General features: G+C 25.0%; 44 protein-coding genes. 39 read left to right on the top strand and 5 right to left on the bottom strand.

Annotation, left to right across the window (positions count from 1 at the left end):
- Window positions 1–326 precede the first annotated feature (326 nt).
- Window positions 327–2,021: an oleate hydratase gene (locus J2S18_RS15090; protein ID WP_307488061.1), complete on the top strand. Its 1,695-nt coding sequence runs from the start codon at window positions 327–329 to the stop codon at window positions 2,019–2,021.
- 105 nt (window positions 2,022–2,126) lie between these two features.
- Here J2S18_RS15090 and J2S18_RS15085 read toward each other — a convergent pair whose 3' ends face one another.
- Complete coding sequence (locus J2S18_RS15085; protein ID WP_307488060.1) at window positions 2,127–2,651, bottom strand: hypothetical protein; 525 nt, start codon at window positions 2,649–2,651, stop codon at window positions 2,127–2,129.
- Between the two features lie 240 nt (window positions 2,652–2,891).
- On the opposite strand from J2S18_RS15085, the gene J2S18_RS15080 reads away from it, so the two are divergent.
- From J2S18_RS15080 to J2S18_RS15020, 13 genes are all read left to right on the top strand, one after another.
- The gene (locus J2S18_RS15080; protein WP_307488058.1) at window positions 2,892–3,662 is read left to right on the top strand and encodes a DUF2087 domain-containing protein; all 771 of its coding nucleotides are present in this window, start codon (window positions 2,892–2,894) and stop codon (window positions 3,660–3,662) included.
- Between the two features lie 238 nt (window positions 3,663–3,900).
- Window positions 3,901–5,802 carry a BglG family transcription antiterminator gene (locus J2S18_RS15075; RefSeq protein ID WP_307488056.1) on the top strand — a complete coding sequence of 634 codons (1,902 nt, stop codon included), beginning with the start codon at window positions 3,901–3,903 and terminating at the stop codon, window positions 5,800–5,802.
- 12 nt (window positions 5,803–5,814) lie between these two features.
- The gene (locus J2S18_RS15070) at window positions 5,815–6,147 is read left to right on the top strand and encodes a PTS sugar transporter subunit IIA (RefSeq protein WP_307488055.1); all 333 of its coding nucleotides are present in this window, start codon (window positions 5,815–5,817) and stop codon (window positions 6,145–6,147) included.
- Window positions 6,144–6,461: a PTS sugar transporter subunit IIB gene (locus J2S18_RS15065; RefSeq protein WP_307488054.1), complete on the top strand. Its 318-nt coding sequence runs from the start codon at window positions 6,144–6,146 to the stop codon at window positions 6,459–6,461. Before J2S18_RS15070 ends, J2S18_RS15065 begins: the two co-directional genes overlap by 4 nt.
- A complete protein-coding gene (locus J2S18_RS15060; RefSeq protein WP_307488052.1) occupies window positions 6,454–7,512 on the top strand; it encodes a tyrosine-protein phosphatase in 1,059 nt (352 codons plus the stop codon). Before J2S18_RS15065 ends, J2S18_RS15060 begins: the two co-directional genes overlap by 8 nt.
- A gap of 21 nt (window positions 7,513–7,533) precedes the next feature.
- Entirely contained in the window at window positions 7,534–8,841 is a 1,308-nt protein-coding gene (locus tag J2S18_RS15055) for a PTS sugar transporter subunit IIC (RefSeq protein WP_307488051.1), read from the top strand.
- Between the two features lie 25 nt (window positions 8,842–8,866).
- Window positions 8,867–9,169, top strand: coding sequence for a PTS sugar transporter subunit IIB (locus J2S18_RS15050; protein WP_307488050.1), 303 nt, complete (start codon window positions 8,867–8,869; stop codon window positions 9,167–9,169).
- A gap of 44 nt (window positions 9,170–9,213) precedes the next feature.
- Window positions 9,214–9,531, top strand: a complete 318-nt coding sequence (locus J2S18_RS15045) for a PTS lactose/cellobiose transporter subunit IIA (RefSeq protein WP_307488048.1) — start codon at window positions 9,214–9,216, stop codon at window positions 9,529–9,531.
- Window positions 9,532–9,816: 285 nt separating this feature from the next.
- Window positions 9,817–11,874 (top strand): BglG family transcription antiterminator, encoded by a 2,058-nt coding sequence (locus tag J2S18_RS15040; protein WP_307488046.1) that lies wholly within the window; start codon window positions 9,817–9,819, stop codon window positions 11,872–11,874.
- A gap of 45 nt (window positions 11,875–11,919) precedes the next feature.
- A complete protein-coding gene (locus J2S18_RS15035) occupies window positions 11,920–12,222 on the top strand; it encodes a PTS lactose/cellobiose transporter subunit IIA (RefSeq protein WP_307488045.1) in 303 nt (100 codons plus the stop codon).
- A 30-nt stretch (window positions 12,223–12,252) separates the two neighbouring features.
- The gene (locus J2S18_RS15030; RefSeq protein ID WP_307488043.1) at window positions 12,253–12,594 is read left to right on the top strand and encodes a PTS sugar transporter subunit IIB; all 342 of its coding nucleotides are present in this window, start codon (window positions 12,253–12,255) and stop codon (window positions 12,592–12,594) included.
- Window positions 12,595–12,624: 30 nt separating this feature from the next.
- Window positions 12,625–13,944 carry a PTS sugar transporter subunit IIC gene (locus J2S18_RS15025; RefSeq protein WP_307488042.1) on the top strand — a complete coding sequence of 440 codons (1,320 nt, stop codon included), beginning with the start codon at window positions 12,625–12,627 and terminating at the stop codon, window positions 13,942–13,944.
- Window positions 13,945–14,070: 126 nt separating this feature from the next.
- Complete coding sequence (locus tag J2S18_RS15020; protein ID WP_307488040.1) at window positions 14,071–15,396, top strand: family 4 glycosyl hydrolase; 1,326 nt, start codon at window positions 14,071–14,073, stop codon at window positions 15,394–15,396.
- A gap of 100 nt (window positions 15,397–15,496) precedes the next feature.
- Here the strand turns inward: J2S18_RS15020 and J2S18_RS15015 are convergent, their stop codons facing one another.
- Window positions 15,497–16,108: a DedA family protein gene (locus J2S18_RS15015; RefSeq protein ID WP_307488038.1), complete on the bottom strand. Its 612-nt coding sequence runs from the start codon at window positions 16,106–16,108 to the stop codon at window positions 15,497–15,499.
- A gap of 220 nt (window positions 16,109–16,328) precedes the next feature.
- On the opposite strand from J2S18_RS15015, the gene J2S18_RS15010 reads away from it, so the two are divergent.
- Entirely contained in the window at window positions 16,329–16,718 is a 390-nt protein-coding gene (locus J2S18_RS15010) for a YxeA family protein (RefSeq protein ID WP_307488036.1), read from the top strand.
- A 98-nt stretch (window positions 16,719–16,816) separates the two neighbouring features.
- Here J2S18_RS15010 and J2S18_RS15005 read toward each other — a convergent pair whose 3' ends face one another.
- Entirely contained in the window at window positions 16,817–17,266 is a 450-nt protein-coding gene (locus J2S18_RS15005; RefSeq protein ID WP_307488035.1) for a hypothetical protein, read from the bottom strand.
- A gap of 448 nt (window positions 17,267–17,714) precedes the next feature.
- On the opposite strand from J2S18_RS15005, the gene J2S18_RS15000 reads away from it, so the two are divergent.
- Genes J2S18_RS15000 through J2S18_RS14980 form a run of 5 tightly spaced genes read left to right on the top strand, consistent with a single transcriptional unit; the run spans window position 17,715 to window position 22,069 of the window.
- Window positions 17,715–18,284 (top strand): HMA2 domain-containing protein, encoded by a 570-nt coding sequence (locus J2S18_RS15000; protein ID WP_307488033.1) that lies wholly within the window; start codon window positions 17,715–17,717, stop codon window positions 18,282–18,284.
- A gap of 10 nt (window positions 18,285–18,294) precedes the next feature.
- Complete coding sequence (locus tag J2S18_RS14995) at window positions 18,295–18,669, top strand: HMA2 domain-containing protein (RefSeq protein ID WP_307488032.1); 375 nt, start codon at window positions 18,295–18,297, stop codon at window positions 18,667–18,669.
- Between the two features lie 21 nt (window positions 18,670–18,690).
- Complete coding sequence (locus tag J2S18_RS14990; protein ID WP_307488029.1) at window positions 18,691–20,901, top strand: heavy metal translocating P-type ATPase; 2,211 nt, start codon at window positions 18,691–18,693, stop codon at window positions 20,899–20,901.
- 1 nt (window position 20,902) lies between these two features.
- The gene (locus tag J2S18_RS14985) at window positions 20,903–21,754 is read left to right on the top strand and encodes an HMA2 domain-containing protein (RefSeq protein ID WP_307488027.1); all 852 of its coding nucleotides are present in this window, start codon (window positions 20,903–20,905) and stop codon (window positions 21,752–21,754) included.
- A 33-nt stretch (window positions 21,755–21,787) separates the two neighbouring features.
- Window positions 21,788–22,069 (top strand): hypothetical protein, encoded by a 282-nt coding sequence (locus J2S18_RS14980; RefSeq protein WP_307488025.1) that lies wholly within the window; start codon window positions 21,788–21,790, stop codon window positions 22,067–22,069.
- Between the two features lie 51 nt (window positions 22,070–22,120).
- Here J2S18_RS14980 and J2S18_RS14975 read toward each other — a convergent pair whose 3' ends face one another.
- Window positions 22,121–23,608: a hypothetical protein gene (locus J2S18_RS14975; protein WP_307488023.1), complete on the bottom strand. Its 1,488-nt coding sequence runs from the start codon at window positions 23,606–23,608 to the stop codon at window positions 22,121–22,123.
- A gap of 241 nt (window positions 23,609–23,849) precedes the next feature.
- On the opposite strand from J2S18_RS14975, the gene J2S18_RS14970 reads away from it, so the two are divergent.
- Entirely contained in the window at window positions 23,850–25,199 is a 1,350-nt protein-coding gene (locus J2S18_RS14970; protein WP_307488020.1) for a B12-binding domain-containing radical SAM protein, read from the top strand.
- A gap of 160 nt (window positions 25,200–25,359) precedes the next feature.
- Here J2S18_RS14970 and saoL read toward each other — a convergent pair whose 3' ends face one another.
- Window positions 25,360–25,971 (bottom strand): MerB-like organometallic lyase SaoL, encoded by a 612-nt coding sequence (gene saoL, locus J2S18_RS14965; protein ID WP_307488019.1) that lies wholly within the window; start codon window positions 25,969–25,971, stop codon window positions 25,360–25,362.
- A gap of 399 nt (window positions 25,972–26,370) precedes the next feature.
- On the opposite strand from saoL, the gene J2S18_RS14960 reads away from it, so the two are divergent.
- From J2S18_RS14960 to J2S18_RS14875, 18 genes are all read left to right on the top strand, one after another.
- Entirely contained in the window at window positions 26,371–28,158 is a 1,788-nt protein-coding gene (locus J2S18_RS14960) for an aminopeptidase P family N-terminal domain-containing protein (RefSeq protein ID WP_307488017.1), read from the top strand.
- A gap of 51 nt (window positions 28,159–28,209) precedes the next feature.
- Window positions 28,210–29,616, top strand: coding sequence for a peptide MFS transporter (locus J2S18_RS14955; RefSeq protein ID WP_307488016.1), 1,407 nt, complete (start codon window positions 28,210–28,212; stop codon window positions 29,614–29,616).
- Window positions 29,617–29,758: 142 nt separating this feature from the next.
- The gene (locus tag J2S18_RS14950) at window positions 29,759–30,232 is read left to right on the top strand and encodes a YbaK/EbsC family protein (RefSeq protein WP_307488014.1); all 474 of its coding nucleotides are present in this window, start codon (window positions 29,759–29,761) and stop codon (window positions 30,230–30,232) included.
- Between the two features lie 108 nt (window positions 30,233–30,340).
- The gene (locus J2S18_RS14945; protein WP_307488012.1) at window positions 30,341–31,426 is read left to right on the top strand and encodes an ABC transporter permease; all 1,086 of its coding nucleotides are present in this window, start codon (window positions 30,341–30,343) and stop codon (window positions 31,424–31,426) included.
- A gap of 12 nt (window positions 31,427–31,438) precedes the next feature.
- Entirely contained in the window at window positions 31,439–32,443 is a 1,005-nt protein-coding gene (locus J2S18_RS14940) for an FtsX-like permease family protein (RefSeq protein WP_307488010.1), read from the top strand.
- Window positions 32,443–33,105: an ABC transporter ATP-binding protein gene (locus tag J2S18_RS14935; RefSeq protein ID WP_307488009.1), complete on the top strand. Its 663-nt coding sequence runs from the start codon at window positions 32,443–32,445 to the stop codon at window positions 33,103–33,105. Before J2S18_RS14940 ends, J2S18_RS14935 begins: the two co-directional genes overlap by 1 nt.
- Window positions 33,106–33,894: 789 nt before the next feature.
- Window positions 33,895–34,644 (top strand): MBL fold metallo-hydrolase, encoded by a 750-nt coding sequence (locus J2S18_RS14930; RefSeq protein ID WP_307488007.1) that lies wholly within the window; start codon window positions 33,895–33,897, stop codon window positions 34,642–34,644.
- Between the two features lie 26 nt (window positions 34,645–34,670).
- On the top strand, window positions 34,671–35,075 hold the full coding sequence (locus J2S18_RS14925; RefSeq protein ID WP_307488005.1) for a pyridoxamine 5'-phosphate oxidase family protein: 405 nt from the start codon (window positions 34,671–34,673) through the stop codon (window positions 35,073–35,075).
- A 47-nt stretch (window positions 35,076–35,122) separates the two neighbouring features.
- Window positions 35,123–35,569, top strand: coding sequence for a MarR family winged helix-turn-helix transcriptional regulator (locus J2S18_RS14920; RefSeq protein ID WP_307488003.1), 447 nt, complete (start codon window positions 35,123–35,125; stop codon window positions 35,567–35,569).
- 690 nt (window positions 35,570–36,259) lie between these two features.
- On the top strand, window positions 36,260–36,424 hold the full coding sequence (locus J2S18_RS14915; protein WP_307488002.1) for a hypothetical protein: 165 nt from the start codon (window positions 36,260–36,262) through the stop codon (window positions 36,422–36,424).
- A 2-nt stretch (window positions 36,425–36,426) separates the two neighbouring features.
- The gene (locus J2S18_RS14910; protein WP_307488001.1) at window positions 36,427–36,990 is read left to right on the top strand and encodes an ATPase; all 564 of its coding nucleotides are present in this window, start codon (window positions 36,427–36,429) and stop codon (window positions 36,988–36,990) included.
- Window positions 36,991–37,019: 29 nt separating this feature from the next.
- Window positions 37,020–37,718 (top strand): Fic family protein, encoded by a 699-nt coding sequence (locus tag J2S18_RS14905; RefSeq protein WP_307487999.1) that lies wholly within the window; start codon window positions 37,020–37,022, stop codon window positions 37,716–37,718.
- Between the two features lie 340 nt (window positions 37,719–38,058).
- The gene (locus J2S18_RS14900; RefSeq protein ID WP_307487998.1) at window positions 38,059–38,265 is read left to right on the top strand and encodes a hypothetical protein; all 207 of its coding nucleotides are present in this window, start codon (window positions 38,059–38,061) and stop codon (window positions 38,263–38,265) included.
- 5 nt (window positions 38,266–38,270) lie between these two features.
- On the top strand, window positions 38,271–38,996 hold the full coding sequence (locus tag J2S18_RS14895) for a lysozyme inhibitor LprI family protein (protein WP_307487996.1): 726 nt from the start codon (window positions 38,271–38,273) through the stop codon (window positions 38,994–38,996).
- A gap of 110 nt (window positions 38,997–39,106) precedes the next feature.
- Window positions 39,107–40,174 carry a mannose-1-phosphate guanylyltransferase gene (locus tag J2S18_RS14890; protein ID WP_307487995.1) on the top strand — a complete coding sequence of 356 codons (1,068 nt, stop codon included), beginning with the start codon at window positions 39,107–39,109 and terminating at the stop codon, window positions 40,172–40,174.
- Between the two features lie 274 nt (window positions 40,175–40,448).
- A complete protein-coding gene (locus J2S18_RS14885) occupies window positions 40,449–41,516 on the top strand; it encodes a hypothetical protein (protein ID WP_307487993.1) in 1,068 nt (355 codons plus the stop codon).
- Window positions 41,517–41,526: 10 nt separating this feature from the next.
- Window positions 41,527–42,783, top strand: a complete 1,257-nt coding sequence (locus J2S18_RS14880) for an FtsX-like permease family protein (RefSeq protein ID WP_307487991.1) — start codon at window positions 41,527–41,529, stop codon at window positions 42,781–42,783.
- Window positions 42,783–43,451 carry an ABC transporter ATP-binding protein gene (locus J2S18_RS14875; protein ID WP_307487989.1) on the top strand — a complete coding sequence of 223 codons (669 nt, stop codon included), beginning with the start codon at window positions 42,783–42,785 and terminating at the stop codon, window positions 43,449–43,451. The genes J2S18_RS14880 and J2S18_RS14875 overlap by 1 nt, the downstream gene beginning before the upstream one ends.
- Window positions 43,452–43,736: the final 285 nt, after the last annotated feature.

Raw genomic sequence — 43,736 nt, 5'->3', positions numbered from 1 at the left:
AAAATCTTTATAGTATATTATTCCAAATTAACCAACTCATCATACAAAAAAAGAGTAGTTAAATTTGTTTATTACACAAATATAACTACTCTCCCGATTAGAACGAATGATGACAGGAGTAATTTATACTATACTTAAGAGAAATGAAGAAAAGTGAAGGAAAAGACATATAAACACTTTACACCATATTAATTGCCTATAAAAGTTTCACAATTATATATTTTTATGTAATTTCTATACATTTTAAAATATTTGTTTATTGTATTATTTCTTTTAAAAAGCTATTCTATAATCAAATAATTTAAAAGAAATTTGAGGTGTTTTATATGGGAAATTACGAAAAATTTAATCCAGTTGCACCAAAAAACATTGATGCAAGAAAAGCTTATTTAATTGGAGGTGGAATTGCTTCTTTATCAGCAGCAGCATTTTTAATTAGAGATGCTCATATGCCAGGTAAAAACATACATATTTTAGAAGAATCTAAAATATATGGAGGTTCTATGGATGGTGCTGGAAGCCCAGAAAAAGGTTATTCAGCAAGAGGTGGAAGAGAAATTGAAGAACATTTTGAATGTTTTATGGAACTATTTAGTTTTATTCCATCATTAACTGATAAAAATAGAAGCGTATTAGATGAATTCCATGAATTAAATATAAAAGAGCCAATTGAATCACATTGCCGTTTAGTCCATAATCAAGGAGAAAAAGCTGATTTTTCATCTTTAGGACTATCAAATGAAAATGCAATGGAACTTGCAAAACTTCATATGCTTACAGAAGAAGCCCTTGGAAATAAAAAAGTTGAAGAATATTTTTCAAAATCATTTTTTGAAACAAACTTTTGGTATTTCTGGTCATCTATGTTTGCCTTTGAACCATGGCATAGTGTTGTAGAATTAAAACACTATATGGAAAGATTTATGCATTTAATTGGAGGAATGAATAGATTAAAAGGAATTCTTCATACTGAATATAATCAATATGATTCTTTAATTCTTCCACTAATTACATGGCTTAAAGAAAAGGATGTATGTTTTGAAACAGGATGGAAAGTTACAGATATAGATTTTGATTTTTCAAATAATGAAAAAGTTGCAACAGTTATTCATTATGTAGAAAATGGTGAAGAAAAGAAGATTAATGTAAAAGAAGATGATTTAGTATTATTTACAAATGGATCAATGACAGAAAATACTGAAAAGGGTGATTTAAATAATAAAGCAAATCTTAATCGTTCAGAGGATAAAGGATGCTTTAGTGTATGGAAAAAGTTAGCTAAAAAGTTACCTGATTTTGGACATCCAGATGTTTTCTGTGAAGATATTGATAAAACAAAATGGTTATCTTTCACAGTTACATTAAAGGATGATGATATTGTATTCCCTTATCTAGTTAATCTTACAGGTGATGAGTCAGGAATGGGTGGACTTGTAACAATAAAAGATTCAAGTTGGTTTATGAGCTGGGTTATTCCAAAGGATCCTCATTTTATTAATCAACCTGAAAATGTTAAAGTATTATGGGCATATGCTTTAAGACTTGATGTAAAAGGAGATTATATTCATAAAACATTATCAGATTGTACAGGAAAAGAAATGTTTGAAGAACTTTTATATCATATGGGATTAAAAGATAAGATACCAGAAATTCTAAAACATACAGTTAATGTAATTCCAAGTATGATGCCATATATTACTTCTCAATTTATGCCTCGTGTAAAAGGAGATAGACCAGAAGTAATTCCAAAAGGAAGTAAAAACTTTGGATTTATAGGACAATATACAGAAATAACAAATGATTGTGTATTTACTGTAGAATATTCAATTAGAACTGCAATGATGGCAGTTTATGGCTTAATGAAACTTGGTAAAAAGGTAGATCCTGTATATCCAGGTCAATATGATATTCGTGTTTTATCTAATGCTGCGAAGACTTGTCTTGGATTGAATAATTTACTATTAAAGGAGATACCAATAGGTGAGCTTTTGAAAAATACAGAGCTTTTAAAACTTTTATAATAAGTTATGCTTTAAGTGAGTGTTTTTTAGCTAGACTTTTAGAGCTAAGTAAAATAATAAATTTAATAGAAGAGACTGCTTTATATTTTTAAGGCAGTCTCTTTTTTAAGAATCAAATTCATAAACATATATTAAATTATTATCTTTATCTAAAACAGAAACAATATAATTAAAAGGAATATCATAATTGTCCTTATCATCTGGATACATTTCTTTATATTTATTTTTATAATAATATAATCCATGTTTAATATTTTTAGGAATTTTTTTACCACTACCTAAAGTTCCATAGTGTATATTATTATAATCCCCACCATATAAAAGTGGAATGGCTATTTTATTTTCTATAGGAAGTGATTTCCACTCTTTAGATTCTGAAGCCTTTTTATATAATGTATCAAAATCATCTTTAGGAACTTTTATTTTTGTAAAATAATCTCCATCTCCATGGAATCCACCATGAGTATCTATTTTTTCTTCATATATTGCTGATTTTGGTATAGTTAAACCACCTAAAAGACTTTTTTCATAATTTATTTCCATAACTTTTGAGGATATTTCTATTCCTAAAAGAATTATTACAATAATTATAATTGTTATTTTAAGTTTTTTATGTTTAATTTTAATCACCAACTTTTTATTTAAAAATTTCATTTATGATTATAGCATATTTTTATGCAAGAATTTATTTATAAAATTAATTAAATAATTAAATAAGTTAATAATAAATATTTTACAAAAATGTATAAAATATTGAATGTGAGTTGAAGTTTATAAACAAAAATAAATAAAGTTTATTAATATATAGACAAATTAAGCTATATAGCATAAAATTAAAATAGAGATAAATATAAAAGGAGTGTTTAGGGTATGAGTAAAAATAATAAAGAATTATTTTGGGATGCAACAATTGATGAAGTTAAAAAAGGATTTATAGAAGAAGAAGAGTGTTATAAATGTATTATTTGTGAGAAAGAATTTACAAAGGGGAGAATATATGAGATAGACTCTATACTTTATGATGCAGAAAAAGCAACTAAACTTCATATAGAAAAGATTCATAAATCACCACTACATTATTTACTTGAAATGAATAATACTTTTACTGGTATATCAGAAATTCAAAGAGAAGTATTAATGTTAATGGCTTCAGGATTAACTGATAAAGAAATTGCTATTAAGTTAGGAGTTGCACAATCAACTATAAGAAATCATAGGTTTAAATTAAGAGAAAAGGAAAAACAAGCAAGATTATTTTTAGCAATGATGGAGCTTTTATCTAGTAAAGCAAAGAGAAATATAAATATATTAGAGAAGGATACTTTATGTGATGCCCATAAAACAGCTACTACATTAGATGATAGGTATAACATTACAGATAAGGAAAGAGAAAGTACAATCAAAAATTATATGGATGAAAATGGAGCCATAAAGACTTATCCATCTAAAGAGAAAAAGAAAATAATAATCTTATCTGAAGTTATTAAGAACTTTTCAGCTGGAAAGAAATATTCGGAAAAAGAAATAAACAGGATTTTAAAAAGGATATATGAGGACTATGCAACTATTAGAAGAGCTTTAGTTGAGTATGGATTTATTGAACGTGCTGATGATTGTAGTGCTTATTGGGTAAAAGAATAAATTCAAAAATATAGAATATAAATTTAAAAAATTACTTATTAAGAGGAGCCTACAGACCTATATAAAATTAATATTAGTTTAAAATATATCCTAATATAAAAAGTACTACTTTAAAAAATAAATTGTTTTTTAGTAGTGCTTTTTTTATGGAGAGTCTATAAAATTTCCTCTAGATATAAGAAATTTTATAAATTGAAAATGTTTAACTTGGCTGATAGAATGAATTCGAGGTGGATAAATGAAAGAAAAAAAGATACTGTGTAAACTAATGGAATGTAAAAATCCTATATCTAGTAAAGAATTATCTTATTTAATAAAAATGAGCTCAAAATCTACAATGAAAGTACTTAAATGGCTATCTAAAGAGATTGAAGACTATGGAGCTATTATAGAGGCAAAAAGAGGAGCTGGATACAAGTTAAAAATTAAAAATAAGATCTTGTTTGAAAAGTTTATTACAGAATTTTTATCAGAAGATAATAATTCTACAAATTTTGAAGCACAAGATTCAAGAGTAAATTATTTAATAAATAAATTCCTAGAAAGTAATAAATATATAAAAGTAAGTGATTTAATTTCTGAAATGTTTATTTCAAGATCTCAAGTTTTCAAAGATTTAAAGTATGTAAAAAGTTTTATAAAGAGCTATGGATTAGCTTTAGAAAATAAACCTCATTATGGATTGAGAATTAAAGGGGATGAATTTCATTATAGGAGATGTTTAGCCAGTATTTATATGAAAAAAAATAATCAAGTTATAAATGAAATTGAAGAAAAAAATAATAAATTTCACCAAGATATGAAGAAAATAAAAATTATAATTTCAAACATATTGCAAAATGATACATATAGAATATCAGATGTTTTTGAAGAACGGCTGGTAGCACATTTATATACTACTGTAATAAGAATAAAAAGAGGCTATATTATACCTGAAAATAAAGAAATTTTAGATATTCAAAAAAGAGAAAAAGAATATGAATTAGCATGTAAGATAGGGAAAATGCTAGAAAAAGAATTTAATTTGGAATTCACCGAACAAGAATGTGGTTTTATAGCAGTACATTTATCAAGTAAATCTATGAATGATGAAAAAAATATATTAAATATACCTCCGGAAGCTAATGACTTAGTAGATGAAATGCTTATAAAAATTAAAAAAGAAAAGGACATTGATTTAAGGAATAATTTAGATTTGAGAATACTTTTAGCATTACATATTGTACCTTTAAAAACAAGAATAAGGTATAAAATGCCACTTAAAAATCTATTATTAAGTGAAATAAAAACAAAATTTTTAGCAGCTTATGAAATAGCTATTTGTGCAACAACTTTAATAAATAATAAATATGATATTAATTTATCAGAGGATGAAATTGGATATTTTGCATTACATTTTCAAGTAGCATTATCAAAATCATTAAATGAAATAAAAAAGAAAAACATAGTTATTGTATGTTCGTCAGGAAGAGGAAGCTCACAATTATTAAAATATAAATTTATGTTAAATTTTGAGAAATATATAGAATCTATATTAATTTGTAATGCAAATGAGATAAATTATATTAATTTAAATAACGTTGATTATGTATTTAGTACAATACCTGTACAATGTCATTTGCCTGTATTTCAAATAAACCATTTTTTAGAGAATAGTGATATGAAAAAAATAGAAAGAATTTTACTAAACAAAAACAGTGAAAAAGATGTATTAAAGTATTTTCCTAATAATTTGTTTTTAGGAGAGATAGATTTTAATTCTAAAGAAGAAGTATTAGAATACATGGTTAATACACTTAGAAAAGTTAAGAATATACCAGAGAATTTTTTAGAAGAAATATTGAATAGAGAGGAATTTGCAACAACTGATTTAAGTAGCAATGTAGCATTTCCACATCCTCAAAAAGCTTTAACTGATGAAACTTTTGTAGTAGTAGCTATATTAAAAAAACCTATATTTTGGGGAAAAAATAAAATTCAAGTAGTATTTTTAGCATCTATTGAAAAAGGTGAAATAAAGGATTTAGAAAGATTTTATAAATCTATTTCAATAATCATGTGTAGTAACAAATATATAAATGAATTAATAAAAAAACCTGAAATAAAAACATTAAATAAAATATTAAATGAAGTGAATTAGAAAGGATTAGCTATGGAAAAGTACTCACAAAGTTTTAAATTAATTTTACATGCAGGAATTTCTAAAAGCAAATCCGCGGAAGCTATAACTTTAAGTAAATCAAGTGAATTTTTAAAAGCAGAATTAATATTAGAAGAGGCAAAAAAAGAGTTAATATTAGCGCATAAGGCACAGCAAGATTTAATGAATTTAGAAATAGAAGGTAAAGATTTAAATCTAAACATGTTATTAATACATGCACAAGATCATATATGTGGAGCTGAAATGTATATAAATTTTGCAATGGAAACTTTAGAACTTAGGAAAGAAATTCTTAATTTAAGGAAGGAGTTTAAAAAGCTATGAGAATAATGTTAGTTTGTGCAGGTGGAATGTCCACAAGTATATTAGTTTTAAAGATGCAAGAAGCTTGCAAAAAACAAAATATAAAAAATGAAATTTGGGCAATCGATTATTGTTCAATAAAAAGATATGTTGGTAAAGTTGATATAGTTTTGATTGCACCACAAATTGCAAATTATATATCAGATATACAACATATAATGAAGAAAGAGACAAAAGTATACAAAATAGAAGAACAAGCCTATGGGTTAATGAATGGGGAAAAAATTTTAGAAAGTGCTATGAAAAAGTACGAAATGGAGAAAGATTGTGAATAGTATAGAATTTATTGAAATAAAGGAGATAGAAGAAGGGCATATTTCTATTGAATACAAAGGGGAATATTTAGGAACAGTAAAAATATATTATGGAAAAACACCTTCTGTGGATTTAGATGATAAAAAACTTATAGCAACAATGAATTCAAATGAAATTGTAATAAAAAATCCAAATAAAAAAATAAGAGGCTATTATGTTTTAGTGTTAGAAGATGATAAAAAATATTTAGCTGCAAAAAGATTGGTAAATTTAAATGGAACAACTAATTTTAGAGATATAGGTGGTTATTTAACTGAAAGTGGAAAAAGAGTTAAATGGGGAAAAATTTATAGATCAGATCAATTATCAGATTTGGATTGTGAGGATATAAAATTTGTAGAAAAGCTTGGAATAAAGACTATAGTTGATTTTAGAAGCAAAGCAGAAGCAAATGCAGCTATAAATAAAGAAATAAAGGGAACAAAAACTTATTCTTTAGATCCAAATGCAAAAGTAGCACAATTAGCAGCAGGTTCTGTAGATGATAATAACAATAAAAATAAAACTACAATGGAATTATTAAAAACAAATGAATTTAACGCTAAGGCTTATGGAAATCCAAAAGAAAATATGCTTAAAGAGTATAGAAAATTTATAAATTCAAAAGAGGCAAAAAAAGCTTATAGAAGCCTTATGGATATTATATGTGATGAAAATAATTTACCACTTGTGCAGCATTGTAGAGGAGGTAAAGACAGAACAGGGTTTGGAGTTGCTATTATACTATTAGCTTTAGGAGTAAGTGAAGAGGAAATAATAAAAGATTATGAACTTACAACTATATATAGAGGGCTTCGCAATGAGAGGCAAATGGATAAATATAGGCAATATACAGATGATGCCGAAATACTAGAATTATTATCTACAATGCAGCAATCTAAGGGTGAATATATGAGAGAAGCTATAAATGAAATTAAAAAAGCATATGGAACAGTTGATAATTATTTAGAAAGAGTGCTTGGATTAGATAAAATAAAGAAAGAAAAATTAAGGGAAAAATTACTTTACTAAAGAATAAGGGGGAATTAATAAATGAGGTTTCAAGAAAAATTAGACAAACTGAATAAGGTTATGACAAAGGTGCAAACAAATAAATATTTACAAGCTTTATCAAATGGTATGATGTCATTATTACCAATAATGGTAATAGGTTCTGTTGCGGCATTATTAGGAAAATTAAATATAGGACCATATCAAAATTTTATTAAAAGTATGGGGATAGCAAATGCTTTAAATGTATGCTTTACAATGACAATGAGTTTGATGGGACTTTATGTTGCATTTTTAATAGGTAGTAAATTAGCAGAACTTTATGAAGAAGATGCTACTCTTGCAGGAATGATAAGCGTAATGGCATTCTTAATTGTAACTCCAATTTCAGTCTTTGGTAAAACAAAAGCTATAGATATTACGTATTTAGGATCAAGAGGATTGTTTGTTGGAATGATTACAGCATTAATTGCAACACGAATATATGTTTTTGCAATTAAGAAGAACTTAACTATAAAAATGCCAGCGACTGTTCCACCAGTTGTTAGTAAAACATTTGCAGCATTAATACCAGCAGTCATAGTAGCTATAGTATTTATGTTTATAAACAGTTTGTTTGGAATGACTTCTTATGGTAATGCACATACAGCTTTATTTGCAGTACTTCAAAAGCCACTTCAATCACTTGGATCTAATTTAGGAACAGTAGTATTACTTGTAGCATTAATGGAAATTCTATGGTTCTTTGGGATTCATGGAAGTAATGTTGTAAATCCAATTTTATTAACAGTATTTTATTCAATGGATATAGCAAATATGGAAGCATATCAAGCAGGTGCAACAATGTTACCATATATAATAACTGTATCATTTATTCAAAATCAAAAAGGTCCACGTAATTTAGCATTAGCAATATTATTATCATTTAAAGCTAAAAGCGAACATTTAAAAACCGTAGGTAAACTTGGAATAGTTCCAGCTTTCTTTGGAATAAGCGAACCATTAAAATTTGGATTGCCAATGATACTTAATCCAGTAATTGGTATACCTATGATACTAACACCAGTTGCAAGTATAACTTTATCATATTTTGCAACAGTAATAGGATTTTTGCCTAGAGCAAATGGGGTTAGTGTCCCAGCAGGTACTCCAGAACTTTTAAGACCTTTATTTACATCTGGAATAAGAGGAGTAATATTTGCATTATTTTTATTAGTTGTTTGTATGGTTATATATTATCCATTTGTTATGGCTTTTGATAAACAAAAATTAAAAGAAGAAGAAAAACTTAGAATAAAGGAAGAGAAAGAATTTAAAGCAAAAGAATTAAATATAGCAATAGAAGAATAAATACATGCAGAAGGAGAGATTTAATATGAGAAAAATAGTTTTATTATGTGCAGCAGGCATGTCAACTAGTATGTTAGTAGTAAAAATGCAAGAAGCAGCTAAAGAAATTGGATATAAGGTAGAAATAGAAGCTAATGCAATATCAAATGTAGTAAATGCAACAAGAGGTGCAGATATAGTTTTATTAGGGCCTCAAGTGCGATTTAATTTAGATAATGTGAAAGATAAATGTAAAGGTATTCCAGTTGAAGCTATAGATATGGTAGCTTATGGAATGCTAGATGGAAAAGCTGTAATTAATCATGTTAAGAAAGTTTTAGAGGATTAAACTTTTAAGAGGTTATTACAATATACAGAAGGGCAGGATGAAAAATGGACGAAAAGATTGTAATGGATTCAATGGAGCTTATATTAAATTCAGGGAATGGAAAAACCCTAGCAATTGAAGCTGTTAAAAGTTTAATTAAAGATAATAATATAGAGGAAGCAAGAAAAAAATTAAAAGAAGCAGAAAATGAAATTGGAAAGGCTCATAATATACAAACAGGCTTTCTTCATAAAGAAATGTCTGGAGAAAATTTAGAAAAATCAATATTATTAATACATGCTCAAGATCATTTTATGAATGCAATGACTATTAAAGATATGGCAGTGATAATGGTAGATATGTATGAAAAATTAAATAAATAAACAGAAGTTAAAGAGAAAATACTTAATTTAAAAGTATTTTCTTTTTTAATTTAAAAAATTTGTGATTTAGAAAGGAATTTTTTTAGTAATATTTTTAAGTTTAAAAAATAATAAGCAAATAAATAGATGAAACTTTTTGAAAAAATAAATGACGAAACCTTCCATGAAAGATTTTTTTTCTATATGATACAATAAATTACATGGAATAAAAGGTAAAAAAAATTTACAATCCTTTGTAATTGTTTACAAAAAGCTTTCAAATTACAATATAAGTAGGTGGTAGATATGTATATAAACAGTGGAGTTTTGAAAGTATTAGACTACATAAAAGAAAACAATAAAACATCAATAAAAGAAGTTTCTAATAAATTAGATTTATCAGAAAGAGTTGTTAGGTATGACATTGATATAATAAATTTTTTATTTGATATGTATGGATTACCTGAAATAAAAAAATTGCCAAAGGGGGGATTATTAGCTGAGGAATCAATAAAGTTAAGTAAAAAGATTAATGAGATAAAAAAATTAAATAAATATACAAAGTCAGAAAGAATAAGTTTTATAAAAGCAAAAATTCTTGTAGAAGGTTCTGTAAATCTATCTTCATTAGCAAGACTTTTAAAGGTTAGCAGAACAGCTATAAGAGGAGATATTATATCCATATCAGAGGAACTAAAAAAAGATGAAATATTTATAAAAGACAATAAAATAATTCAAGAAGAAGAGTATATTAGAAAAATAATTATGAAAGATTGTTCAAAGGAAATTTATGAATCACAATACAATAGATTTAGTATTAATGATAAAAATTTAATGATAGATTATTTTGATGAAAATCTAATTAATCTAGACAAAAAAAGGCTAAAGAGCTATGTAGATAATATAATAAATAAATTAGAGTGTGATAATCCAAATAGTTGTAGACCAATAATTATTTATATATTAGTTTCATATTTAAGAATAAAGAATAATCATATTATAGTTAATTTTAAAAGAGAAAATTTTGTAAAAACTACAAATGAATATAAGGTATTAAAAAATTATATATCAGAGTTAGAAAAAATATTAGGAATTGAATATGGCAATAAAGAAATTATGGCATTAGCAGAATATGTTCAAGGAATAATATCTTGCAAGACTAATACCTATGTATTAAAAAATTGGATAGACATAGTACTAGAAATAAAAAAATTAGTAAATAAAGTTAGTAGATATACAGGAGTAGATTTAACTAATGATGAGCCTCTTATGATAGGACTTATAAATCACATTAATCCTTTAATCTACAGATTAAGAAATAACATAAAATTAGAAAATGAAATTTATATGGATGTTATAGAACCATATGAAGACATATTTGATAAAGTAAAGCTGTTTCTTAAAGATTTAGAAGTGTTAATTGATAGGCAAATTGATAATTCGGAAATTGCTCTTATAACATTACACTTCTTAGCAGCAATTGAGAGAAATAAAAAGATTAGTCCTATAAAGAAAAAAGTTTTATTAGTTTGTGGAGGCGGCTATGGCACATCAAAATTAATAGCTAATCAAATAACAGATTTATATAATGTGGACATTGTAGATATTATATCATATTCAACATTCATTCAATATGATATAGATGGAATAGATACAGTTATAACAACTTTAAATATAAGTAATGAAGTTGAAAAAGAATATAAATTACCAATAATAAAAGTTAGTCCATTTTTAACAATTAAAGATCAAAAAAAGCTTGCAAAAAATTTTAAGAAGAATGGTTTCAATAAGAATAAATTATATAAGATATTAGATATAGTAAATGAAAACGCAATAATTAAAGATGAGAGTAGCTTAATAGATAAGCTTAAAAGTGAATTATTTAATAAAGAAAAGATTGAAAGCAATAAAGAAAAGCTAAATCTAATAGACTTTATAAGTTTAGATAAAATTAAAATTTTTGAAGGTTTTGAAAATTGGAGAGATGGTATAAAAGAATGTGGAAATATTTTAGTTGAATCTGGTGATATAAAAAAGGAATATATAAAGGAAATAATTGATATTGCAGAAAGTTATGGAGTTCACTTTGTCTTGGAAAATAAAATAGCAGTTCCACATGGTGAAGTTAAAAATAATGTTATAAATTCAGCTATTAGTGTTATATATTCTAAAAATCCAGTTAAATTTGATGGAGGAAAGGAAGCAAAAATATTTTTCTTTCTTGCAGCAGAAAATACCAAAGATCATCTAAAAAGTATTGAAGATATAACAGGATTAGTTAATAATGAAAAATTTTTTAAGGATTTAGAATTAATAGAGAAAAAAGAAGACATATATGAATTAATATTAAAACATACAAGATAAAAATTTTCAGTATGTAAACGTAATAATAGATAGGTGGTATTTAAGATGAATATAGAAGAAATAAGCTTTGGAATAATTTCATATGCTGGAGATGCTTTAGGAAGTATGAGAGAAGCAATTAGATGCGCTAGAGAAAAGAATTTTGAAAATGCAGAAAATTTAATGAAAGAAGCTAATAATAGTTTAAAAGAAGCACATGATATTCATACAAAAATATTAATGGAGGAAGCTAATGGAAATAAAACAGAGTATTCAATACTTTTATCCCATGCACAGGATACTATGATGAATGCAATGACATTCCAAGCTATAGCAGAAGAATTTATAACTATGTATAAAGAAAAATAAATAAAAAATAAATTTAAAGGAGAGATAAATATGAATTTTGACAGATTACATGTTTTATTATGTTGCAACTTAGGAATGTCTACAGGAACTATGGTAAATAAAATGAGGGAAATTGCGTTAAATAGTGCAAAACTTAAAGATAAGGATATAAGAATTGAGGCACATCCTGCAAGTGATATTTTAGAATATATAGATGATTTTGATGTTGTAATGATTGGACCTCAAATAAAACATAGATTTAATGAACTTAAAAAAATTTGTGATGAAAAAGGAAAACCTATAGAAATAATAGATACAAAAGATTATGGAACTGTAAATGGAGGTAATATACTAAAGGCTGCAATTTTAATGAAATTAAAAACTATGGAATAAAACTAAAATAATTATGGGGGGAGTTTTTTAATGAACAAAGAAATGAAAATAATGGATAAGTTAGTTCAGTTTTTAGAAAAATATTTAGGCCCTATAGCAGGGAGAATAGAATCACAAAGACATATTCAATCAATAAAAAATGGTATGATGGCACTTATAACTGTATTAATGGTAGGTTCTCTTTCGCTTATAATATCTGCTATTGGTGGATTATTTCCAAAGGGGTCTGCAATTAAAAACTTTTTTGAAAATAATGCACAAGTATTAAATTTACCATTTACTTTTACATTTGGTTTACTTGCTTTATATTGTGCAATAACTATTTCCTATAATCATGCTAAAAAACTTGAAATACCAATAGCACATGGCGTTGTTGGTGGAGTTTTAGTCACTCTTATATTAGATGTAAAAATAATTGATGGAGCTATGAACATTGAATATTTAGATTCAAGAGGAATGTTTGTTGCAATTATTGGTTCACTAATTGCTGTAGAAATAATGGCATTTTTCATTAAGAAAAAAATCACATTAAGATTTGAAGGATTACCAGAAATGATTTCACAAACTTTTGAGGCAATAGTACCCTTAGCAACCATAATAGTTATAGCTGTAATAATATCTGTAACTGTACAAAATTTAACTGGTGGAGCAATAGTTCCAGAGGCAATAACAAAATTAATAGCACCATCTATTAATGGGGTAGATACAGTATGGGCAGTTATGCTTATATCATTTACAGAAATGTTATTCTGGTTTGTTGGATTAAATGGATTTGCAATTTTAGTAGGATTTGTAATGCCATTTATGACTCAATACTTAGCTGAAAATGCAGCAGCATATCAAGCTGGAACTGCTATACCACATGTGTTTACACCATCATTTTGGGACTTTTTCCTTGCAGCAACTGGATCAGGTATAACAGGAGCACTTGTAATACTATCAATTATGAGTAAGAGAAAAGATTTAAATGCAATAGGAAAAGCAGCAGCACTTCCTGCAATGTTTAGTATTTCAGAACCTGTAGTTTTTGGTCTACCAATAGCTTATAATCCATATTTATTTATACCATTTGTATTTGGAACACCATTAGTTGGAGGATTTTCATTTATGGTATTAAAATCAGGATTAGTAAGGGCACCTATAGCTCAAGTTGGAGGTATTCCAGTACCACTTGCACAATATTTAGTAACAATGGATTTTAGAGCAGTAATATTATTCTTCGTAATACTTGGTTTAGGAGTACTTATGTATTATCCTTTCTTTAAAATGTATGAAAAGAGTTTAGAAAACCAAGATAATGATAAAGATTCAAGGCAAAAAGAATTTGATGCATTAGATTTAGATTTCTAATTTGATAGTACATAACATAAATATGATGATAAAAGGTTGCAATAAAAAATTAATAATAGGAACTAAGAAAAATAGATAAGTTAATCTTTTGGGTGTATTGAACCATTAGAATAAGGAGGAATAAATATGGGCAATAAAATAGTAATTGTTGGAGGAGGATCTACACATACTCCTGGAATTGTAGAAGTATTAAAAAATAGAGCAGAAGATTTAGAATTAGAAGAATTAGTTCTTTATGATAATAATGAAGAGAGAAATAGACTGCTTGGAGAATTTACTAAAATATATTATAGGGATAATAATTCTAAAGTTAATGTATCATATACAACAAATATAGAAGAGGCTTTTGAAAATGCTGATTTTCTATATGTTCAAATTAGACCAGGTTTAAATAATCAAAGGGAAATAGATGAAAAAATATGTTTAAAACATGGTGTTGTAGGACAAGAAACATGCGGACTTGGAGGATTTTCCTTTGCATTAAGAGTTATTCCACAAATGTTAAAAATAGTGGAGGTTGCACAAAGGGTTTGTCCTGATGCTTGGATATTAAATTATACAAATCCTGAAGCAATAATATCAGAGGCTATTTATAGAAAATTTCCTAAAGCAAAATGCTTATGTATATGCGATATGCCAATAATTATAGAAAAATCTATTGCAGATTATTTAAAAATTCCACGAGAAGATCTTACATTTAAATATTTTGGGTTAAATCATTTTGGATGGTGGACTAATATATTTGATAAGGAAGGTCATGATATATTACCTGAAATTCGAGAAAGAGTATTGTCAGGAGAACTTACAGCTTTAAATCAAACAAATGAAGAGGCTGTTGGAGATAATTATTGGAATAAAACTTTTAAAAATATAATTAAAGCATTTAAGATGTATCCAAAGTATTTTCCAAATTGTTATTTGCAGTATTATTATTTTGCAGATGAAATGGTAGAATCAGATGACATTAATTTTACTAGAGGCTCTTATGTATTAAGCACTAGAGAAATTACTGTATTTGAAGAATGTAAAAAAGTAATTGAAGAAGGTACAGCAAAAAATTCTAAACTTATAAATGGAGTTCATGGAAACTATATTGTTGATATTACAAATGCAATAATTCATGACACAAAGGAACGATTTATTGTTAATATAAAAAATTGTGGAGCTATTGGAAACTTTAATCCAGAAGCAGTTGTAGAAGTTCCATGTTATATTGGAGCAATGGGAGTTGAACCAGTTTCTGTTGGGAATATTCCAACATTTCATAGAAGTATGATGGAAATGCAGAAAGGATATGAAATATTAACTGTAGAAACTGCTTTAACAGGATCATATAATATAGCTATGGAAGCTATATTATTAAATAAAACAATTCCTTCATATAGAGTTGGAAAAGCTCTTTTAGATGAACTTTTAGAAGCTAATAAAGATTATTGGCCAGATTTAAAATAAATTTTAATATTATAAACTAGATAAGCCTGTATTTACTTTAGTAGTGAAAGTAGATACAGACTTATTATTTTTAAATATCTATTTTTGTAATTTAAGTAAATTATTTAGAGGTATTTTTTTTATTTTTAATATGTTTAATTGTTATAAAAATTAAAAGTATAACAATTAATATAGCTAAAATAATCAAATAATATTTCTTAACCATTCCATCAATTAAAGCACTATTTTTCGTAAAAATAGTTCCAAGTTCTATTAATGAAAAATCCCAAAGGAACATACCTAATGCAGAAAAAAATAAAAATCTATATAATTTCATTCCAATTATTCCAGCAACTATAGAGGTAACAGTTCTAGCCAAAGGGAATATTCTTGATAAAAAAACTCCAATATATCTATATTTATATAATAGTCTTTCTGATTTTTCTAATGTCACCTTTGCTTTAGGGGATTTTTCTTTTAATTTATCTACAAATTTTATAACTACATATTTTCCAAGTAAAAACATTATTAATGACCCTAAAGACCCACCAAGTACTGCAATTATAGTTACCAAAATTATATTTTGATTGTTGCTTTTATAAATTGCACCTACAAAAGGCAATACTACTTCACTTGGAATTGGCACAAATAAATATTCAAGCATACTTGTAAAAAATACACTAATAGCTCCATATTTACTTATAAAAACTTTGATTAAAGATAAAAAATTCATATAAATAACTTCCAATCATTAAAATTTAATATAGGAGAATTATATCAATAAAAAATTAAAAAACTTAGAATAATAAGTTATATTTTATAATTAAATAATAGAAATAAGATTTAAAATATATCTTACAAGATTGTAAGTTAAATGTAATACAATTAAATATGAAATAAAAGGTTTCCTAATTATAATAAAAGAAAATTATTTAAAAAATGGAGTGATTATTTTGGGAAAATTACTAAAGGTTCTTTTAGTAAGTATTTTATGTGCTATTTTATTTGGAGGGTTACTTTTGGGCAGCAAAATTAATCCTAAGGAAATAGGAGCTAGTAAATATTATGTACAAATAAATAAGGATGGAAATAAAGAATATGATGGAAAGTATAATGGGGAAGATGTATATACTTATAGATATAACAATGTAAAAGCCTATAATTCTAAAGGTGAAAAAATAGAAGTAAAGTTTTTTGCTGATAAGAGCTTAAGAAAGGAAGCTTTTTTATTAGTGAAAGTTAAAGATATAAAAGATAATAAGGAAAATGATATATTATCTTATGAGGAAGTTAAACAAAGGGAATTGCCTAAAAAGGTTAAGGAAAGTTTTAATGCTAAGTAGTTAGATTAATTAACTATAGAAAAGTTTATTACAGACTAAAAGACTAGATAGAATGTTTATATAAAACAGCCTATCTAGTCTTCTAGTTTTTTTGGAAGTTATTCAAAATTTTTCTTGAAATCTTTAACTAGGTTTTCTTCGTCAGATCTACTTAATTCATTATCTTTAGCAAATTGTTTCATTCCAGCATCAAACATTTCATTAAAATCCTTAATTATTTCAGTGCTTGATTTACCTTCTTCTTTTTCAGCTTTAATTAGGATTCTTTCACAATCTTTTAAGAATCTAATTTTTTCTTTAGCTTCAAGTTTAACTTCATGTTTTATATCTTTTATTGTATCTAAGTCTAGTTTCTTTTCAGCTCTTGCAATACTTGAAGATTCATTAGCATCTTTAGTTGCTTTTATGTCCTTTTTCATTTTGTTAAGTTCATCAAGTTTGTCCAATTTTTCAGTATTTACATCATCTTTTGAAGTACTAAAAAATTGTTTTGTTTCTTTAATCTCTTCTTTTTCATTTTCTTTAACAGTTTTTACATTATCATTCATTTAAATCACCTCAATTTTAAAAATTTCTATTATATTGATAAGTCCTAATGTTCTAATATTAAAAAATATTAGAACATCAATTTATAATTATAAAAAGGGGAATTAATTAGATTAATATTATATTAAGGCTGAACATTAATATGATATTTATCTATTCAACTAAGTTTTTGTTTAAATATATTATAGCAATTTAAAATACAAAAAAATCATGTGTAAATCAAGTTTAATTTATTTAAGGTTAAATATTAAAAATTAGCATTAATTATTCATTTATATAAAAAAACAAATGAATTGATTATCAATATCAATTTATATATAATTATTTATAGGTTAAAATTCTATTTGAATAATTATATGTGTTTGATATTAAGTATTAACAAATAAATTATTGTATAAGAAATATGTACAGTATATAATTAATAAAAACAAAAGAAATAAAGGAGATAAAATGAATAATAAGTATGTGAAATTTTTATTACTTGCTTTAACAACAAGGGCGTTAGATAAGTTTTTAAAACAAGATAATAAAAAAAATAAGAATTCTCTTAATTTACCAAGTTTTATTGGTGTTATAGAAGTTAAGCATAGTATTAAAGGCAGAGTTAGATTACATATACCAATATTAAAACAAGATAAAAATGCTAGAATATTTTTATTAGATCAATTAAAAAGAGTTGAAGCTTTAAAATATATAGAAATAAATAAAATTACAGGAAATATTATTATAAAATATGATCAAGATAAAATAAATCCTCAATTACTTATAGGAATAATAGCAAAACTTCTTAAATTAGATAATGAGATATTAAAGAAAAAAGAGTCTGTTGTAACTAAAGAGCTATCTAATATGAAAGAAGTTGTAAATTTAGCTATATATAATAAAACTAAAGGAATGTTAGATGGTAAAGCTATTTATATAATTTTAGTTTTGATTTTAGGGATAAAAGGAATAAGAAATATGCCTAGAGTATTGCCTAATGGATATACAATGCTTAGATGGGGATATAATGCTATATAGGGGTGAAAGTATGTTAAAAAAAATGGTTATTCATCAGTTAACTAAGTTAAAGGTATCTCATAGTATGCCAGGAAGAATAAGATTTAAGATGAGTTCATTAAAAATGATTCCAGAACAATATATGGCATATGAAAAATTTTTGAAACAAGCAATAAAGAAGTTAAATGGTGTAGAAAACATAGAAATAAATAATTTAACTGGTAGTATATTAATAACTTATGATATTAACAAGCTATATGAAAAGAAACTTCTAAAGTGGATAGATATAGTAAGAGAAATAGGAATTAAAAATTATGACTTAATAGAAAAATATGGTGAAAGTAATTTAAATTATGTAGTTAAAACTATAGAACAACAATTAGACGAAAATCTAAAAACAATGTAATAAGAGGGAGTAGTGAAGAATATGAGAAAAAATGATTTGCTACTAAAAAGTACTATAAAGCATAGTATAGTAGGAAGAATTAGACTTAAATGTGAAGGAATAAAATATTTAAGTGAATATAAAAAGGAAATAGAAAAGAAAATTTCTAGTAGTTCTTTAATAGAGAGTTGTGAAATAAATTCTATTATAGGAACATTGCTAATTAATTATGATAATAATGTAGAACAAGAAAAGATTATTACAATAGTTGATAATATATTAGGTGAATATTCATTAAAATTATTTAAATCTCTTAGAGAGTTAGAAAAAGTTGATTTAAATACTGTTGATAAAAATGAAGAAACATCCAAAGATATTTTAAAGAAGATAGCTTTAAATGTAGGTGTATTAGGATATTCAGTTGTAAAGGGAAAGTTAGATTTAAAAGATTTGGATAATGAAAAAATATTTGGAAAAATGGGAAGATTTATTACAGTGCCATCTATAGCAAGTATTTATTTAAATAAGGGATTGTTTAAAAATGGTATAATAAATGCAGTAAAAAATAAAAAACCTAATGCGGATACCTTAACATTAACATCTATAGTTTCAAGTTTAATACTTGGAAATGATAAATCAGCTCTTATGATAACATTATTATCTGATGTAGCAGAACTTATGACTACATACACTATGGAAAGAACTAGAAATTCAATTAAAAATATGCTTTCTGTTTCAGATAAGGAAGTTTGGAAAATTTCAGATGATGGAGAATTAAAGAAAGTTCCAATAGAAAGCATAGTAAAAGAAGATAAGGTTATAATTTATACTGGAGAAAAAATTTGTGTAGATGGAGAAGTTGTTGAAGGTGAGGCAGTTGTAGATCAATCATCTGTAACTGGAGAATTTGTACCTGTAATTAAAAGAAAAGGAGATAATGTTTTTGCAGGAACTGTTATAAAAAGCGGAAGTATAACAGTTAGGACTGAAAAAGCAGGAGATGATACTGTAGTTTCAAGAATTATTCATCTTGTAGAGAATGCAGCATCAAAGAAGGCTCCTATTCAGGATTATGCAGATAAATTTTCTAATTACTTAGTTCCATTTAATTTTTTATTTGCTGGATTAACATACATGTTTACTAAGAGTACAAGCAGATCTTTAAATATGATGATTATAGATTATTCATGTGGAATTAAATTATCGACTGCTACAGCTTTTTCTGCAACTATTAATAATGCAGTTAAAAATGGAGTTTTAGTAAAGGGTGGAAACCACCTAGAAGCATTATCAAATTCAGATACTTTAATTTTAGATAAAACAGGAACTTTAACAGAAGGAAAACCAACTGTAACAGATATAAAAATATTAAATAATAGTTATTCAGAACATGATGTTTTGAAAATAGCAGGAGCAGCAGAAGAAACATCATCTCATCCAATGTCAGTTGCTATAATGAATGAAGTTGAAGATAGAGGAATAGAGATTCCAAGTCATGTTGATGTTGTAACTCATATTGCAAGAGGAATGGAAACTTCTATAGAAAATAAAAAAGTATTAGTTGGAAGTAAAATTTTCTTAGAAGAAAATAATATAAACACTAAAAATATTACGCCAGAAATACAAAGTTTAAAAAATGGTGGTGCAAACTTAATTTACGTAGCATACGATAATGAATTAATAGCTGTAATATTTATAAAAGATAAAATGAGAGAAAATATGAGAAAAGCTATAAATAACTTAAGATACCAAGGTGTAGATGACATTTTACTTTTGACAGGAGATTTAGAGGCGCAAGCTAAAGAGGTTGCAAATCTTATGGGAGTAGATGGATATAAATCAGAGCTTTTACCATCAGATAAGGCAGAAGAGGTTTTAAGATATCAGTCAAAAGGAGCAAAGGTTATAATGGTAGGCGATGGTATAAATGATGCACCAGCCCTTGCATATTCAGATGTTGGAATAGCCTTAGGTGGAGGAAGTACAGATGTTGCAATGGAAACTGCTGATATAACAATTCAAGGAGATAATCCTATGATGTTACCAACTATAATAGACTTATCTAAGAAAACTATGAATGTTGTAAAACAAAATTTTGGTTTAGTTATAGGAATAAATAGTGCTGGGTTAATACTTAGTGCAGCTGGGGTATTACCAGTATTCTTTGGAGCAGTACTTCATAATTCAAGTACAATACTTGTAGTTGCTAATTCATTAAGACTTATGTTTTTCAATATGGAGAGAGGTGTTTAAAATGAATATACCAACTATTGTAGTGGTTCATAAAATAAAAAATAGAATAAGATTTAAATTATCTCATTCTCTTAGGAATATTAAATTAGTTGAAAATGAATTTGTTAATAGAGAAGGTATTAAAAAGTTTAGTTATAATGATATAACTAAATCTATAGTTGTTGAATATAATAGTGAAGTAATAAAAGAAGAAGAATTAATAATGAGAATAATAGTTATGTATTCAAAAACTTATGGATTAACTGCTGTTAGACTAGTCTATAATTCAAAGAAAAAGAGCGTTCCTCCAATGGCATATTATTCTTTTTTAACATTTTTAATAGGAGGTATAAGTAAATATATACCTATGAATAAAAAAATATCAGAATTTGTAAATTGGGCAGTAGTTGGAACTACAATGGGAGCAATAGTTGAACATGCTTCTAGAGAGATAAGTGAAAAAGGATATTTTGACCCAGAAGTAGTATCTGTAATGTATTTAATAAATTCTGTGGGAAAAGGAAAATTTTTAATTCCATCTATGATAACATGGTTTGCAACATTTGGAAGACATATACTAGGAATGTCCTATAGAAGAAATATTATAGAAGTTAGGAAGTTTAAAAATAAAAATTTAGAAGACTATTATGATATAATAGTTAATCCTGATATAGATACATCTAAAAAATCAAGTGTAGTTAAAGTTTTTTTAGAAAAATTTGTAGAAACTGAGGAGAGAAGAGTAAGTAAATCTTTTATGATTTCAAATAATCAAGTATTAAAATCAGAAGGAAGATTTATTGGAGGATTTGGGTCAACATTCATAAATATTGATAAAAATAGTATGAATGCATATAAAAATGCTATAAATTAATTTAAATATAAAAAAATCTAAGGAGGAATTAAAATGGTAAGTATTAATAAGGATCATATAACAGGAGCATTAGTAGGTGTTGGGGTATGTGCAGCTGGATACTATATATACAAAAAAAATCAAACAAAAGTAGATGAATTCTTAAAAAAACAAGGTATAAATATATCAAATGATTCAACAAAAGATTATTCAAATATGTCATTAGAAGAATTAATGGAAACAAAAGAAACAATTGAAGATTTAATTGCTGAAAAAGAATTAGTTTTAAATGAATCAGAATCAGAAATTATTGAGACTGTACAAGAAGAGAAGTAATAATTGTTATATATAAAGGTCACTGAAATTTTCAGTGGCCTTTTAAATTTTTTACTTTAACTTATAAAGTATACCAGAATTATTTTTACTAACTTGAATATAATACTTTTTTATATATTTCACAATAAATTTATCCTTCATTTTGCTAAGATCTTTATTAGAAACTTTCTTAGGATTTGAAGTTATTATCCATGTTGGTTTATTATTTTTTAATGTTGAGTTAATTTCTTTATAAACATTTTTATCAGTTAGATTCCACCAATCTTGAAGAGTAAAGTATCTATTACATGGAGAAGTATCAGTTAAAAAGAACCAACGAGCTTCTTGATTGTAGCTAAATAATTCATCTTTATTGCAATTTATATGTGAAGCTAGTTCAATTGAATTCTCTATATAATTATTAGTTTTAGTTTTAACTTTGTATAACCTATGCATACAAAAATATGTAATCCAAGTAGAAGTACAAAATATTATTAAAATAAAAATTATACTTGGAGTAATATGTTCTAAGCTTAGTTCTTTTAAAAATACTATTATAGATAATACAAATTGAGGAGCACCTGTTATTAAATAGTGCATAAATGTATGACCACTTAAACAGATTGCAACTAGTGTAATTATAATATTTAATGATAAAAATACTGCCATTATTAAATTTTTCTTTACAAAGGAAATTATAATGGACAATAAGGATGTTAATATTAATACCCATAATACTATTTTAAAAGTACTTTTAGTAGTAAATAGTAAAAATTTAATATTGTGCAATAGGGAATCTCCCTCATACATAAAATTAAATATAAAAGTTCCATAAAAGAAATCATATAGTGATTTGTTATATATAAAATATGACAATATAGGAACAATGCAAATTATACAACCTAATATGTAGTATAAAAAATATTTTATAACTTCTTTAAATCTTTTATTTAAAAGAAAATAAAAGAAGATAAAAATAGTTGCACTAACAATAGTAGGACTATTATTCATTCTTATCATAACTACAGCCATAAAGGTTATTCCTAATATGATTGAACTAAGATTAGAAATTTTTTTCTTTTTTGAAAAGTAAAAGTTGATAAAAATATATAATGCTATTATGCAAAAAAAGTTACTATATTCTTCTGACATATTACCATATTGTATAGTGTAAGCTGAAAATGCCATATAAGAAATAGGTGGAATTATTGATATTAGTTTTTTTTTGAAGAACTTTTTGCTTATTTTAAATATAAGTATTATAGAAATAAACATAAATATAAATTCAGTAAACCATATTCCAAATGTTCCATGTATAAAATTTTGAGGAATTGCATTTATGAAAAATAGAAGAGGACCTTTATGATCAAAAATTTCTTTAAATAAAATTTTACCATTACATACTTCCTTACCAACCTCCATAAAAATACCACTGTCACTTGTAGCACTACCTAGTAATGGACTAGTAGAACCGGCTAAAATTAGCATATAAATAAATATAACAATAAACCAAACATAATTACTTAAGCTGGTTAACTCTTTTTGAAAAAATTTTTTCATTAGTAGAAACTCCTTTTATTAAATTTAAAATTAACAAAGTTATTATAACATATGGAAAGTAATTAATGGATTTTAATGAAAAGTTTACCTAAAAAAGATGTTATATAATATTAAATATCAACTTAATATAGATTATTTTTATAGTAGTATTAGTATAAAAATTTTAAATGGTAATTAATGGGTTAAGAATGAAACTATATCATTAAAAATGTTATAAAAACAGAAAAGAGGTAATATTTAAGTGAAAATAAAATTTATTTTACCAGCATTAGAAGAGGCAAAAAGTCCATATTGGAGACCTATAAAATATTCACTTTTTCCACCATTAGGATTAGCTACATTAGCATCATTATGTGATGAATCAGATGAAATAGAGATTGTTGATGAGCATGTAGAAGAAGTTAAATTAGATGATATACCAGATTTGGTATGTATTGAAAGCTATATAACTAATTCAAATAGAGCCTATGAAATTGCAGATGAATATAGAAGAAAAGGTGTAAAGGTTGTTATTGGAGGAATTCATGCAACATCATTACCTAATGAAGCAAAAAAACATGCAGATAGTATATTACTTGGATTAGGCGAAAAAAGTTTCCCAAAATTTTTGAAAGATTTTAGAGAAGGAAAAAATAAAAGGATTTATGAGCAAGGAGATGTATCATTAGAAAATTTACCTTTACCAAGAAGAGATTTGTTTAAGAATGAAAAGTATTTAGTACCAAATTCAATGGTATTTTCAAGAGGATGTCCTAATAAGTGCTCATTTTGTTATGTTAGTTCTTTTTATAAAGGAGGAAAATCTTTTTATACATATAAAATTGATAGGATTTTAGAAGAAATAGAAAGCATGGAAGGAAAACATTTATATTTTTTAGATGACAATATATTTGCAAATACAAATTTATCAAGACAGGTTTTTAAAGAAATGAGAGGAATGGGAAGAGTCTTTCAAGGTGCAATAACTGTTGAATCTATTCTTAAGGACGATACATTAGAGCTTGCATATGAGGCTGGACTTAGAAGTGCATTTATTGGATTTGAAAGTATTAATAATTATAATTTAATTCAAGCTAACAAAAAATCGAATATTGGGAAAAATTATGCTGAGGCTATAAAAAAATTAGATGAATTAGGAATAATGATAAATGGAAGTTTTATTTTTGGATTAGATAATGATGATTTAGATGTTTTTGATAGAACTACAGAATGGGCTATTAATAGTGGGATAACTACAGCAACTAATCATATTTTAACTCCTTATCCAGGTACAGCAATATATGACAGTTTAGATAAATCAAATAGAATAATCACTAAAAATTGGAAGATGTATGATACTAGACATTTAGTTTTTACTCATCCAAATATTACTAAAGATGAAATGGAAGCTGGTTATAATAAGGCATATAAGGACTTTTATAAATGGGGAAATATAATTAAGGCATCAAGAGAGCATGAAGAACTTAAAATGAAATTAAAACATTTAACTTATGCAGGTTCATGGAAAAAATTTGAGCCTGTTTGGAACTTTCTAATTAAAAATGAACTTTTATCTAAGGCTAGAAGTACGTTAGTAAGGACATTAAAATAAAAATAATGCAATACAATTTATATAAAATTTGAAAGTAAAAAGTATTTAGTATATAGTTATATATTTCATAGTTTACTATATACTAAATAACTAACAAATAAAGTATAAGATAAATTTAATTATATTTATCTTATACTTTTATTAATTTTAAACTATTAATTTATTGCGAAAAAAGTAACCAAGCTATTTTGTTTCCTGTTTCTAAATTAACAGCAAAGGTTTTGGTGTTTATATTATTTTTAGTTTGCCATTTTTCTAAACTTTCTTTGCAATCAAAAAAGTGCATAATATTACAGCAACAGCATGACCAGTTTTTATTTTTTTCTAAATCTGTATGTAGAATATGTATATTTTCATTACCTTCAATAACATTTATTTTCCCATTTTTTACGTCAAGAATAATTTTACTATTACAGTATTCACAGTTACCTTCAATTTTTATATTTTTCTTAAAAGTATAATGAAATCCTATAGCGTCAATTGCACACATTGCATATCCATAACGACCATCTTCAAAAATAACTTTTTTATTTGTTTTTATTGCAGATACTGGATAAATTGAAACAATTTCATTATTTTCATTTATAGAAAGTATATTTTTATTAGCCATAATTTTTAATAATTCTTCATTAGGATCATTTTTTATTGAATAGGGTTTATGATTAGTAATAATATAATCCATTACAAATTCTCTTAATTTATTTTCTTCAGCACTTATTTTTGTGACTATGGGACTTGCAATATAATCTTTTATAGAATAATTTTCTTTCATATTAAGTGATCTCCTTTCAAAATTAAATATATTTTAGATAATATCATAAAAGCTAAATGAAATAAAGAGTCAAATGAAAATAAAAATCAATTGAAAACAAAAAGATATTTAATGTTCAACAAAAATAAGATATAGTTAAAAAAATAAAATATAAAACAGCATAATCAATATATTAAAAGCTTTTAATTAAAAATCTCTATATTTCATAGTTTATATAGCGAATTTACTTAATATTACAAAAATTATCATAAAATTTAAATAAATATTAAAAAATGATAAAATTTCATATATTATACAGTATATATATATAAATGAAAATTTAAGCGACTTTAAAAGTGAATGATATAATAAAAATATGAAAAAAATTAACAAAATTAAAATTTATTAAGGAGGGTTATGATGAAAGTTACAGAGAAAATTGAAAATCTTAGAAAACTTATGGCAGAAAAAAACATTGATGCTTACATGATTCCTTCAGCAGATTATCATAATAGCGAATATGTTGGCGAACACTTTAAGGAAAGAGAATTTATTACTGGTTTTACAGGTTCAGCAGGAACTGCTGTAATTACAAAAGACCAAGCAGGACTATGGACAGATGGTAGATACTTTATTCAAGCAGAGAAACAATTACAAGGTTCAGGTGTTAAACTTTATAAGATGGGGAACATTGGAGTTCCAACAATAGAAGAATTTTTATACTCATCACTTTTAGAAAATGAAACATTAGGATTTGATGGTAGAGTTGTGCCAGTACAAGAAGGGAAAGTTCTAGAAAATATTTTATCTAAAAAAAATATAAAAATTAATTATAGTTATGATTTAATAAATAGCATTTGGGAAGATAGGCCACCTTTATCAGAAGAAGCAATATTTGATCTTGCTTTAGAATATGCAGGAGAAACTGTTTCTTCAAAATTAAATCGTGTAAGAGATAAAATGAGAGAACTAGGTGCAAATGCTCACATAATTACAACACTTGACGATATTGGATGGCTTTTAAATATTAGAGGAAATGATGTTAAGTTCTTTCCATTAATTTTAAGTTATGCGATTGTAACACTTGAAAAGGTTTACCTATATATTGATGAAAGAAAAATTAATGATTCAATTAAGAGTAAACTTACTAAAAATAATGTAGAATTAAGACCTTATAATGATGTATATGAAGATGTTAAGAAATTTAATGAAAAAGATTCAGTTCTTATAGATCCAGATAGGATTAATTATGCATTATATAACAATATACCTGAAACTGTTAAGTTAATTGAAGAAGAAAGTCCAACTATATTAATGAAAGCTATTAAAAATGATACAGAAATTGAGAACATAATAAAAGCTCATATAAAAGATGGTATTGCAAATACAAAATTTATATATTGGTTAAAGACAAATGTTGGAAAAATAAAAATTACAGAACTTAGTGCAATGGACAAGCTTGAAGAATTAAGAAAAGAACAAGAAGGTTATTTATGGCAAAGTTTTAGTCCAATCTGTGGATTTAAAGAACATGCTGCAATTGTCCACTATTCTCCAACTCCAGAAACTGATATAGAAGTAAAACCAAATAGTTTATTATTAACAGATACTGGAGGAAACTATTATGAAGGTTCTACTGATATTACAAGAACTACAGCACTTGGAGAAATAAGTGATGAAATAAAAGAAGACTTTACAACAGTTTTACAATGTAATCTAAGACTTGGAAAAGCAAAATTTATTTATGGTTGTAATGGAATAAATGTAGATATTCTTGCAAGACAACCACTTTGGGAGAAAAATAAAAACTTTAACCATGGAACAGGACATGGAGTTGGCTATCTTGGAAATCTTCATGAACCACCAACAGGAATACGTACAAAATATAAAAAAATAGATTCACATGAATTTGAAGAAGGAATGATAATTACAGATGAGCCAGGAATATATATAGAAGGTTCTCATGGAATTCGTATAGAAAATGAACTTCTTGTAAGAAAAGGAGAGGTTAATGAATATGGAGAATTTATGTATTTTGAACCTATTACTTATGTTCCAATAGATTTAGATGCAGTAAAAGTAAATATTTTAACAGAAGAAGATAAACAGGAATTAAATAGATATCACAAAAAAGTATATGAAATAATATCTCCTTATTTAAATGATGAGGAAAGAGAATGGTTAAAAAAATATACTAGGGAAGTATAATAATTTCTAATAAGTGAAGGCTTAAAATATTTTGTAAAGCAGGTGAAGTTTATGGGAAATGTTAAAAAAGAAAAATTTAAACATCCAATAGGATTGCAATTAGCTAATATTAGTATAACTATTCAAAGTTTTGCAGGCTATGCAATTTCCTCATTCTTAATACTTTTTTTTACTGCCAATATATCAAAAGGTGGAATTGGATTAAGTGTACCTAAGGCAACAGCAATTATGGGTTTATATGCTGGATTAGGTTATATGACACCTCTTATAGGTGGCTGGCTTACTGATAGATACTTAGGCTTGCAGAAAGGAATAATATTAGGTGCATTCCTAGGTGGAGTAGGATATTTATCTTTATATTTCTCAAAACCAACTGTACAAAGTCTTTGGATTGGACTTGGAATAATGATTATAAGTGGTGGATTTTTTAAAGGGAATATAAGTCAACTAGTAGGTGAACTTTATTCTCGTGATGAATTAACAATGAAAGATGCTGCTTATTCAATATTTTATATGGCAACAAATATAGGTTCTTTATTAGGACCTATAGTTGCTGGCTTTGTTACAGATAAATGGTGTTCAACAGTTAATGCAAGTGGAAAAATAGTCTCTTATGGATACAGAGATGTATTTCTTCTTTCATCAATTTTAATGTTTGTAACATGTATAATTTTCTTTTTGTTAGCTCCTAAATGGCTTAAAGGAGTTGGAAAAGAACCCGTTGCAAAAACTATAAAGAAAGTTACTGAAAGTGATGTAAGTAAAGAAAATCAAGCTTTAACTAAAACAGAGAAAAATAGAATACTTGCAATGTTTATAGTATTTTTCTTTGTAATATTATACTGGACAGCATGGTTTCAAACACAATCTTCATTTTCATTATTATCTCAAAAATTAGTAAATAGACAAATTGGGAGCTTTGATGTACCTGTACCTTGGTTAATATCTTTTAATGGAATATTATGTGTTATATTTGCACCTATACTTGGAAGCTTGTGGATCAAACTTGCAAAATCTAAAAAAGGAGATTTAACTATTCCAACTAAGATGGGACTTGGAATGATACTTGGAGGATTAGCATTTATAGTTCTTATACTTGGAGTAAAAACTTTAGGTGGCGTTTTAGATGGAACAGTAAAGATGAACATACTATTTGTTTTAGGAGCATATTTTTTACTTACAATGGGAGAACTGTGTTTATCACCAATAGGAATGTCTATGTTTAATAAACTTGCTCCAGAAAAATATAGTTCACTAGCAATGGGTGCTTGGTATCTTTGTTTCTTCTTTGCAAATTTACTTTCAGGTAAACTTGCAGGATTTACAGCCTCTATGGGATACACAGAAGTATTTGGAATAATAGCTGTAGTTGTAATTGTATTTGGTTTAATTCTTATATTTATGAGAAAGTTATTAGTTCGTTTAATGGCATTAGATGAATTTGAAAAGGAAAAATAAGATTTTTTAAAATTAATAAAAGGCACCTTTAGGTTATTTATATACCAAAAGGTGTCTTATTTATTATGAGGAAAATTAGAGGTTATTATGGAATGCTTTAATAGTTTTAAAAATGCTAATTTAAAAAGGAGATAAAATAAATATGAAAAAAACTAATGTAATGAAAATATTTGATAAAGAAAAAATTAATTATGAAACAATTATATTTGAATTTGAAAATGGGTATATAGGCAATGGATATATAGCAAAAGAGCTAGGAGAACCTTTTGATATGGTATATAAAACTTTAGTTACAATTGGTAGTTCTAATAATATTTATATGTTTTTAATACCAGTATTAAAAAAGCTTGATTTAAAAAAATGTGCAAAAATTTGTAATGAAAAAAAGATAACTTTATTGAAAAAGGAAATTATAAAAGAATTTACTGGATATGAAAGAGGTGGATGTTCACCAATAGGGATGGAAAATGCAAAAGGAATATTTATTCAAAATGATGCTTTAAAGTTAGATGAAATAATATTAAGTGGAGGGGCAGTAGGAGTTCAGGTTAAACTTAAATTAGAAGATCTAAAGAAAATAGTAGATTTTAAGTTTGAAGATATAGCAAAAAAATGAAATAATTGATAAAATATAGATAAAAAGTTAATATTATTTAATAATTTTTAAAAATAACAGGTGTTTAGCAATTATATACTCAAAAAATATATAGTTAGAGGTAGAATAATGAATGCAAAAAGTATGATTAGAAAAGTTTTAATATCATTAATAATATCCTTTTTATCTATAAATATAGGAATTGGTGTTGCAAATGCAGCTATGGAAAAGACAAAATCATATTATTTTGGAGATCCAACAAAACAAACTTTAATAACTTTAAATACTAGTTTTGGAGAAAAGGTAATAGATTCTAAAGTAATTTATGATTCTATAGCAAAGGTCAAAGATAAGAATAATATTATTGTTGGGCCTTATAGACTTGATGAAGAAAGTAAAGGAGAAACAGAAACCAATATATTTTTTATAAATGACAATTCAATTATTAAAAAATACATTAAACAAGTAGAAACTCCAGACAAGAATGATTTAAAGGAAAATGAAATTATTGTTGGTAATAATATAAAAGTTAAAAATAAAAAATCTTATAAGATTAGAGGGATAGAATATAGTGTTGCGGGGATAGTAGACACTAATTTTAAGGATAACCGTGTAAATAACAGTATATTTATGCCAAGTAACGATATGAAAAAAGTTATAAAGGAGCCTTATGTTAGTAAAGAACCATTTTATTTAGAAATAATTATAAATGGGAAAAATTCTGATAAAATAGCTGATGAAATTATACATAATATAAATAGTTTAAAAAAGGATTGTAAAGTAAAAATAGCTAAAAAAACATTTACAGAAGATTACAAAGAATCAATAAGCCCATCTGCATACATAATTAGTGGATTTTCATTAATTATACTTACATTAACAATAATAAATTTAATATTAGTATCTAGCTTTATCATAGAAGAAAATTATAAGAACTTTGCAATAATGAAAGCCTTAGGTTCAAATGAAAAAATGATATTCCAATTAATTATAAAAAATATAATAAAAATAATTTTTGTTTCAGTTATATGTGGATATATTGGAGCCTTTATAATAGCAAAGATTTTAAATTATACATTAGAATTAGGTATATATATTGGTTTAGATAATCTAGTTTATAGTATAATTCTTGGAATAATAAGTTGCTTAATATCAATAATAAAACCATATTTTAAAATAAAAAAATTAAATTTAACAAAATTTTTAAAGGGATAAGAGTAAGAGAATATGAGTAAGTTTTTTAAGAATAAAGGTTTTACTGGATATTTGTTTTTGAATTTATTTTTAGTATTAGTAACATTAATATTTGTTGTTTCTATGGGGATGGATATATTTTTAAAAGTTAATTCAAACAAAAAGGTAATGAACCTAAATAATTATATATGTGTAAAAAATGAAGATAACCTAAATAATAATATGCCTTATTATAAGAGCACTATTTTAAGTGATAGTGAAAGTGGTAAAGAATATAATGTTATTTTCATATCACCTGAATTTTTAAATTTAAAGGAATTTAAAATTAAGGATTCTAAAAATCCTATAAGTAAAATGGATAAAAAAGATGTTTTAGTTGGGAAAAATTTAAATTTAAAAGAGGGAGAAAATTTAAAAATTAAAGGATTTACAACTGATGTTAATGTGTCAGTAAAAGGTATTTTAGAGGATGAATATTTATGGATAAAAAATGATGTAGTACCATCATCTCTAGATAATAATATTGTAATTTTAGATAGAAAAACTGATATGGAATCATCACCTAGAATATTTAAAGGTGAAAGTGAAAAAAACACAGATAAAAATTTTATTCCAATTTATAAACATATACTAAAAAATATTTTCAATAAAAGTGGAGAAATATATGTGTCACTTATATTTTTTGTTGTATTAATGATTATAGCAATAAATAGTATGAGTATAATTTTAAGATTAATAATAAATAAAAGGAAAAAGGAATTTGGAATAAAATATTCATTAGGAGCAACACCGAAGGATGTATTAAAGGAAATAGCTAGTGAAATTTTCTTTATATTAATTGGTGTAATAGTATTTGCTATATTAGTATCAAGTATAATTCAAAAAATTATTCCAAGTAAATTAGGATATACATTTAATCTGTGGAGTCTAGTAATAAGCATATGCATTTATATTGTTATGATAAGTATTGCACTTTATAAAATTAAGAAAGATATTATAAATATTACAATAAGTTATGTAATAAAAAGGAGTAACTAATGATTGAATTAAAAAATATTTCTAAAATATATGATAATAATGAAAAGATAATAGTTTTAAATAATATGAATATTACTATAAAAAAGAATGAGTTAGTTGCAATTGTAGGGCCATCAGGCTCTGGAAAATCTACACTTTTAAATATAATTGGACTTATGGATGACTATACTAGTGGAGAATATTATTTAGAAGGAAATTTAATTAATATACATAATGAGGATCAAAATAAATTAGCTAAAATAAGAAATGAAAAGTTTGGATTTATTTATCAAAACTTTGCTTTAATAGATAATCTAACAATAAAAGAAAATTTAGAATTACCAATTAAATATAGAAATAAACATGAAAAAATTAAAACAAAAAAAGAAGTATTAAATGAGAAAGTAATAAATGTACTTAAAAAGTTTAAATTAGAGAGTAAAATAAATAAATATCCATATGAACTGTCAGGAGGAGAGCAACAAAGAATAGCAATTGCAAGGGCTATAATAAATGATGCAGAAATTATATTAGCAGATGAACCAACAGGAGCATTAGATAAAAAGACAAGCGATTTAGTTGTAGAGGAGTTACTTAAATTAAATAAAGAAGGAAAAACTATTGTTATAGTAACCCATGATTTAAATGTAGCTAAAAGATGTGAGAGAATTATAGAGCTATAAATTATTAGTATTGTAAAATAGTAAATTAATTCAATGGGGTATCTAAAAGACAAAATTATAATTTATATGAAGGAATAAATAGAAAAAATTATATAGGTTTATTTTTTATAAAAGTTTGATATAATATAAATAAGAAAAGCTTAGTGTTAGCGTCACTAAGCAATCCTTAGAACATTTATTTTGTTTTAGGGCTATTGGATGAAATTAATTGAAGATTAATTAAGAAAAAGTGCTAATCTTTGCAGGATGGGGCACTTTTTTCTTTACTTTTAACTTCTATATCAAGACCAAGAAATTTAATCTTAATTTTTAAATGATATACATAAGAATAAAATGGGAAAATATTATTTAGAGTAATTACTAAGAATCGTATCATAAAAAATGAATTGTATTCGTATGACAAGTGGTAATATAAGAAACAGATGCAAATAAAGTATTTTAATTTTGATAAGTAATTAATATATTAACTAAATAATTATTTTTAAGAACCATACTAATTTAGTATGGTTCTTATTTAACTTTTCACACAGTTTAATAAAAAAAGATAGAATAAAATAAAGTACTATATGGAATTGAAAAGATTTGATATACGGGCTTATATTAGCTGGAGTAAAGGAAGTATACTATACCAATTATCAAGATCAGAAAAACCTAAGCAATTTTTAAAAGTAATAAATGATAAAAGTTTTTATAATACATTTTTATTTTTTTATTGACAAGTTTTAACTTTTAGAATATTATAATCGTATAAGATTAATCGCATACGATTAAAAATAAGGAGTGATAAATATGAAAATATTCGCATTGGAATTTTATAAAAATGGATTCATGAAAGAAGCTTTTGCTTTTGGGGGATCAGTTGAAAAGGAAAATATAGATGAGTCTAAAAAATACGACTCTAGTTTACAAAACTACTTAATAGACACAGGAAAAGAAGTTATATTAATAGATACAGGAGTTCCAGTTGAAACACCTGATATGGAGCCAAAGCCTGAACAAATGCTATACACAGGAGAAAAAGTTAATAACTTTGTAGATGCATTAAAAAAAGTAGGATATGAACCTAAAGATATAGATAAAGTAATAGTTACACATAAACATCCAGATCATACAGGAGAGCTTAGATTATTCAATCATGCTAAAATATATATATCAGAAATAGAAGCAAATTCAATGAATTTAAAAGACGAAAATATAGTCAAAGTTAAATTTGAAAGTGGAGAATATAAAAACTTTAAACAAAGTGAAAGAATATCAGAAAATATAGTTATGTTACCTGCATATGGACATACAAAAGGAAACTCTATAGCAGTGCTTGAACTAGATGGTTTAAATTATATGTTTCATGGGGATGTAACTTATACAGATGAAGCACTTAGAAGAAATGCACTTTCAGTAGTATTTGAAGATAAAGATTTAGCTAAATATACTTTAGAAAATGTTAGAGAGTTTATTCAAAAAAATAATACAGTTTATTTATCAACTCATACACCTGAAGCTTTAGTAGCATTAAAAGAAAAGAAAGTTATGAAACTTTAATTAACATTAAATAGGGGAGAAATGATATGGAAAAAATAGTTCAATTTTTAAATAAAAATAATATAGGTGTAGTTGCTACATCAAATGAAAACAAGCCTTTTATAAGAGTTCAACATGTTCATTTAATAAAAAATAATGTATTTTATTTTACTACTGCTAATATAAAGCGTGCATATAATCAGTTAAAAGAAAACCCATTTATTGAATTCTTAGTAATGGATGATAAATATGTTACAGTTAAATTAAGTGGAGAGATTAAGTTTACAGAAGATATAAATGTAAAGCAGATGGTTATGGATAATTCACCATCAGTTAAACAAGGCTATAAAATAGCAGATAATCCACTTTACGAAGTATTTTATTTAGAACATGGGCAAGCAGTTTATTCTGATTTATTATCAGGAAAAGAAAGCGAAATCTTTGATTTTTAGGTATAATTATAAATAAAAACTATTTTTATTTTTTAGGAGATAATTATATGGATAATAAATTAAAGTTAGAAGACCAACTCTGTTTTAAGATGTATTCTATTTCAAAGAGTATGATTAGAATTTATGGGCCACTTTTAAAAAGCATAGGATTAACATATCCTCAATATCTAATTATGATGGTTTTATGGGAAGATAATAAAATAGACTTTAAGGATATGAGTTTTAAATTAAAAATGAAAACTGGAACATTAACTCCAATTATAACTAAATTAGAAAGTAGAGGATATCTAAATAGAGTAAAAAACAGTACAGATGATAGAAAAATTTACATTGAAATAACTAAAAAAGGAAGTGAACTTGAAGAAAAAGCAACAAATATTCCTAAAGAGTTAGGTTGTAAAACACATTTAAATGAAGAAGAATACTTTAGATATTTAAAAGATTTTAATGAGTTAATTGCAAAATTAGATTATATAGAAAAATATATAAAGTAAAAGATTACCACTTTAATAGGGGGTTACCTTATTATTAAATGAAAAAACGTATCACATATAAGTGATATGTTTTTTTATTTCTATTTGTTATAGTAATTTATTTCAACTTAAAAAATTTTCACTAGCTATATTAATAGTAACTATTTTAATTAATGGTATTCCAATGGCTTAAATATAGCTTAAAAGAATAGGAAAGGATTTTAAAGAAGCTTTTGGATTGATGAAAAAGTATTTCTCAAAAATCAATAGAATGTTTTTACTTAGTATTAGGTGATAAGCCAAACGATGAAAAAATATGGTTAATAATTACTTAGATTAAAAAATTATGTAGATAGTTTAAAAGATAAAATAAAGTAATTAAAAATAGTAAAGAAGTAAATGATAATTTAGATAAAATAAGAGAGGAAATAAATATATGAATTAATCAATTATTTTTAAAAACCGTACTAATTTAGTATGGTTCTTATTTAACTTTTCACATAGTTTAATAAAAAAACATAGAATAAACTAAAGTACTATATGGAGTTGAAAAAGATAATATTTTTACTGAACCTATGAACAAAGAAACATCTAAGTTTATAATTAAGGTTCTATAAAATAATTACACAAATAAAAAGATATTAGTGTTGTAAAATAGTAAATTAATGTAATAATATATTTAAGAGATAAAATATTATGGAGGGAATAGTTATGAAAAATAAGGAAGTTGATTTATATGATATTTTTACACACTATTCTTATAGTGAATTAAAAGATTTATTTAAAAATGCAAAGACAAAGGAAGAACAAGATTTCTATATGACTTTATCAAATTTAGTGTTACAAAAAGAACAAGAGAAAGTTATAGGTAAGTAATTATGTTAACTTATACAATATTTGCAGGGGTTAATGGTGCTGGTAAAACATCAATATATAAATCTGTTTATTATAATGAAAATAAAGATGAAAAGAGAATAAATACTGATGAAATGGTAGCTAAAATTGGATCATGGAAAGATAATAATCTTCAAATGAAATGTGCAAGAGAAGCAGTTAAATTAATTAAGAAATATATTAAAGAAGGAATTTCATTTAATCAGGAGACAACATTATCAGGAAAAAGCATTATAAAGAATATTAAATTAGCAAAAGAAAATGGATTTTATATTGTTATGAATTATATAGGTGTTGATAATCCTGAAATTGCAAAAGAAAGAGTTAAAATTAGAGTAAGTAATGGTGGACATGGAATTCCTGATAAGGATATAGAAAGAAGATATTATGATTCATTACATAATTTACAGGAAGTTATTAATATATGTGATGAAATAAATATATATGATAACACAAAAAGATTTAGAGAAGTTGCTTATATAAATAATGGAATTTTAAGATGGGAAGAGGATAATATTCCAGATTGGTTAGATGATATACTAAAATAAATTATTTAAGATTAATAAGGATTAAAATAATGTATAATAGATTTTTACAAATATTAAAGGAAACAAAGAGGATTCATAATTCATTAAATGAAATATTAAAATATGATTTTATTTATCATTCTAATAAAATAGAAGGAAGTACATTTACAATAGAAACCTTACAAATGCTTATGGAAAAAAATATAGTTACAGGAACTCATACTTTAGATGATGTACAGGAAACGGTTAATTCATTTTATACATTTGATTTAGTTATTGATAGTTTAGATAAACCTTTAACTTTAGAAATGATAAAAGAGTGGCATGCTAGTTTAATGTATAGAACTAGATTGTATGATTTAGGTTTAGCAGGGGTTTTCAAGAAATATTCTAATAAAATATTAGGAGCTAATTTTGATACTGCAAATCCTTGGGAGGTTGAAGATAAACTTAATATTTTAATAAATGAGTTTAATAATTTAAAAGAAGCAACTTTAGAAGATATAGCAAAATTTCATTTGGAGTTTGAAAGAATACATCCATTCCAAGATGGTAATGGGAGAATAGGTAGATTTATATTTTTAAAGCAATTACTTGATAATAAATTACCACTTAAATATATGAACGGTGAAACTTCAACTGAATATAAGGAAGCTTTAGGTAAATCTACAAATAATAATGTAATACCTTTGATTGAATACTTAAATAAACAGAAAGATTTTATTGAAGATAATAAAAATATGTTTTAATATAATTATTTAAGAAAGAAGATATAGTAAAATTATTAGATGAAGAAATGGTTATATATAATTAATGGAACTATATGTATAGATTTTAAGTATATAAAAAGTATGTAAGAGGAAGAATTGAGTTTCTTCCTCTTTTAACATATATAAAGAAAATATTATATACTATGGAATTTTACAAGAGAAAATATCAATTATAAATATGAAAAGGATATATATTATTTTAAATATAAAGAAATCAATAAAATTAAAGTTACTTATAAAAGGTAAATATGTATTAATTAGTAAAATAAATTCAAAGTTGTATAATAAAAATATATATAAACTAAGGGGGATTAGTCTTATGAAAAAGAAATACATAATTCCTATAGTTATTTTAGTTATAGCTATTATAGGAGTAGGATCATTTTTTATTTATAAAAATTCAGGAGTAAATAAAGAAATCAATAAAGGAATTGAATTAATGATACAGAAAGAATATCAAAAATCAATAGCATGTTTTGACTTAGTATTAGACGATAAGCCAAACAATGAAAAGCATTACAATTAAAAAGTATGGTAAATAAGTATTTAGATTCAAAAGATTTTTTTGATAAAGGAGATTTTGATGAAGCAAATAAAAAGATAAATGAAATAAATCAAGAATATTCAAATTATAATGGATTCAAAAATGATGTAGATAGTTTAAAAGATAAAATAAATAAAGCAATTAAAAATAGTAAAGAATTAAATGATAATTTAGATAAAATAAGAGAGCAAATAAATAATAAAAACTATAAAGAGGCAAAGAATTTAATTGATAAATTAGAAAAGAGTGAATTGGATAAAAATCAAAAACAGCAATTAGAAGATTTAAAAGGAAGAGTAAATTCAGAGCTTAGTAAATCAGAAGAAAAAAGTGGTTCAGTAGGTTATTTAGGAAATGCAGCTATTGATAAGAAAAATTATATAAATAAATTAAATGCGATAAAAGAAGAAACAGAAAATAGCATAACTGGAGAATCTACAGTTGAAATGAGAAGTCAAGCTTCTGATGTATATAAGGAATGGGATAGTGCATTAAATGATATATATGGTACTTTAAAAGCAAAATTACCTAAAGATAAATTTAAACAATTAGAAAAAGATGAAGTAAGATGGATTAAAATAAAAGAATCAAAAGCTGAAAAAGCAATGGCTGAATATAAAGGAGGAACTATGGCTCCTTTAGTAAAGTTAGGAACATTAAGTAGCGAAACTGAAAAAAGATGCTATGAATTAGTGAATAAATATATGAATTAATCAATCTTTTTAAGAACTGTACTAATTTAGTATGGTTCTTATTTAACTTTTCACATAGTTTAATTAAAAAACATAGAATAAACTAAAGTACTATATGGAGTTGAAAAGATTTGATATACGGGCTTATATTAGCTGGAGGTAAAGGAAGTAGACTATACCCATTATCAAGATCAGAAAAACCTAAGCAGTTCTTAAGAGTAATAAATGATAAAAGTTTTTTAGTAAATACAGTAGATAGAATAACTCCTTTAATTGAAAAAAATAATATTTATATAGTTACAAATAAAGAATATAAAGAGAAAATTGAAAAGGAACTTGTTGATATTGAAAAAGATAATATTTTTACAGAACCTATGAATAAAGAAACTGCAACATGCATAGGTTTGTCTGCAATTAAGCTTCTTAAAAAAGATAGGGATGCAGTAATGGTAGTATTACCTTCAGACCATTATATAGAAAATGAAAAAGCATATATAGAAACTCTAACTCAAGCTGTTGAATTAGCAAATCGAAGAAGATGTATAGTAACCTTAGGAATATATCCTAAAAGACCAGAAACAGGTTATGGATATATTGAAATGGGAGATAGAATTAGCGGGACAAGACCTGCTTATAGGGTAGCAAGATTTACGGAAAAACCTAATCTTGAAGTTGCTAAAGATTTTATTTATAAAGGAACTTATTTATGGAATTCAGGTATGTTTGTATTTAGAGCAGACGTAATACTAAGAGAAATAGAAAAATATCTTCCATTAATGCATAGACCACTTATGGAAATATATAAGCACATAGGAGAAGAGGATGAAGAAAAAGTTATAGAAGAACAATATAAGTTAATTGATGGAATATCAATAGATTTTGGAGTTATGCAAAAAACTAGAAAAGCATACGTTATTAAATGTGATTTTGCTTGGGACGACATTGGTAGTTTTAATGCTTTAAGTAGATTTTTAAATCAAAGTAGAAGTAATTCTGTATCAAAAAATGTTTATTTAGAGGAATGTGAAAACTGTTCTGTATTTGGGGAAAATAACTTAATTATAGGTTTAGGAATTAAGGATTTAGTTATAGTAGAAGCGGGAGATGTACTTCTTGTAATGGATAAAAATAGAGATCAAGAAATAAAACATTTATTAAAGGATCTTGAAGGAAAAGAAGACTATAAAAAATATTTGTAATGAATAATTTTAGACACTAATCTTTTTTAGATTAGTGTTTTTTCTATTTGAACATATTAATTTATAGATAGGGAATTTTGTATAAATTTAATAGAATTTATTTTATGGTTTTATATTTTTTCCGACAATAAAATACAAAATTAAATGTAAATAAATGTTAGTATATAGAAGGTAAACTAAAAATCAGGATTTATATTTACAATTAACAAGGGTATTAAACACATAAATTAAAAGGAGTGTATCTTCTATATGCTCCTAAAAAATAGGAGTATATATGAAAAGTATAAAAGAATTAATAGCAAACCCTATAACAACAACTTTTTTAATGATTTCCATTATAATATCTATATTTTCTATAGATATAGTATCACAAATGTTAAATTCAACTTTTAGAAGTTATGATGGAGAGCGGGTATTTTATAATGAGAACATCTCAATAAACTTAAAAGAAAAATCTATAAGTTTAAAGGAACTTAAAAATATAAATATTCCATTTATAACAGAACCATTAAATCATATGGAGCCTATAGGAGATGGATTTAAAAAGGTAACAGCATATGGAGTGAATAATTATGGAGGCTTTAAAAAATATTTAAAAACTCAAAACAAAAATTATTTTAAAGATGAAGATTATAAAAATAAAGAGGATATAGCTATAGTAGGAGAGTTAAATAAGCAATTAGTTTATAAAAAAGATGGAGTAGAGTATATAGATTTAAAAGGAAAAAGTTTTAGGGTAATTGATTATATTTCAGATAAAATATCTGATTGGAGACATGGGATTATAATACCTATAAATAGTTTATATAGTGAAATTTATGGAGAAAAAGGAACCAATATAATTAATGTTTATAAAGCAGATTATAATGAAAATTTAGAAAATATTTTAGGCGAAAAGTATAAAGGCTTTTCTAAAGTAGAAAGAAGTAATAGTAAGGCTAAAACTTGGGAATCAGTATTTTTATACAATAATGGATTTATAAAAACAGCTATTTTAGGAGTTTTAGTAGGGCTAATAAATTGTATAATATCATCAATATTTTGGACTCAAGGTTTAAAAAAGAATATTGCCATTAAAAAGGTATTAGGAGCAAGGAGAATAGATATAATAATAGATATATTTAAGAAATTAATAATATTAAATTTAATTGCCTTTTTAGTAAATATAGTACTTATAAACTTAACAACAAATATTATTGGAGTGGTAACTCGTTCAGTAATAGAATATAGTTTTAAATCCTCATTAATTTCATTAAATATAAGTTTGTGGCTTTCTTTATTTATAGCAATATATTTATTAAAAGACATAAGAAAAGTTAATGTTCAAGATAATTTAAGATAGAGGGGTTATTATGAGAAATGAGAAAATACTAAAAATATTTTTAAAGAAGAATAAGTTTATAAGCATATTATTAATAATTGAATTAGCAATAGCAACACTATTAATTTATAATATTCAAAAAGAAATTAAGGTATTTGGATATATGAATAAGCTAGATTCATATTCATGGAATGAAAAAGGAACTTATAAAATTTCTTTGGCTCCAAATAGTTTCTTTTCTGAAAATGAAAATTTGAATAAATTTTATAAAGAATTAAAGAAAAGTAAAATAATAAAAAATATTGGATTAATATATCCAACTCAAGTTACAGTAGATGGATTAAAGGTAAATTATTTAGAAAAAATACATATGCCTTATTCTGTAAATGGAGCAATTGTTGAAGATTTTGGTGATGAATTTAAAGAATTAGTTCCTATAAGAGTTATGGATTATGGATATTATAAGGAATTAGGTATAAATATTAAAAAAGGTAGGGCTTTAAATTATAAAGATTCTAATAAAATAATCCTAGGAGAAAAATTTGAAAATTATGTAGAGCTACAGGATAAATTTAAATTACAAATGGGATTAGGTGGAGATGAAAAGTTTTATGAAGTAGCAGGAATATCTAAAGGGGATACACCTTTATATTTTGATAGGTTATATTATGATATAGTTCCTTTCTTAGATGATTCAATGATTGTTATATTAAAAGAAGAAGACTTTTATAAAGATAATATGCTTGGGGCATTAGCAAGTTTAGGTGGAATTAATGTAAAGTTTATTCATGGAGATTATGATAAATATCAAAGTGACATAATAAAATTAGCTAAAAAGCATAATTTAGATATAAGTATAAACAGTAATTTAGGTGAATATGAGAAGGCAAAGGATAAAATATTAGGATCTGTAAAGTATTCATTAATGAGGACAAGCATATTATTGCTATTAATACTCCTTGGGGGAGCTGGAAGTATAATGTATTCTTTATATCAACTAAAAAAAGAATTAGGAATAATAATATCTTTAGGAGCTAAAAAGAAAGATATTATTTTAGTGGTATTAATAAAGACATTGATTATAGCTTTTATAGCTTTCATCATAGGAATTTACTTAAATAAATATATTAATTTAGCTGGTGGAGGATGGTTTACAATTCAATCGACAAAAATTAATACTATAATTACTGGAGTTATTCTTTTGATAATAATATTTTTAATAACTTTAATTCCAATTAAAAGTATTATTAAAATTAAGGCTGTTAATTTAATTGGGGGAGAAAAATAATGAAGATATTATTAGAAAATGTTAGTAAAGTTTATGGAAAAAAAGAAAATGAATTTAAAGCATTAAAAGATATTAATTTAAAAATAGAAGAGGGAGAATTTATTGCTATTATGGGAGCTTCAGGTTCTGGTAAAACAACTTTATTAAACATAATAGGATGTATAGATGAATTAACTTACGGTAAATACTTATTAGATAATGAAGATTGTAGTAATAAAAGTTTTGATGAACTTGCAAAGATAAGAAATGAGAAGATAGCCTTTATATTTCAAAACTTTGCATTAATTAAAGAACTAACAGTTAAAGAAAATATAATGTTGCCTTTAGAGTACAGAAAAGGTAAGAAAAATTATAATATAAATTTAAATAATTATCTTGAAGTATTAGGATTAAAAGAAATCTTAAATAAAAAGGTTAGTAAATTATCTGGAGGTCAGCAGCAAAGAGTTGCAATTATGAGAAGTTTAGTTCAAGGAGCAGAAATTATATTAGCAGATGAGCCTACAGGTGCTTTAGATGAAGATAACGGAAAAAAGATAATGGATATATTATTAGAATTAAATAAAAAAGAAAAGAAAACAATCCTAATAGTAACTCATAATCCAAGTATAGCGAAGTATTGTAATAGAACTATCAATATAAAAGATGGACAAATATTTCACAAATGATTTATTAAATATTCATAAAAAACGAGTATATTAAATAATGTAAAGAATAATTTACGATTGTAAATAAATTTGCCATAATATCACAATATAATGGATAAATTTCTTTACATATTAAGAAATTTATTGAAAAAAATACAGATAAAACCCCTAAATATATAGATTTTTTAAATATTCAGAAAATTGGCACAACAAATGCTAAGTATATAAGTGAGAGGTTAAATTAAAAAAGTTTTTAATTAAAATAAAAAAATCTAAGGGGGATTAAGTTTATGAGTAAAGATTGTA

Origin of the sequence: Eubacterium multiforme (genome assembly GCF_030813415.1) — a bacterium.
GTDB classification, from domain to species: domain Bacteria; phylum Bacillota; class Clostridia; order Clostridiales; family Clostridiaceae; genus Clostridium; species Clostridium multiforme.
This window is presented reverse-complemented; position numbering and strand designations above follow the sequence as displayed.

Bases quoted from the DNA above. Each gene is read 5' to 3' on its own strand.
- J2S18_RS14875 (WP_307487989.1), top strand. From the start codon at position 42,783: ATGAAGATATTATTAGAAAATGTTAGTAAAGTTTATGGAAAAAAAGAA.
- J2S18_RS14900 (WP_307487998.1), top strand. From the start codon at position 38,059: ATGAAAAAGAAATACATAATTCCTATAGTTATTTTAGTTATAGCTATT.
- J2S18_RS14915 (WP_307488002.1), top strand. From the start codon at position 36,260: ATGAAAAATAAGGAAGTTGATTTATATGATATTTTTACACACTATTCT.
- J2S18_RS14980 (WP_307488025.1), top strand. From the start codon at position 21,788: ATGGTAAGTATTAATAAGGATCATATAACAGGAGCATTAGTAGGTGTT.
- J2S18_RS15040 (WP_307488046.1), top strand. From the start codon at position 9,817: ATGTATATAAACAGTGGAGTTTTGAAAGTATTAGACTACATAAAAGAA.
- J2S18_RS14885 (WP_307487993.1), top strand. From the start codon at position 40,449: ATGAAAAGTATAAAAGAATTAATAGCAAACCCTATAACAACAACTTTT.
- J2S18_RS14935 (WP_307488009.1), top strand. From the start codon at position 32,443: ATGATTGAATTAAAAAATATTTCTAAAATATATGATAATAATGAAAAG.
- J2S18_RS14995 (WP_307488032.1), top strand. From the start codon at position 18,295: ATGTTAAAAAAAATGGTTATTCATCAGTTAACTAAGTTAAAGGTATCT.
- J2S18_RS15070 (WP_307488055.1), top strand. From the start codon at position 5,815: ATGGAAAAGTACTCACAAAGTTTTAAATTAATTTTACATGCAGGAATT.
- J2S18_RS15080 (WP_307488058.1), top strand. From the start codon at position 2,892: ATGAGTAAAAATAATAAAGAATTATTTTGGGATGCAACAATTGATGAA.
- J2S18_RS14940 (WP_307488010.1), top strand. From the start codon at position 31,439: ATGAGTAAGTTTTTTAAGAATAAAGGTTTTACTGGATATTTGTTTTTG.
- J2S18_RS14895 (WP_307487996.1), top strand. From the start codon at position 38,271: ATGGTAAATAAGTATTTAGATTCAAAAGATTTTTTTGATAAAGGAGAT.
- J2S18_RS15000 (WP_307488033.1), top strand. From the start codon at position 17,715: ATGAATAATAAGTATGTGAAATTTTTATTACTTGCTTTAACAACAAGG.
- J2S18_RS15035 (WP_307488045.1), top strand. From the start codon at position 11,920: ATGAATATAGAAGAAATAAGCTTTGGAATAATTTCATATGCTGGAGAT.
- J2S18_RS14930 (WP_307488007.1), top strand. From the start codon at position 33,895: ATGAAAATATTCGCATTGGAATTTTATAAAAATGGATTCATGAAAGAA.
- J2S18_RS15090 (WP_307488061.1), top strand. From the start codon at position 327: ATGGGAAATTACGAAAAATTTAATCCAGTTGCACCAAAAAACATTGAT.
- J2S18_RS15055 (WP_307488051.1), top strand. From the start codon at position 7,534: ATGAGGTTTCAAGAAAAATTAGACAAACTGAATAAGGTTATGACAAAG.
- J2S18_RS15020 (WP_307488040.1), top strand. From the start codon at position 14,071: ATGGGCAATAAAATAGTAATTGTTGGAGGAGGATCTACACATACTCCT.
- J2S18_RS15015 (WP_307488038.1), bottom strand. From the start codon at position 16,108: ATGAATTTTTTATCTTTAATCAAAGTTTTTATAAGTAAATATGGAGCT.
- J2S18_RS14945 (WP_307488012.1), top strand. From the start codon at position 30,341: ATGAATGCAAAAAGTATGATTAGAAAAGTTTTAATATCATTAATAATA.
- J2S18_RS14950 (WP_307488014.1), top strand. From the start codon at position 29,759: ATGAAAAAAACTAATGTAATGAAAATATTTGATAAAGAAAAAATTAAT.
- J2S18_RS15005 (WP_307488035.1), bottom strand. From the start codon at position 17,266: ATGAATGATAATGTAAAAACTGTTAAAGAAAATGAAAAAGAAGAGATT.
- J2S18_RS14975 (WP_307488023.1), bottom strand. From the start codon at position 23,608: ATGAAAAAATTTTTTCAAAAAGAGTTAACCAGCTTAAGTAATTATGTT.
- J2S18_RS14920 (WP_307488003.1), top strand. From the start codon at position 35,123: ATGGATAATAAATTAAAGTTAGAAGACCAACTCTGTTTTAAGATGTAT.
- J2S18_RS14955 (WP_307488016.1), top strand. From the start codon at position 28,210: ATGGGAAATGTTAAAAAAGAAAAATTTAAACATCCAATAGGATTGCAA.
- J2S18_RS15030 (WP_307488043.1), top strand. From the start codon at position 12,253: ATGAATTTTGACAGATTACATGTTTTATTATGTTGCAACTTAGGAATG.
- J2S18_RS15025 (WP_307488042.1), top strand. From the start codon at position 12,625: ATGAACAAAGAAATGAAAATAATGGATAAGTTAGTTCAGTTTTTAGAA.
- J2S18_RS15050 (WP_307488050.1), top strand. From the start codon at position 8,867: ATGAGAAAAATAGTTTTATTATGTGCAGCAGGCATGTCAACTAGTATG.
- J2S18_RS15045 (WP_307488048.1), top strand. From the start codon at position 9,214: ATGGACGAAAAGATTGTAATGGATTCAATGGAGCTTATATTAAATTCA.
- J2S18_RS14925 (WP_307488005.1), top strand. From the start codon at position 34,671: ATGGAAAAAATAGTTCAATTTTTAAATAAAAATAATATAGGTGTAGTT.
- J2S18_RS15065 (WP_307488054.1), top strand. From the start codon at position 6,144: ATGAGAATAATGTTAGTTTGTGCAGGTGGAATGTCCACAAGTATATTA.
- J2S18_RS14960 (WP_307488017.1), top strand. From the start codon at position 26,371: ATGAAAGTTACAGAGAAAATTGAAAATCTTAGAAAACTTATGGCAGAA.
- J2S18_RS14990 (WP_307488029.1), top strand. From the start codon at position 18,691: ATGAGAAAAAATGATTTGCTACTAAAAAGTACTATAAAGCATAGTATA.
- J2S18_RS14905 (WP_307487999.1), top strand. From the start codon at position 37,020: ATGTATAATAGATTTTTACAAATATTAAAGGAAACAAAGAGGATTCAT.
- J2S18_RS14985 (WP_307488027.1), top strand. From the start codon at position 20,903: ATGAATATACCAACTATTGTAGTGGTTCATAAAATAAAAAATAGAATA.
- saoL (WP_307488019.1), bottom strand. From the start codon at position 25,971: ATGAAAGAAAATTATTCTATAAAAGATTATATTGCAAGTCCCATAGTC.
- J2S18_RS15075 (WP_307488056.1), top strand. From the start codon at position 3,901: ATGAAAGAAAAAAAGATACTGTGTAAACTAATGGAATGTAAAAATCCT.
- J2S18_RS14910 (WP_307488001.1), top strand. From the start codon at position 36,427: ATGTTAACTTATACAATATTTGCAGGGGTTAATGGTGCTGGTAAAACA.
- J2S18_RS14880 (WP_307487991.1), top strand. From the start codon at position 41,527: ATGAGAAATGAGAAAATACTAAAAATATTTTTAAAGAAGAATAAGTTT.